Source organism: Demequina muriae, from assembly GCF_030418295.1.
GTDB lineage: Bacteria > Actinomycetota > Actinomycetes > Actinomycetales > Demequinaceae > Demequina > Demequina muriae.
This window is the reverse complement of record NZ_JAUHQA010000001.1, coordinates 2,385,153-2,441,150: the sequence shown is the minus strand read 5'-3', so window position 1 is coordinate 2,441,150 and position 55,998 is coordinate 2,385,153. Positions and strand designations below refer to the sequence as shown.

Annotated in this window: 53 protein-coding genes and 1 other RNA gene (2 of these 54 running past the window's edge); 25 read left to right on the top strand and 29 right to left on the bottom strand. The window is 69.9% G+C overall.

The genetic code is table 11. From position 1 onward, the window contains the following. Together ctaD and ctaC are read right to left on the bottom strand one after the other, a co-directional pair. On the bottom strand, positions 1 to 166 hold the 5' end (the start) of the coding sequence (gene ctaD / locus QQX02_RS11515; RefSeq protein ID WP_301143229.1) for an aa3-type cytochrome oxidase subunit I. 1,592 nt of this gene lie to the left of the window's left edge; 166 of the gene's 1,758 nt are visible here — the first part of the coding sequence; its start codon is at positions 164 to 166; the stop codon falls past the left edge of the window. Then, positions 166 to 1,035, bottom strand: a complete 870-nt coding sequence (ctaC, locus tag QQX02_RS11510) for an aa3-type cytochrome oxidase subunit II (RefSeq protein ID WP_436968513.1) — start codon at positions 1,033 to 1,035, stop codon at positions 166 to 168. Before ctaC ends, ctaD begins: the two co-directional genes overlap by 1 nt. A gap of 32 nt (positions 1,036 to 1,067) precedes the next feature. Between ctaC and QQX02_RS11505 the strand changes: the two genes are divergently transcribed. Continuing rightward, on the top strand, positions 1,068 to 2,189 hold the full coding sequence (locus QQX02_RS11505; RefSeq protein ID WP_301143228.1) for a cysteine desulfurase family protein: 1,122 nt from the start codon (positions 1,068 to 1,070) through the stop codon (positions 2,187 to 2,189). A gap of 80 nt (positions 2,190 to 2,269) precedes the next feature. On the opposite strand, the gene erpA is transcribed toward QQX02_RS11505, so the two are convergent. Further along, positions 2,270 to 2,623 (bottom strand): iron-sulfur cluster insertion protein ErpA, encoded by a 354-nt coding sequence (gene erpA, locus QQX02_RS11500; protein WP_301143227.1) that lies wholly within the window; start codon positions 2,621 to 2,623, stop codon positions 2,270 to 2,272. Between the two features lie 93 nt (positions 2,624 to 2,716). Continuing rightward, complete coding sequence (locus QQX02_RS11495) at positions 2,717 to 3,712, bottom strand: glycerate kinase (protein ID WP_301143226.1); 996 nt, start codon at positions 3,710 to 3,712, stop codon at positions 2,717 to 2,719. A gap of 39 nt (positions 3,713 to 3,751) precedes the next feature. Here QQX02_RS11495 and nadA point away from each other — a divergent pair, with 39 nt between their 5' ends. The 4 genes from nadA (at position 3,752) to QQX02_RS11475 (ending at position 7,892) form a co-directional block, all read left to right on the top strand. Next, the gene (gene nadA / locus QQX02_RS11490) at positions 3,752 to 4,957 is read left to right on the top strand and encodes a quinolinate synthase NadA (protein ID WP_301143225.1); all 1,206 of its coding nucleotides are present in this window, start codon (positions 3,752 to 3,754) and stop codon (positions 4,955 to 4,957) included. Positions 4,958 to 5,004: 47 nt separating this feature from the next. Further along, positions 5,005 to 5,595 (top strand): DUF3043 domain-containing protein, encoded by a 591-nt coding sequence (locus QQX02_RS11485; protein WP_301143224.1) that lies wholly within the window; start codon positions 5,005 to 5,007, stop codon positions 5,593 to 5,595. A gap of 44 nt (positions 5,596 to 5,639) precedes the next feature. After that, a complete protein-coding gene (locus QQX02_RS11480) occupies positions 5,640 to 6,653 on the top strand; it encodes an aldo/keto reductase family protein (RefSeq protein ID WP_301143223.1) in 1,014 nt (337 codons plus the stop codon). 171 nt (positions 6,654 to 6,824) lie between these two features. After that, positions 6,825 to 7,892 (top strand): phosphoribosyltransferase, encoded by a 1,068-nt coding sequence (locus QQX02_RS11475; protein WP_301143222.1) that lies wholly within the window; start codon positions 6,825 to 6,827, stop codon positions 7,890 to 7,892. A gap of 24 nt (positions 7,893 to 7,916) precedes the next feature. Here the strand turns inward: QQX02_RS11475 and QQX02_RS11470 are convergent, their stop codons facing one another. Then, positions 7,917 to 8,954, bottom strand: a complete 1,038-nt coding sequence (locus QQX02_RS11470) for a quinone-dependent dihydroorotate dehydrogenase (protein WP_301143221.1) — start codon at positions 8,952 to 8,954, stop codon at positions 7,917 to 7,919. Between QQX02_RS11470 and QQX02_RS11465 the strand changes: the two genes are divergently transcribed. Then, positions 8,953 to 10,392, top strand: coding sequence for a leucyl aminopeptidase (locus QQX02_RS11465; RefSeq protein WP_301143220.1), 1,440 nt, complete (start codon positions 8,953 to 8,955; stop codon positions 10,390 to 10,392). The genes QQX02_RS11470 and QQX02_RS11465 overlap by 2 nt on opposite strands. A 70-nt stretch (positions 10,393 to 10,462) precedes the next feature. Here QQX02_RS11465 and QQX02_RS11460 read toward each other — a convergent pair whose 3' ends face one another. Then, entirely contained in the window at positions 10,463 to 10,804 is a 342-nt protein-coding gene (locus QQX02_RS11460) for an oxidoreductase (RefSeq protein ID WP_301143219.1), read from the bottom strand. Positions 10,805 to 10,894: 90 nt separating this feature from the next. Between QQX02_RS11460 and lpdA the strand changes: the two genes are divergently transcribed. The 3 genes from lpdA to QQX02_RS11445 are packed head-to-tail and all read left to right on the top strand — an operon-like array spanning position 10,895 to position 15,140. Beyond that, positions 10,895 to 12,280, top strand: coding sequence for a dihydrolipoyl dehydrogenase (gene lpdA, locus QQX02_RS11455; RefSeq protein WP_436968512.1), 1,386 nt, complete (start codon positions 10,895 to 10,897; stop codon positions 12,278 to 12,280). A gap of 20 nt (positions 12,281 to 12,300) precedes the next feature. After that, positions 12,301 to 14,208 (top strand): 2-oxoglutarate dehydrogenase, E2 component, dihydrolipoamide succinyltransferase, encoded by a 1,908-nt coding sequence (gene sucB / locus QQX02_RS11450; RefSeq protein ID WP_301143218.1) that lies wholly within the window; start codon positions 12,301 to 12,303, stop codon positions 14,206 to 14,208. 8 nt (positions 14,209 to 14,216) lie between these two features. Then, the gene (locus QQX02_RS11445) at positions 14,217 to 15,140 is read left to right on the top strand and encodes a TIGR01777 family oxidoreductase (protein ID WP_301143217.1); all 924 of its coding nucleotides are present in this window, start codon (positions 14,217 to 14,219) and stop codon (positions 15,138 to 15,140) included. On the opposite strand, the gene QQX02_RS11440 is transcribed toward QQX02_RS11445, so the two are convergent. Together QQX02_RS11440 and QQX02_RS11435 are read right to left on the bottom strand one after the other, a co-directional pair. Further along, on the bottom strand, positions 15,091 to 16,401 hold the full coding sequence (locus QQX02_RS11440; protein WP_301143215.1) for a protein kinase domain-containing protein: 1,311 nt from the start codon (positions 16,399 to 16,401) through the stop codon (positions 15,091 to 15,093). The two genes, QQX02_RS11445 and QQX02_RS11440, sit on opposite strands and share 50 nt — an antisense overlap. 84 nt (positions 16,402 to 16,485) lie before the next feature. Next, positions 16,486 to 18,687 carry an MMPL family transporter gene (locus QQX02_RS11435; protein WP_301143213.1) on the bottom strand — a complete coding sequence of 734 codons (2,202 nt, stop codon included), beginning with the start codon at positions 18,685 to 18,687 and terminating at the stop codon, positions 16,486 to 16,488. Positions 18,688 to 18,749: 62 nt separating this feature from the next. Here QQX02_RS11435 and lipB point away from each other — a divergent pair, with 62 nt between their 5' ends. The 3 genes from lipB to QQX02_RS11420 are packed head-to-tail and all read left to right on the top strand — an operon-like array spanning position 18,750 to position 21,222. Beyond that, positions 18,750 to 19,451, top strand: a complete 702-nt coding sequence (lipB, locus tag QQX02_RS11430) for a lipoyl(octanoyl) transferase LipB (RefSeq protein ID WP_301143212.1) — start codon at positions 18,750 to 18,752, stop codon at positions 19,449 to 19,451. Beyond that, entirely contained in the window at positions 19,448 to 20,467 is a 1,020-nt protein-coding gene (lipA, locus tag QQX02_RS11425; RefSeq protein WP_301143211.1) for a lipoyl synthase, read from the top strand. The genes lipB and lipA overlap by 4 nt, the downstream gene beginning before the upstream one ends. Before the next feature lie 59 nt (positions 20,468 to 20,526). After that, the gene (locus QQX02_RS11420) at positions 20,527 to 21,222 is read left to right on the top strand and encodes a DUF4191 domain-containing protein (protein ID WP_301143210.1); all 696 of its coding nucleotides are present in this window, start codon (positions 20,527 to 20,529) and stop codon (positions 21,220 to 21,222) included. Positions 21,223 to 21,264: 42 nt separating this feature from the next. On the opposite strand, the gene QQX02_RS11415 is transcribed toward QQX02_RS11420, so the two are convergent. After that, the gene (locus QQX02_RS11415) at positions 21,265 to 21,918 is read right to left on the bottom strand and encodes an HAD-IA family hydrolase (protein ID WP_301143209.1); all 654 of its coding nucleotides are present in this window, start codon (positions 21,916 to 21,918) and stop codon (positions 21,265 to 21,267) included. After that, on the bottom strand, positions 21,911 to 22,336 hold the full coding sequence (locus tag QQX02_RS11410; protein ID WP_301143208.1) for an RDD family protein: 426 nt from the start codon (positions 22,334 to 22,336) through the stop codon (positions 21,911 to 21,913). The genes QQX02_RS11415 and QQX02_RS11410 overlap by 8 nt, the downstream gene beginning before the upstream one ends. A gap of 184 nt (positions 22,337 to 22,520) precedes the next feature. Here QQX02_RS11410 and glnA point away from each other — a divergent pair, with 184 nt between their 5' ends. After that, on the top strand, positions 22,521 to 23,951 hold the full coding sequence (gene glnA / locus QQX02_RS11405) for a type I glutamate--ammonia ligase (RefSeq protein WP_301143207.1): 1,431 nt from the start codon (positions 22,521 to 22,523) through the stop codon (positions 23,949 to 23,951). A 90-nt stretch (positions 23,952 to 24,041) separates the two neighbouring features. Here glnA and QQX02_RS11400 read toward each other — a convergent pair whose 3' ends face one another. The 3 genes from QQX02_RS11400 to QQX02_RS11390 are packed head-to-tail and all read right to left on the bottom strand — an operon-like array spanning position 24,042 to position 27,774. Then, on the bottom strand, positions 24,042 to 24,776 hold the full coding sequence (locus QQX02_RS11400; protein WP_301143205.1) for a helix-turn-helix transcriptional regulator: 735 nt from the start codon (positions 24,774 to 24,776) through the stop codon (positions 24,042 to 24,044). Beyond that, entirely contained in the window at positions 24,740 to 25,138 is a 399-nt protein-coding gene (locus QQX02_RS11395) for a DUF2249 domain-containing protein (protein WP_301143204.1), read from the bottom strand. Before QQX02_RS11395 ends, QQX02_RS11400 begins: the two co-directional genes overlap by 37 nt. 14 nt (positions 25,139 to 25,152) lie before the next feature. After that, positions 25,153 to 27,774: a multicopper oxidase domain-containing protein gene (locus tag QQX02_RS11390; protein ID WP_301143202.1), complete on the bottom strand. Its 2,622-nt coding sequence runs from the start codon at positions 27,772 to 27,774 to the stop codon at positions 25,153 to 25,155. A 156-nt stretch (positions 27,775 to 27,930) separates the two neighbouring features. On the opposite strand from QQX02_RS11390, the gene QQX02_RS11385 reads away from it, so the two are divergent. Together QQX02_RS11385 and QQX02_RS11380 are read left to right on the top strand one after the other, a co-directional pair. Beyond that, positions 27,931 to 29,592: a glycoside hydrolase family 13 protein gene (locus tag QQX02_RS11385; RefSeq protein WP_301143200.1), complete on the top strand. Its 1,662-nt coding sequence runs from the start codon at positions 27,931 to 27,933 to the stop codon at positions 29,590 to 29,592. Positions 29,593 to 29,620: 28 nt separating this feature from the next. Beyond that, the gene (locus QQX02_RS11380) at positions 29,621 to 30,670 is read left to right on the top strand and encodes a LacI family DNA-binding transcriptional regulator (protein ID WP_301143198.1); all 1,050 of its coding nucleotides are present in this window, start codon (positions 29,621 to 29,623) and stop codon (positions 30,668 to 30,670) included. Here QQX02_RS11380 and QQX02_RS11375 read toward each other — a convergent pair. Genes QQX02_RS11375 through QQX02_RS11360 form a run of 4 tightly spaced genes read right to left on the bottom strand, consistent with a single transcriptional unit; the run spans position 30,613 to position 36,818 of the window. Beyond that, positions 30,613 to 31,575: a hypothetical protein gene (locus tag QQX02_RS11375; protein WP_301143197.1), complete on the bottom strand. Its 963-nt coding sequence runs from the start codon at positions 31,573 to 31,575 to the stop codon at positions 30,613 to 30,615. The two genes, QQX02_RS11380 and QQX02_RS11375, sit on opposite strands and share 58 nt — an antisense overlap. Positions 31,576 to 31,604: 29 nt before the next feature. Next, positions 31,605 to 32,480 (bottom strand): hypothetical protein, encoded by an 876-nt coding sequence (locus QQX02_RS11370; protein ID WP_301143196.1) that lies wholly within the window; start codon positions 32,478 to 32,480, stop codon positions 31,605 to 31,607. Further along, the gene (locus tag QQX02_RS11365; protein ID WP_301143195.1) at positions 32,477 to 35,473 is read right to left on the bottom strand and encodes a bifunctional [glutamine synthetase] adenylyltransferase/[glutamine synthetase]-adenylyl-L-tyrosine phosphorylase; all 2,997 of its coding nucleotides are present in this window, start codon (positions 35,471 to 35,473) and stop codon (positions 32,477 to 32,479) included. Before QQX02_RS11365 ends, QQX02_RS11370 begins: the two co-directional genes overlap by 4 nt. Positions 35,474 to 35,483: 10 nt before the next feature. After that, positions 35,484 to 36,818 carry a glutamine synthetase family protein gene (locus tag QQX02_RS11360; RefSeq protein ID WP_062133284.1) on the bottom strand — a complete coding sequence of 445 codons (1,335 nt, stop codon included), beginning with the start codon at positions 36,816 to 36,818 and terminating at the stop codon, positions 35,484 to 35,486. A 74-nt stretch (positions 36,819 to 36,892) separates the two neighbouring features. Here QQX02_RS11360 and QQX02_RS11355 point away from each other — a divergent pair, with 74 nt between their 5' ends. The 3 genes from QQX02_RS11355 to QQX02_RS11345 are packed head-to-tail and all read left to right on the top strand — an operon-like array spanning position 36,893 to position 40,236. Next, on the top strand, positions 36,893 to 38,539 hold the full coding sequence (locus tag QQX02_RS11355) for an NAD+ synthase (protein WP_301143194.1): 1,647 nt from the start codon (positions 36,893 to 36,895) through the stop codon (positions 38,537 to 38,539). A 40-nt stretch (positions 38,540 to 38,579) separates the two neighbouring features. After that, a complete protein-coding gene (gene panB, locus QQX02_RS11350) occupies positions 38,580 to 39,374 on the top strand; it encodes a 3-methyl-2-oxobutanoate hydroxymethyltransferase (protein WP_301143193.1) in 795 nt (264 codons plus the stop codon). Positions 39,375 to 39,384: 10 nt separating this feature from the next. Next, a complete protein-coding gene (locus QQX02_RS11345) occupies positions 39,385 to 40,236 on the top strand; it encodes an NAD-dependent epimerase/dehydratase family protein (RefSeq protein WP_367304239.1) in 852 nt (283 codons plus the stop codon). Between the two features lie 10 nt (positions 40,237 to 40,246). Here the strand turns inward: QQX02_RS11345 and QQX02_RS11340 are convergent, their stop codons facing one another. Beyond that, entirely contained in the window at positions 40,247 to 40,447 is a 201-nt protein-coding gene (locus QQX02_RS11340) for an SPOR domain-containing protein (protein ID WP_301143192.1), read from the bottom strand. A gap of 31 nt (positions 40,448 to 40,478) precedes the next feature. On the opposite strand from QQX02_RS11340, the gene map reads away from it, so the two are divergent. Both map and ppgK read left to right on the top strand, forming a co-directional pair. Then, positions 40,479 to 41,360, top strand: a complete 882-nt coding sequence (gene map / locus QQX02_RS11335; protein ID WP_301143191.1) for a type I methionyl aminopeptidase — start codon at positions 40,479 to 40,481, stop codon at positions 41,358 to 41,360. Further along, a complete protein-coding gene (ppgK, locus tag QQX02_RS11330) occupies positions 41,357 to 42,175 on the top strand; it encodes a polyphosphate--glucose phosphotransferase (protein WP_301143189.1) in 819 nt (272 codons plus the stop codon). The genes map and ppgK overlap by 4 nt, the downstream gene beginning before the upstream one ends. Positions 42,176 to 42,191: 16 nt before the next feature. Here the strand turns inward: ppgK and QQX02_RS11325 are convergent, their stop codons facing one another. Both QQX02_RS11325 and QQX02_RS11320 read right to left on the bottom strand, forming a co-directional pair. Continuing rightward, positions 42,192 to 43,232: a GmrSD restriction endonuclease domain-containing protein gene (locus tag QQX02_RS11325; protein ID WP_301143184.1), complete on the bottom strand. Its 1,041-nt coding sequence runs from the start codon at positions 43,230 to 43,232 to the stop codon at positions 42,192 to 42,194. A 63-nt stretch (positions 43,233 to 43,295) separates the two neighbouring features. Beyond that, positions 43,296 to 43,754 carry a MarR family winged helix-turn-helix transcriptional regulator gene (locus QQX02_RS11320; RefSeq protein ID WP_301143183.1) on the bottom strand — a complete coding sequence of 153 codons (459 nt, stop codon included), beginning with the start codon at positions 43,752 to 43,754 and terminating at the stop codon, positions 43,296 to 43,298. Between the two features lie 89 nt (positions 43,755 to 43,843). On the opposite strand from QQX02_RS11320, the gene QQX02_RS11315 reads away from it, so the two are divergent. Then, entirely contained in the window at positions 43,844 to 44,335 is a 492-nt protein-coding gene (locus QQX02_RS11315; RefSeq protein ID WP_301143182.1) for a thioredoxin domain-containing protein, read from the top strand. Between the two features lie 31 nt (positions 44,336 to 44,366). Here the strand turns inward: QQX02_RS11315 and QQX02_RS11310 are convergent, their stop codons facing one another. Beyond that, positions 44,367 to 45,779 (bottom strand): O-antigen ligase family protein, encoded by a 1,413-nt coding sequence (locus QQX02_RS11310; protein ID WP_301143181.1) that lies wholly within the window; start codon positions 45,777 to 45,779, stop codon positions 44,367 to 44,369. Between the two features lie 213 nt (positions 45,780 to 45,992). On the opposite strand from QQX02_RS11310, the gene QQX02_RS11305 reads away from it, so the two are divergent. Further along, positions 45,993 to 46,883 (top strand): oxygenase MpaB family protein, encoded by an 891-nt coding sequence (locus tag QQX02_RS11305; RefSeq protein WP_301143180.1) that lies wholly within the window; start codon positions 45,993 to 45,995, stop codon positions 46,881 to 46,883. 18 nt (positions 46,884 to 46,901) lie between these two features. Here the strand turns inward: QQX02_RS11305 and QQX02_RS11300 are convergent, their stop codons facing one another. The 3 genes from QQX02_RS11300 to QQX02_RS11290 form a co-directional block, all read right to left on the bottom strand. After that, positions 46,902 to 47,897, bottom strand: coding sequence for an LCP family protein (locus QQX02_RS11300; RefSeq protein ID WP_301143177.1), 996 nt, complete (start codon positions 47,895 to 47,897; stop codon positions 46,902 to 46,904). A gap of 326 nt (positions 47,898 to 48,223) precedes the next feature. After that, positions 48,224 to 48,606, bottom strand: an RNA gene (gene rnpB, locus QQX02_RS11295) — RNase P RNA component class A. Positions 48,607 to 48,757: 151 nt separating this feature from the next. After that, the gene (locus tag QQX02_RS11290; protein ID WP_301143175.1) at positions 48,758 to 49,393 is read right to left on the bottom strand and encodes a PadR family transcriptional regulator; all 636 of its coding nucleotides are present in this window, start codon (positions 49,391 to 49,393) and stop codon (positions 48,758 to 48,760) included. Between the two features lie 109 nt (positions 49,394 to 49,502). On the opposite strand from QQX02_RS11290, the gene QQX02_RS11285 reads away from it, so the two are divergent. Together QQX02_RS11285 and QQX02_RS11280 are read left to right on the top strand one after the other, a co-directional pair. After that, entirely contained in the window at positions 49,503 to 50,255 is a 753-nt protein-coding gene (locus QQX02_RS11285) for a YaaA family protein (protein WP_301143174.1), read from the top strand. 26 nt (positions 50,256 to 50,281) lie between these two features. Continuing rightward, entirely contained in the window at positions 50,282 to 51,136 is an 855-nt protein-coding gene (locus tag QQX02_RS11280; RefSeq protein ID WP_301143172.1) for a formate/nitrite transporter family protein, read from the top strand. A gap of 6 nt (positions 51,137 to 51,142) precedes the next feature. Here the strand turns inward: QQX02_RS11280 and QQX02_RS11275 are convergent, their stop codons facing one another. The 3 genes from QQX02_RS11275 to QQX02_RS11265 are packed head-to-tail and all read right to left on the bottom strand — an operon-like array spanning position 51,143 to position 53,448. Further along, positions 51,143 to 51,877, bottom strand: coding sequence for a histidine phosphatase family protein (locus QQX02_RS11275; protein WP_301143171.1), 735 nt, complete (start codon positions 51,875 to 51,877; stop codon positions 51,143 to 51,145). Continuing rightward, a complete protein-coding gene (locus QQX02_RS11270; protein WP_301143169.1) occupies positions 51,874 to 52,611 on the bottom strand; it encodes a zinc ribbon domain-containing protein in 738 nt (245 codons plus the stop codon). Before QQX02_RS11270 ends, QQX02_RS11275 begins: the two co-directional genes overlap by 4 nt. Before the next feature lie 18 nt (positions 52,612 to 52,629). Next, positions 52,630 to 53,448, bottom strand: coding sequence for a Nif3-like dinuclear metal center hexameric protein (locus QQX02_RS11265; protein ID WP_301143167.1), 819 nt, complete (start codon positions 53,446 to 53,448; stop codon positions 52,630 to 52,632). 53 nt (positions 53,449 to 53,501) lie between these two features. Here QQX02_RS11265 and QQX02_RS11260 point away from each other — a divergent pair, with 53 nt between their 5' ends. Next, complete coding sequence (locus tag QQX02_RS11260) at positions 53,502 to 54,557, top strand: lysylphosphatidylglycerol synthase domain-containing protein (protein ID WP_301143165.1); 1,056 nt, start codon at positions 53,502 to 53,504, stop codon at positions 54,555 to 54,557. Here QQX02_RS11260 and QQX02_RS11255 read toward each other — a convergent pair. Next, a complete protein-coding gene (locus tag QQX02_RS11255) occupies positions 54,554 to 55,333 on the bottom strand; it encodes a potassium channel family protein (protein WP_301143164.1) in 780 nt (259 codons plus the stop codon). The genes QQX02_RS11260 and QQX02_RS11255 overlap by 4 nt on opposite strands. 217 nt (positions 55,334 to 55,550) lie before the next feature. Then, positions 55,551 to 55,998, bottom strand: the end of a protein-coding gene (locus QQX02_RS11250) for a glycoside hydrolase family 32 protein (RefSeq protein ID WP_301143163.1). The gene runs 794 nt beyond the window's last position; the window shows 448 of its 1,242 coding nt (coding positions 795–1,242); its start codon lies beyond the right edge, outside the window; the stop codon is at positions 55,551 to 55,553.

Here is a 55,998-nt window from a genome sequence, read left to right as displayed (position 1 = left end):
CGATGATGAAGAAGATGAACGACGTGATCAGGTACATGTACCCGATGGTCTTGTGGTCGGTCGAGGTGATCCACTTCACCGCGATGGAGCCGGAGCGCGACGGCGCGGCAGGAATCGCCACACCGGCGGGCTCGTGGCGGTCGTCGGCGTAGTCGGCGGTTGCCATTACTCGGTCTCCCCGTGGTCCGTCGTCAGTTCCACGACCTGGTCGCGGCTGTACTCGAGGCCGAGTTCGCCCTCGTAGCCCCTCGCGCGCAGGTCCTCCATGTATGCGTCGTACTCCGCGCGCTCCACGACCTCGACGTTGAAGAGCATCGATGCGTGATACTCACCGCAGAGCTCCGCGCACTTGCCCTGGTACGTGCCGATCTCGGTCGGAGTGACCTGCCATTCGTTCGTGCGCCCCGGGACCGTGTCCTCCTTGTAGAGGAACGCGGGGATCCAGAACGAGTGGATCACGTCGCGCGAATCGAGGTAGAAGTGCACCGTCTCATCGACAGGCAGGTACAGGGTCGGCAGCGTCGCCTCGACACCCTCCTCGCCTGTCAGAGTGGCCTGCACGCCCGGGTCGTACACGTCGTCGCTGAGATAGTTGAAGTCCCAGCTCCACTGCTTGCCGACCACTTGGATCTCGAGGTCCGGCTCGGCGTCGAGGGACGTCAGCTCGCCGATGTCCTCCGCGGTGTACTTGAACAGCACGGCGATGGCCATCAGCGGCAGCGCGGTGTACATCAGCTCGAGCGGCAGGTGCACGCGGTTCTGCACCGGGAGCTTGTGGTCGTCCTTGCGCTTGCGGTAGACCGCGACGCACCAGAGGATCAGACCCCAGGTCAGCACTCCGACGGCGAGTGCCGCGATCCACGAACCGTTCCACAGCGTGATGACCGTTCCGGTCTGGTTCGTGATGTCAGGAGTGGACGGCAAGGCCCCGTTCTCGATGCCCTGAGAGCAGCCTGCGAGCAGGGCCATCGCGCCCGCTATCGCGGCGCCAGTCAGGGCCTTCCGGGGCATGGCAGAGAGTGGCTTCTTGGACACCCGGTCAGTCTAGCGCGCGATACCGTGGGCGTATGCCAGCAACTCGGGTGTTCCTCGATGCCGGCGGGCGGGCTCCGGTCACCCGCCGGACGGCCGATGCGCTCCTCGCCGGGGTCGCAGATGGCTGGGCCGATCCCACTCGCCTCACCAACGAGTCACGTCGTGCACGGGCCGTGCTCGACGGCGCCCGCGAGGCGATCGCCGACGCAATCGGGGCCGATGCGGCGCACCTCCACTTCCTGCCGTCCGCGCACGTCGCGGCCGAGCGCGTCACCGCCGGCGTGTTCCGGGCCCGTCGTGGTCGGGAGCGCATCGTCGTCTCCGCCATCGAGCGGCAGGCCATCCTCGACGCAGCCGATCACACGGCGCCAGACGCGGTCGACCGGATACCCGTCGACGATGCGGGCCACGTGAACCTCGACGAACTCGAGGCACGCGTGAGCCACCCTGCCACCGCCCTGGCGCTCATCCAGCACGCGAATCAGGAGATCGGGACCGTCCAGCACATGGACGAGGTGGCGGCGATCACCCGCCGTGCCGAGGTGCCGCTGATCGTGGATGCGAGCGCCAGCATCGGCCACCTTGACCCCCCGACAGAGTGGGACGCGCTGCTCGCGGATCCCGCCGACTGGGGCGCGCCTGCGGGGCTGGGCGTTCTCGCGACCCGTCCGCGCACGCGCTGGCTCGCCGCCTGGCCCGGAGAGGGATGGGCGCCCGGAGGCGTGTCGATCCCCCTCGCGCTCGCCTCCGCCGTCGCGCTGCAGGAACGTCGCGAGGCGTACGAGACCAACCGGGCGCGCCTCACCGCTCTCACGGACCGGATTCGCGCGGGTCTGGCCGGGCTCGAGGGCGTCACCGTCGTCGGCGATGCCGATGCCCGCGTGCCCCACCTGCTCACGGCGGCGTTCCTCTACCTCGATGGCGAGCCAGTGGTGACACGGCTCGACCGCGAGGGGTTCGCGGTGGGATCCGGATCGGCATGCGGCACCGCAGCCTTCGAACCCAGCCACGTGCTCGCGGCGATGGGCGCGCTCACCCACGGCAATCTGCGCATCGGCCTTCACCCCGGGGTGGCGGACGAGGACGTGGCGCGGTTCATCGCCACGCTGCCGCGAGTGCTCGAGGACGTGCGCCGCACGATGACGGCCGACTGACCCGAGCAGATTGCCGGCGGAGACGCGAACGGGCGGCGCGGCCGTGAGGCCAGCGCCGCCCGTCGGCGAGAAGCGTCAATTCAGCTGAAGGAGTCTCCACATGCGCAGGAGCTCGCGGCGTTCGGGTTGTCGATGGTGAAACCCTGCTTCTCGATCGTGTCGGCAAAGTCGATGGTCGCACCGTCGAGGTACGGCACCGACATCTTGTCGACAACGACCTGCACGCCGTCGAAGTCGCGCGTCACGTCACCGTCGAGCATGCGCTCGTCGAAGTACAGCTGGTAGATGAGTCCGGAGCATCCTCCGGGCTGCACTGCCAGTCGCAGGCGAAGGTCATCTCGACCCTCCTGCTCCAGCAGACTCTTCACCTTGCCAGCCGCCGCATCGGTGATGACGACTCCGTGAGTGACAGCCTCGGTCGCAGTATCAGTCATATGCGGCCTCCTTTCGTAGATTCTGACTACCAGGGTACGCCTGTCGGCAACCGCAGCACGACCCCACGCCGCGACTGGCACACCACGTCGGGTTCAGCGTCGCGGCGTCCACGTCTGAGCGACACGCCGCACCGCGGCGGTGAGGCCGTCGACGCCGCGTCCCCCCTCATGCGCGGCGGCCAGGCCCGCATTCATGAGGTCACGCCGACCGATGCGCGACTCGGGGGCGATGACGATCGCGGGCAGTCCCCGGCGGGCGGCGAGCGACGCGGCCGCCGGGACGGCTCCGTCATCGAGCGAGCGCGGCTCGAGGCCTGGCACGACCGCCACGACGAGGTCGGCAGTGGCCGCCGCCTCGTCCGCGCCCGTGAGCGTGGCCATCAGCGGCGCGCCCGGCACGATCCGCGCCCCGATGGCGCCCAGCGCATAGGCGAGTCCGCCGGCGGCGCCGGTGCCTGGCAGGTCCGAGAGGCGAGACGAGCCCAGCAGAGACGGAACGCTCGCGATCGCATCGGCGTCCCGCGCGATCGCGGCCCAGCGGTCCTCCTGTGCCTGTGCCGCGAGGCTGATCGCCTCATCCACCTCACGGCCGTCGCGCAGCGCCGCGCTCATGCCGTGGAAGCCCAGGAGCGGGCGCTGGGATGCGACCGCGACCACGACGTCGAGCGACGCGACGCCGGCACGCATCTGAGCGATGCCGCCGAGCCACAGATCGGTGGCGTCGCCTGCCGGGGACGCGTCACCGACCGGCACGATCACGGTCCGCGCCGGCTGGGAGCCGGCATGCTCGGCCGCGAGGCCCAGCAGCGCCGTGGCGAGCGCGTGAGGCTCCCACCGCTTCTCCCCTCCGGTGGGCGCGAGCACTACGGAGCGGCCCGCCCCGATCGCTTCGGCCCCACCCACCTGGACGCGGCGGCCCGCCAGGGAGTCTCCGCTCCGCACTCCCCCGTCGCCGATCGCGAAGCACTGCACTGAGGCGTGGGGGGCGGAAGCGCCCCAGGCCGCCGCGACCGCATCGGCCGTCTGGGGCGCCGGCATCGGGGCGTCCCCGTCGGTCGGCCAGGACTCGGTGAGGACCACGATCTGCATGGCTCCAGTGTGCCGTGGCAGGCGTGAGAGAATGACCGGATGAGCACGACGTTCTCTGAACCGTCCGAGTCGCCGGCGCTGCTCCTGCTCGGAGGCCGGCGCGACCCGTTGTCCGAGCGTGGCGTCGACTGTCCCGGCGACCTTCCCGCGGCATCCGACCCTGGCCTCGTGGACCGCGCACGGCGCGCCAAAGAGACACTGGGCGACCGAGTGTTCATTCTCGGCCACCACTATCAGCGCGACGAGGTCATCCAGTTCGCCGACGTCACTGGCGACTCCTTCAAGCTCGCGCGCGACGCGGCGGCGCGCCCCGAGGCCGAGTTCATCGTGTTCTGCGGCGTGCACTTCATGGCGGAGAGCGCCGACATCCTCACCGGCGATGAGCAGACGGTCGTGCTGCCCGACATGGCGGCGGGATGCTCGATGGCCGACATGGCCAACATCAACCAGGTCGAGGACGCGTGGGATCAGCTGGCCGAGGCCGGCCTCGCCGACCGCACCATTCCCGTGACCTACATGAACTCCACCGCCGCCATCAAGGCGTTCTGCGGCCGCACCAATGGCGTCGTGTGCACGTCCTCCAACGCCGAGGTCGCGATGCGCTGGGCCTTCGACCAGGTGGGTGGCGTCGCGGGCGACGGCAAGGTGATGTTCCTTCCTGACCAGCACCTGGGCCGCAACACCGCGGTTCTCCAGCTGGGTCTCGACCTCGAGGACTGCGTGGTGTACGACCCCCGCAAGCCGCTGGGCGGGAACACTGCGGAGGAGCTGGAGCGCGCTCGCGTGATCCTGTGGAAGGGCCACTGCTCGGTGCACGGCCGGTTCCGCAAGGAGAACGTCGAGGCCGCTCGCGAGCGCGTGCCCGGCATCAACGTGCTGGTGCACCCCGAGTGCACGCACGAGGTCGTGACCCGCGCGGACTACGTCGGCTCGACCGAGTTCATCATCAAGACCCTGGACGCGGCAGAGCCCGGCTCCTCCTGGGTGATCGGCACCGAGCTGAACCTCGTGCGCCGGCTCGCGGACGCGCATCCGGACAAGGACATCCACTTCCTCGAAGACACCGTGTGCTTCTGCTCGACCATGAATCGGATCGACCTCCCCCACCTGGTGTGGGCGCTCGAGTCGCTCGCTGCCGGCGACGTGGTCAATCGCATCGACGTCGACCCGCAGACGCAAGAGGAGGCCAAGGTGGCGCTGGACCGCATGCTCGCCCTGCCCGCCAAGGACTCCGCCAAGGACTGACACCGCCCCACCGGCACCACGACGGTGCCTCGCAACGCAAGGACATGATGAAGAAGAACAGCTCCGAACCCCACGACGCGCCTGAGTCGACCGTGGACCTGCCCGCCGAGTCCACCCCGGTGGGCAAGGGGCGCCCCACGCCCAAGCGCAAGGAGCGCGAGGCCGCCAACCAGCGCGGCGTGCTCGCCGACTCCAAGCAGGACGCGAAGGATCGGCGCGCCAAGGCCCGCGAGCTGCGTGAACGCGAGTACCAGGCGATGAAGGACGGCGACGAGCGCAACATGCCCGCCGAGCACCGCGGGCCCGAGCGGCGGTTCCTGCGGGACTTCGTCGACGCCCGCACGAGCATCGGCGAGTTCCTGCTCCCCATGGCGATCGTGTTCGTCGTGCTGTCGCTGTTCCTGCCGCAGATCGGCATCGCCGGTTTCCTGCTGATCGTCGTGTTCTATCTCATCGTGCTGGCAGCGGCCGTCGAGACCTTCATCACGATCAAGCGCATCAAGAAGCACTTCTCCGCCAAGTTCGGCGAGGGCAAGCTCCCGCGTGGATGGACGTTCTACGTCATCTCTCGCGCGCTCAACCTGCGTCGCTTCCGCGTGCCGCGCCCCAAGGTCGCACGCGGCGAGTTCCCGGTCTGACCGACTGGTAAGCAGATCCCCTCCGGCCGTTCTAGGGTGGAGGCATGATCAATTATCGATACCTCGGCAACTCCGGCCTCAAGATCACGGAGCTCACCTTCGGCAACTGGCTCACGCACGCGTCGCAGGTGGAGAACGAGCAGGCCGCGGCCTGCGTCAAGGCGGCCCTCGACGTGGGCATCACCTCGTTCGACACCGCAGATGTGTACGCGAACACCGCCGCTGAGACGGTCCTGGGCGACATCCTGAAGGGTGAGCGTCGCGAGAGCCTCGAGATCTTCACCAAGGTGTACTGGCCGACCGGCCCCGGCGGCGCGAACGACACCGGCCTGTCGCGCAAGCACATCATGGAGTCGATCAATGGCTCGCTCCAGCGCCTGCAGACGGACTACGTCGACGTGTACCAGGCTCACCGCTACGACTACGAGACCCCCCTCGAAGAGACCATGACCGCCTTCGGCGACGTGGTCCGCCAGGGCAAGGCGCACTACATCGGAGTCTCCGAGTGGACCGCGGGCCAGATCCGTGAGGGCGTGCGCCTCGCGAAGGAGCTGAACTTCCAGCTCATCTCCAGCCAGCCCCAGTACTCGATGCTGTGGCGCGTCATCGAGGACGAGGTGGTTCCCGCCTCGAAGGAGTCCGGCGTCTCTCAGATCGTGTGGTCCCCCGTGGCCCAGGGCGTGCTGACCGGCAAGTACAAGCCGGGCCAGGCCCCGCCCGAGGGTTCGCGTGCGACGGACGAGAAGGGCGGCGCGAACATGATCAAGCGGTTCATGAACGACGACGTCCTCGGCCGGGTTCAGAAGCTGCAGCCCGTCGCCGACGAGCTGGGTCTCACCATGGCTCAGCTCGCGATCGCGTGGGTGCTGCAGAACGACAACGTCGCCGCGGCCATCATCGGGGCCTCGCGCCCCGAGCAGGTCACTGAGAACGCCAAGGCCTCCGGCGTCGAGATTCCTGCCGAGCTGATGACCCGCATCGACGAGGCGCTGGGCGACATCGTCGAGCGCGACGCGAACAAGACGGTCGAGACCAACCCTCAGGGACGAGTCGTCTGAGCCACCTGTCTCGCACGACACTGCGGCCCCGAGACCTTCACAGGTCCCGGGGCCGCGGTGCGTCAAAGGAGAAGACGATGTGCGCGTTGCGGACGCACATACCGGTGGAACGGCCGATGCGCGCGCGGGGTTCCAGGTCACGTCGACGGGAGAGCCCGTAGCGTAGGTGACATGGGCCTGTCATGGAGCGACGTCATCGATGGGGTGCGCTCCTTGGACGTCCCGCGGGAGGACATCGTCCTCGCGGGCAGTGGGCCGCTGCTCGCCCACGGCGTCATCGCCGAGGTCGGAGACGTCGACATCGTGGCCCGTGGTGAGGCCTGGGACCGAGTCGCGGCCCGGGGGGACATGCGCGCTGGGGAGCTTGGCGATCACTATGTGGACCTCGCGGGGGGCGTTCAGGTGTTCTCCGGCTGGCGGGGCGAACCGGCCGATGCGGTCATCGCTCGCAGCGCGGCCGTGGACGGAGTGCTGGTGGCCTCTCTCGCCGACGTGGTCGCATACAAGCGGCGCCTCGGGCGACCCAAGGACCTGGAGCACCTCGCCGCGCTGAAGCGTTGGGCTGACGTGATGACCGACCCCGTCGCGACCGCCCGCCGCGCCCCCGAGGTGTTGGCGGATCGCGTCGAGGCAGGAGAGCGACTCGCTCCGGTGCTCGCGGCCCTCGGCCCGGCGCGGCCCACGGTGCTCGCCCTCCCGCGCGGAGGCGTGCCGGTGGCCGCCCCGATCGCACGCGCGCTCTCCAGCTCACTCGACGTGCTCGTGGTGCGCAAGCTCGGACTGCCGGCGAACCCCGAGTATGCGTTCGGGGCGATCGGAGAGGGCGGCGAGCCTCTCATCGACGAGCGGATCGTGGCCGCAGCCGACCTGCTGGAGTCGGAGGTCGACGCGGTGGTGGCCGCCGAGCATCGCGAACTGGCCCGCCGCGTCGCCCTCTACCGAGCGGGTCGCCCGGCACTCACCCTCACGGGACGCACCGCGATCATCGTGGACGACGGCTCCGCGACCGGGTCGACCGCTCAGGCAGCGATCGCCGTCGCTCGGACCATGGGAGCGGCGCGCGTGATCGTGGCGGTCGGCACGGCCCCGCCCGATGTGCTCGCGATGCTCGGGCGTCACGCCGACCGGGCCATCGCCGCGATGACTCCCGAGCCGTTCACGTCCGTCGGTCAGTGGTACCGCGACTTCTCCCCCACGTCCGACGACGAGGTCCTCGCGATCCTTCGCACCTCCGACTGAGCTCCAGACGGCGAGACGGCCGGCTCAGTGGGACAACGCGGCGTTGAGTCGTGCCACCCAGCGCGGACCTTGATACACGAAGCCGGTGTAGGTCTGAAGGAGCGTGGCGCCCGCGTCGAGCAGAGCGCGGGCATCTGCCTCCGACTCGATCCCGCCGACGCCGACGATGGTCAGCCGGTCCCCAGCGCGTTCCGTGAGGCGCGCGACGACCTCGACCGCTCGCGCCCGCACCGGAGGTCCGGAGAGCCCCCCTGGGCCGCGATCGTGCGCGATCGTCGTGTTGGTCGCGATGACGCCGTCCAGACCCGTCTCGATGGCGAGGTCAGCGACGGCATCGACGTCCTCATTCGCCAGGTCGGGCGCGATCTTGACCAGCAAGGGCACATGTCGACCGGCGGCGTCGTCAGCGGCCGCGCGCACCTGCGCGAGGATCGGCCGCAGCGCCTCGGTGCTCTGCAGGTCACGAAGCCCCGGGGTGTTGGGCGAACTGACATTGACGACCAGGTAGTCCGCGTACGGAGACAGCACGCGCGCCGAGTACGCGTAGTCGGCCGGCGCATCCTCGGGTGCGGTGACCTTGGTCTTCCCGATGTTGACGCCGAGCACGACCGCCTGCCCCGCCCGCGTGGACCTGAGGTGTGCGAGCCGGCGCGCCACCGCATCGGCGCCCTCGTTGTTGAAGCCCATGCGATTGCGCAGCCCCCGCACGTCGCGCTCCCGCCAGGAACGCGGCCGTTCGTTGCCCGGCTGCGCCTGAGCGGTGACGGTGCCGATCTCGACGAACGCGAAACCGGCGGCGGCAAGCCCTGTCACCGCTTCGGCGTTCTTATCCATGCCTGCGGCCAGCCCGACGCGCCCCGGGATGTCGATCCCCATGGCCTTCACGTGCGCCGAGGGCCGTGGGGAGAGGCGCAGCGCGCGCGCCGCTCGGAAGGCCCATCCGCCGTAGCGGAACGCCGCGACGCCGAGTCGGTGGGCGTTCTCCGCGTCGACGCGCGCGAGGACGTGGTCGTAGAACAGGCGGTACACGGCACCAACGTAGCGCGGATAGGGTCGACTCATGACTTCTCTCAACGCCACGAGCGACTCTGTCAGCACCATCGACGCCGACGCCCTGATCCTGGGCTATGACGGCGATGTGACCGCCCACCCGCAGCTTCCGGACGAGGTCCGCGCCACCATCGCCACCGCCGCAGCGATGCTCGAGCCCTCGGCGAAGGTCGGCACGACCGTGGTGCTGCCAGGCACCGATGTGAACGCCAAGCGCGTCGTCGTCGTCGGCATCGGCGACGGCTCTGAAGGCGACCTGCGCATCGCCGCGGGCGCGGCCTCCCGTGCGTGCGGCAAGCGCCCCGCATCCGTGGTCGTCGCGCTTCCCGTCGCCGACGACGCGGCCGCCTCCGCGGTCGCCGAGGGCGCCCTCATGGGCGCGTACACGTTCCATGACTACAAGTCCGACGATGCTCTCGCCAGCTATGAAGGGGCGGACTGGCACATCGCCGGCGCCTCGGACGCGGCCCTCAAGCGCGCGTCGATCCTCGCCGCCGCGGTCACCGGCACGCGGGACCTCATCAACACCCCGCCGCTCGACATGTTCCCGGCCTCCGTCGCCGAGGCCGCTCAGGGATACGCGCAGCAGTTCCCGGTCGACGTCGAGGTGTGGGACGTGGAACGGCTCGCGCAGGAGGGCTTCGGCGGCATCCTCGGCGTCGGCATGGGCTCGTCCCGCCTGCCGCGCCTGGTGCGCATCGAATGGAACCCCGCCGACGCGAAGAGCTCCGTCGCGCTGGTGGGCAAGGGCATCACGTTCGACACCGGAGGCATCTCGCTCAAGCCGCCGAAGGGCATGGAGACCATGAAGTCGGACATGTCGGGCGCCGCCGCGGTGCTTCACATCGTCCTCGCAGCCGCGCGCGCCGAGCTGCCGGTCAAGGTCACCGGCTGGCTGTGCCTCGCGGAGAACATGCCGTCGGCCACGGCTCAGCGGCCGTCGGACGTGATCCGCATCTACGGCGGCAAGACCGTCGAGGTCATGAACACCGACGCCGAAGGGCGCCTGGTGATGGCCGACGGCCTCGTGCGGGCCATCGAGGAGAACCCGGACGTGGTTCTCGACATCGCGACGCTCACCGGTGCCCAGGGCGTCGCGCTCGGCTCACGGACGTCCGGCGTCATGGGCGACGACGAGGTGCGGGCGGCCGTGGTGGCTGCGGCCGACTCGGTGGACGAGGCCTTCTGGCCCATGCCCCTTCCCGAGTACCTGCGCGAGTCGCTCGACTCGAAGGTCGCGGACCTCAGGAACATCGGCGACCCGATGGGCGGCATGCTCTCCGCTGGCGTCTTCCTCAAGGAGTTCGTGGGCGACACCCCGTGGGCTCACCTCGACATCGCACGTCCCGCGTTCAACGAGGGGTCCCCGTGGGGATTCACGACGTCGGGCGCGACCGGCGCCTCGGTGCGGACCATGTTCCGCTTCCTGGAGACGCGCGCAGGACTCTAGTCAGACGCCTTGCGTCACGCATGAGGACGGCGGTCGGGCTCTGCTCGGCCGCCGTTCTTCGTGTGGAGAGTCAGCCGCGACTCTTGCGCTGGCGTTCGTTCCACTCCCGCATCCGCGAAGGGTAGCCGGAGAGGTTCACGTCGAAGGCGGGGACGCCGAGCTGCTTGGCGACCTTGCGCGCCGTGTCGATGTCGGGGACGCGTCGCCGCGTCCACTGGCCGGAGTCGGCCACCACCACCATCGTCGTCTGAGTGACCCGGGTGGGAGGTTCGATGAACGCCTCGCAGCCCTGATGCTCGGCCACGAAGGCCTTGAGGTGCGCGACCGTCTCTGCTCGCGCGTCCTTCGATGCCGCGCTCCCGGCGGCGACGTCTGCTCGCTTTGACCCGAACATGCGTGACAAGAAGCTCATGAGCCCAGGGTAGTCATGGGTTGCGGTTCGCGCCGACGCCGACTGGTGGCAAGATGGGTATGACCGACTTTCCCACAAGGAGAACTCATCGTGCCCGAGTCCACCCCACGCTCGTTCGACCTGCTCATCCTTGGCGGAGGCTCCGGTGGCTATGCCGCCGCGTTCCGCGCCTCCCAGCTCGGCCTCACGGTCGGATTGGTCGAGGAATCGAAGGTCGGGGGCACCTGCCTCCACAACGGCTGCGTCCCCACCAAGGCGCTGCTGCACGCGGCCGAGGTCGCGGACAACGCCCGCGACGGCGCGAAGTACGGCGTGAACGCCACCCTCGACTCGATCGACATGGCCGTGGTGAACGAGTACAAGCAGGGCGTCGTCGACAGGCTCTACAAGGGACTCCAGGGCCTCGTGAAGGCTCGCAAAGTCGAACTCATCGAGGGTCACGGCACGCTCGTAGGCCCCGACGCGATCGAGGTGCGCGGCGAGCGCTACACCGCCAAGAACATCGTGCTCGCCACTGGCTCGTACGCCCGCTCCTTGCCAGGCCTCGAGATCACGGGTCGCGTCATGACCTCGGATCAGGCGTTGCAGATGGACACCGTTCCCGAGTCCGCGATCGTGCTGGGCGGCGGCGTGATCGGCGTGGAGTTCGCCTCCGTGTGGAAGTCCTTCGGCGCGGACGTCACCATCGTCGAGGCTCTCCCCCACCTCGTGCCCAACGAGGACGAGGTGCTGTCGAAGGGCCTTGAGCGCGCCTTCAGGCGCCGCAAGATCGACTACAAGCTGGGCGTCAAGTTCCAGGGCGTCGAGCAGACCGACTCGGGCGTGAAGGTCTCGCTCGAGGACGGCACCGTCCTCGAGGCTGACGTCCTCCTGGTGTCCGTGGGCCGTGGCCCTCGCACCTCCGGCCTCGGCTACGAGGAGCAGGGCGTGCGCATGGACCGCGGGTTCGTGCTCACCGACGAGAAGCTGCACACCGGCGTCGCGAACATCTACGCCGTGGGCGACATCGTTCCCGGGCTGCAGCTCGCGCACCGCGGCTTCCAGCAGGGCATCTTCGTCGCAGAGACGATCGCGGGGCTCAGCCCTCAGCCGATCGTCGAGGCGAACATCCCGCGCGTGACGTACTGCGAGCCCGAGGTCGCGTCCGTCGGCATCACCGAGTCGAAGGCTCGCGAGATCCACGGCGACGATGCGGTCGAGGCTCTCGAGTACAACCTGGGTGGCAACGGCAAGAGCCAGATCCTCGGCACCCAGGGCTTCATCAAGCTGGTCCGGGTCATGAACGGCCCGGTCGTCGGAGTCCACATGCTGGGCTCACGCGTGGGCGAGCAGATCGGCGAGGCCCAGCTCATCGTGAGCTGGGAGGCGCACCCCGAAGACGTGGCACCTCTCATCCACGCGCACCCGACGCAGAATGAGGCGATGGGCGAAGCGCACTTGGCCCTGGCCGGCAAGCCCCTCCACGCCCACGACTGATTACGGAGACAATCTTCATCATGAGCAACGACGTCACTCTTCCGGCCCTGGGCGAATCCGTCACTGAGGGCACCGTCACACGCTGGCTCAAGTCCGTCGGCGACTCCGTCGAGGTCGACGAGCCCCTGCTCGAGGTCTCCACCGACAAGGTCGACACCGAGATCCCCTCGCCCTTCGCGGGCACCCTGAACGAGATCCTCGTCGACGAGGACGACACCGTCGAGGTCGGCGCCGTCCTGGCCCGCATCGGCGAAGCAGGCGCAGCCCCGGCCGAGCCCTCCGCCCCCGCAGAGCAGTCGGCACCCGCAGAGCAGTCCGCTCCGGCAGCCGAGTCGGCCCCCGCGGAGCAGTCGGCACCTGCAGCGCAGTCCACTCCTGCCGAGGCCTCCGCACCCGCCGCAGAATCCGCACCGGCACCGGAGTCCGCTCCCGCGGCCGAACCCGCTCAGCAGGAGAAGCCGTCCGGCTCGTCCGGCGGCCAGGAGGTCACTCTTCCGGCCCTGGGCGAATCCGTTACTGAGGGCACCGTCACACGCTGGCTCAAGTCCGTCGGCGACTCCGTCGAGGTCGACGAGCCCCTGCTCGAGGTCTCCACCGACAAGGTCGACACCGAGATCCCCTCGCCCTTCGCTGGCACCCTGAACGAGATCCTCGTCGACGAGGACGACACCGTCGAGGTCGGCGCCGTCCTGGCCCGCATCGGCGAAGCAGGCGCAGCCCCGGCCGAGCCCTCCGCCCCCGCGGAGCAGTCGGCACCTGCAGCGCAGTCCGCTCCTGCCGAGGCCTCCGCACCCGCCGCAGAATCCGCACCGGCACCGGAGTCCGCTCCCGCCGCTGAGTCGGCGCCCGCGGAGCAGTCCACCGCTTCCGAGCCCGCTCAGGCAGAGCCGGCCTCGAGCCCCGCTGCCGAGGCGGCCGCACCCGCTGAGCAGGAGAAGGCACCGGCGGCGCAGTCCGCTCCGGCTGCCGCATCGGCGCCCGCCGATTCCTCGGGTTCTGGCTACGTCACGCCGATCGTCCGCAAGCTTGCCAAGGAGCGCGGAGTGGACCTCTCTCAGGTCTCCGGCACCGGCGTGGGCGGCCGCATCCGCAAGGAAGACATCATCAGCGCCGCGGAGGCGGCCAAGGCAGCCACGCCCACGCAGTCGGCGGCGCCTGCCGCCGCATCTGCCCCCGCGCAGCCGTCGGCTCCCGTCGAGTCCGAGCTCCGTGGCCAGACCATCAAGATGAGCCGCATCCGCAAGGTCACCGCCGACAAGATGATGGAGTCGCTGCACGGCATGGCGCAGCTCACCTCGGTCATTGAGGTCGACTGCTCGAAGATCTGGGCCCTGCGCGCGACGTCCAAGGACGCCTTCTACGACAAGCACGGCGTCAAGCTGTCGTTCCTGCCCTTCTTCACCAAGGCAGTATCGGAGGCGCTCGCCGAGCACGCGAACATGAACGCCTCGGTCAGCGAGGACGGCAAGTCGATCGTCTACCACCCGGCGGTCAACCTGTCGATCGCGGTGGACACCGAGAAGGGCCTCATGCTGCCCACGATGCGGGAAGCGGACGCCAAGTCTCTCCCCGAGCAGGCGCAGGCGATCGCCGACCTCGCGGAGCGCGCGCGCTCCGGCGGCCTCAAGGCCGACGAGATCTCCGGCGGCACGTTCTCCGTGACCAACACCGGTTCGGTCGGCACGCTCTTCGACACCCCCGTGGTTCCGGCGCCGCAGGCCGGCATCCTGGCCACGTGTGCGATCGTGAAGCGCGCCGCTGTGGTCAAGGGCCCCGACGGAGAAGACGTCATCTCGATCCGCCCCATGTGCTACCTGCCTCTGAGCTACGACCACCGACTGGTGGACGGTGCGGATGCGGCTCGGTTCCTGCAGAGCGTGAAGAAGCGCATCGAGGCCGGCGCGTTCGAGGCTGACCTCGGGCTCTAGGCCCCCTCATGAAGGTCGTCATCGCGGGATCGTCCGGCCTGATCGGGACGGCGCTCAAGGATTCGCTTCGCGGTGACGACCACACCGTGGTGTCGCTGGTGCGCCGTGAGGCTCGCAGGCCCCATGAGTCGTCGTGGGACCCCGCCTCCGGCGTCGTCGATCGTGAGGTGCTCGCGTCCGCCGATGTGGTCGTGAACCTCGCGGGCGCGTCGATCGGCGCCAAGCGACTCACCGATTCTCACGCGAAGCTCGTGCTTCAGTCTCGCCTGGACTCCACCGGCACGATCGTCCGCGCACTCGTCGACGCGGGTTTCGCTGGGCTGCTCCTGCAGGGCTCCGCGATGGGGTACTACGGGGACCGTGGCGAGGACCATCTGACGGAGCGTTCCGGACCGGGAGACACCCTGCTGGCGTCCATCGTGCGTCAGTGGGAGGCCGCCGCGCAGCCAGCCGTCGACGCAGGAATCCGGACTGTGTTCGCGCGCACCGGCCTCGTGCTCGCTCCGCACGGAGGGTTCGCGGAGCGGCTGATGCCGCTTGTCACCCGTGGTCTGCTGCGCTCTCTCGGCAAGGGCACGGCGTGGCACTCGTGGATCTCCCTCGAGGACCACATCAGGGCGCTGCGGTTCCTCATCGAGTCCGATCACCACGGCCCCGCCAACGTGATCGCACCGATCGCGGTGCGCGACCGTGAGCTCATCCGTGCGATGTCGGAGGCTGCGGGGCGTTCGCCTGGGCTGCCCGTGCCCGGCTGGGCGCTCCGGATCGCCATCGGCCGTGCGATCGAGGATCTGCTGTCCAGCCAGCTCGCCTCCCCTGGCGTGCTGAAGAGGCTCGACTTCTCCTGGCGGCACCCCGAGATCACGGGCGCGGCGCAGTGGGTCATGGCAGAGGCCGGGCACGCACCACCGACCAGCGCCCGTCCCACCTGAGGTCGAGTTCGACGCTCTGCGCGTATGCCGGCACCTCCGCAGTGCCCTCGGGCGTCGTGATCCTGTGCGCCGTGACCTCGTAGCGCACGGTCGCTGTCGCGGCGTCTCCGGTGTGCTCCGCGACCTGCACTTCGCGCACGTCGACGGCGAGTCCGGCGTAGCGCGTGCGGCCGGAGTCGAGAGCGCTCGCCAGCGCCTCCGTCTCCTCCAACAGTGGTCCGTCGGCGACCGTCGCCCGCAGCGCGTCTCCATCCCCAGCCGCGAGGGCGTCGATGCGCCGGGTGGTCAGCTCGTGAGCAGCCTGACCTGGGGCGCCGCGCGGCACGGCGCCTGCAGGCTCTGAGGACAGCGGGCCCGGTGCGCCGCCAGCGGCCGATGCGACCACTCCTGGCTCCTGCGGCGGGACGAGCGGCGATTCCGGGGCGGACTCGGCCGCAGCGGGCGTCGTGACCGAGGACATCGTGGCATCCACGACCCTCGGCGCCGCAACGATCCCCGCCACCGCTGCCGCAGCGACGGCGAGCCCAGCGCTGGTCCTGAGTGCCACACGGCGCATGCGCCACGCGCGTCCTGCCGCGATGCGCTCGGTGCCCTCGCTCGCCCTCGCACGGACGGCGCCCACCACCTCTGTCCGGGAGGGGACGGCGACGGGGCGCGGCGGGGCGCACGATGCGAGGGCCCGGGCCGCCACCGCCACGGGAGGTCGGGCGTCGGGGTCGTGCGCGATGAGGGGTGCGGTCCAGGCCTCCACTGCCACACTGTCGTGCGCTGCCACACACCACCGCAAGAGCGCCCCGAGCGAGTACGCATCGGCCGCGAGCGACGATCCCGAACGGCGCTCCGGGGCGCGGAACCCCACAGTGCCCCGCTCATCGTCGAGACACCCGCCGACGGTGTCGACGATGACGACCTCGCCGCCGGCGATCACAATGTTGGCGGGTGCGACGTCACCGTGGGCGATCCCGCGCGCGTGGAGCGCGTCGAGCGCCGCCGCGACCCGGACTCCCAGCCACACGCACTCCCCCGCGGTCAGGGGTCCGCGCCTGGTCTCGAGCTCGGCGAGATCGACGCCGTCGATCCATGGCAGCGTCACGACCACCTGGTCGCCTTCCGCGACGCCGACCCCGATCGGGACCAGCACCCCGGGATGATCGACCGCTCTCAACGCTCGCACGCGCTCGGAGACACGCGCCAGCACCTCTGGCCCCGTACCGACGGAGCGCGTCAGTACTCGGGCATCGGCACCTCGGTCACTGGGCATGCCTCCACTGTGACGCCCCGCCCACGGGCGCGGGAGTTATCCACAGCGTCAGTTCGGGATGCGCCGCGAGCCCCGGAACCGCCGTCAGCTCGGGGTGTTGTCACTCGGAATGCGTCGCGCCCACGGCCACCACACGGGCCGCCCGATGTCGGAGACCAGGCCGGGCACCAGCAGGGAGCGCACCACGAAGGTGTCGATGAGTACGCCGAGGCCGACGATCACGGCGATCTGCGCGAGGAAGATCAGCGGGATCACCCCGAGCGCCGCGAACGTCGCGGCGAGCACGATGCCCGCGGACGTGATCACGCCACCCGTCACCGCGAGGGCACGCCTGACTCCGTCGCGGGTGCCGTGCGTCAGAGACTCTTCCCTGGCTCTCGACATCAGGAAGATCGAGTAGTCGACGCCGAGCGCGACCAGGAACACGAAGCCGAGCAGCGGCACCGCAGGGTCGGAGCCCGGGAATCCGAACACGTAGTTGAACAGCAGCGCCGAGAGTCCCAGCGTGGCGCCGTAGGACAGCACGTTGGCGAGCACGATGAGCAGTGGCGCCAGCACGGAACGGAGCAGCATCACGAGCACGATGAAGATCACCGCGAGGATCGTCGGGATGATGATCAGCGTGTCGCGCTGGGTCGTGATGCGAGTGTCGAGCTGCTCTGCGGCCTGGCCGCCCACGAGGGCGTCCTCGCTCAGCGGGTGCACGGCGTCGCGCACGCCTTGAACAATGTCGGCGGCCTCGGACGAGCTCGACGACACCTGGGTCACGGCGACCACGGAGACGCGGCCGTCGATCTCGAGCGGCTGCTCGTCGGGGACCACGCCGGGGGGCGCTCCTTCGGCGACGGACGGCGTGACGACGTAGGCGCTTTCGACGCCGTCCACCCCACTGGCCGCGTCGATGGTCGCCTCGGCCTGGTCCGCAGGCACGAAGATGCGGATCGGCGAGGTCGCGCCGGCGTCGAAGTGCTGCTCGAGCACCTCGGTGCCCTCGACGGAATCGACACGAGCGGTGAAGACATCCTGCTCGCCCAGGCCGGAGGCCTTGAACGTGGGCAGGAACGCGGCGAACACCAGCAGCCCACCCGCCGCGATGATCCAGGTGCGCCGAGGGTGGCCGTCGACGCTGCGCGCCACGCGCGGCCAGAACCCCGTGGCCTGCGACGGGTCGGAGCCGGCGTGCTCCTCGCTGGCCTGATACCGCGGGAGCGCCGGCCAGAACACGCCGCGTGCGCGACGGCCGCCGATGAGCAGCAGCGCAGGAAGGAGGGTGAGGGCGGCGAGCAGGGCCGCGGCGATGCCCATCGCACCCGCCGGACCAAGTGCCGCGTTGGACTTGAGGTCGCTCAGCAGCAGCACGAGCAGTCCAAGGATCACCGTGCCCGCAGACGCGGCGATGGGCTCGAGCGATCGGCGCCACGCGCGCCACAGCGCCGAGTACGTGGACTCGACTCGCACGAGCTCCTCGCGGTAGCGCGCGACCAGCAGCAGGGCGTAATCGGTGGTGGCGCCCACCACGAGGATGAACATGATGCCCTGCGACTGGCCGTTGAGCGTGATGATCTCAGCATCGGCGAGCGCGTAGACGCCGAGGATCGCCCCGGTGAGCGCGATCATGGCCGTCGACAGCACCAGGAGGGGCAGCACCGGGCTGCGGTAGACGATGAGCAGGATGACGAGCACCACGGAGAGCGCGACCAGCAGCAGGATGCCGTCGATCCCGGCGAACGCTGCGAGCAGGTCGGCCAGCACCCCGAGGCCGCCGGTGAGGTGGCCGTTCAGCTCGGAGTCCTGGTCGGCCCACACCTCACGGATGGTCTCGGCGACGAGCTCGCCCAACGAGCCTTCGCCCACGCTCTCCTCGACCGCATCGGCCGCGATCGAGAACGCCACGAGCGCGGCCTCGCCGTCCTCGGACGGCACCACCTGAGGCATCTGCTCCGACGCAGGCGGCGACAACACGTCGCCCACGGTGCGGCCCTGCTCGTCTCCGGCGATGGGCGCCGCAATCACGTCGTCCACGAACGCCTCGATGGCCGCAAGGTCCTCGTCGCCGGTCACGCCATCGACCACGAAGATCCCGGGCACGGCCGATGCGGGGGCGAACTCGGCCTGCAGCTCGGCGGCGCGCGTCGACTCCGCGGAGGACGGCAGGAATGCGCCCGCATCGTTCTCCTGGACGTCGGCGAGCTTGCCGAAGGTCTGGCCGCCGACCCCTCCGACGGCGAGCCAGCCTGCGATGACGAGGACGATGACGAGGGGCCGGAGCCAGGCGCGAGAGGACATGGTCATATCGTGCCTCAACGCCGCGGCGGCTGGCGCATTCCCGGGGGTTTAGCCTGGACTCTATGGAGACGCTCACCCTCGACGTCGGCGCGCGGCTCGTGCCGTACCAGGAGGCATGGGACCTGCAGCGTCGCCTGCACGCCGAGCGGGTCGCCGGCGACCGTCCCGACACGGTCATCCTGGTCGAGCACGAGAGCGTGTACACCGCGGGCAAGCGCACCGCACGGTGGGACCGGCCCGTCGACGGCACCCCGGTCGTGGACGTCGACCGCGGCGGGAGGATCACGTGGCACGGGCCCGGTCAGCTGGTCGGCTACCCGATCATCCGTCTGCGCGAGCCCGTCGATGTCGTCAAGTACGTCCGTGCCCTCGAACAGGCCTTCATCGATCTCAGCGCGTCGTACGGCCTCGACGCCACGCGCGTGGACGACCGTTCCGGGGTGTGGCTGCCAGCGACGGACACCCGGCGCGAGCGGAAGATCTGCGCGATCGGAGTGCGGGTCGCCAAGGGAGTCACCATGCACGGCTTCGCGTTCAACTGCGACCCAGTGCTCGGCGAGTTCGATCGCATCGTCCCGTGCGGCATCGACGACGCCGATGTCACCTCACTGTCCCAGGAGCTCGGCCGCGACGTGGGCATCGGGGACGTCATGCCCGCCGCGCTCGGATTCCTGGAAACCGCGCTGACAGACGTACGCTGGGAGACGGCGACGCCTACAGGCGCCGCCGCTGCCGTCGCCGAGCACCCCAAGGAGACCGTGTGACCATCGCACCAGAGGGCCGCCGCATGCTGCGCGTCGAGGCCCGCAACGCCGAGACGCCGATCGAGCGCAAGCCCGAGTGGATCCGCACCAAGGCCACCATGGGCCCCGAGTATTCGGAGTTGAAGACCCTGGTGCGATCAGGGGGTCTCCACACGGTGTGCGAAGAGGCTGGCTGCCCCAACATCTTCGAATGCTGGGAGGACCGCGAGGCGACGTTCCTCATCGGCGGCGCTCAGTGCACGCGGCGTTGCGACTTCTGCCAGATCGACACCGGCAAGCCCTCTCCCCTGGACCGCATGGAGCCGACCAAGGTGGCGAACTCCGTCAAGGAGATGGGGCTCAAGTACTCGACCATCACCGGCGTCGCCCGCGACGATCTCGCCGACGGCGGCGCGTGGCTCTACGCGGAGACGGTCCGCAAGATCCACGAGCTCGGGCTCGGCACCGGCGTCGAGCTGCTGATTCCCGACTTCAACGCAGTGCCCGACCAGCTGGCCGAGGTGTTCTCGTCACGCCCAGAGGTGCTCGCACACAACGTCGAGACCGTCCCGCGCATCTTCAAGCGGATCCGCCCCGCGTTCACGTACGAGCGCTCGCTGCACGTGATCTCGGAGGCCCAGCGCGATGGGCTCGTGACCAAGTCGAACATCATCCTCGGCATGGGCGAGACGTTCGACGAGGCCGTCCAGGCGCTGCAGGACCTGCACGACGCGGGGTGCGACCTCATCACGATCACCCAGTACCTGCGCCCGAGCCCTCGCCACCACCCGGTGGAGCGCTGGGTCAAGCCCGAGGAGTTCGTCGAGCTCTCGGACGCCGCGGAGGAGATGGGCTTCCTGGGGGTCATGTCCGGGCCGCTCGTGCGGTCCTCGTACCGGGCCGGGCGCCTGTGGGGCCAGGCCATGAAGAGCAAGGGCCGTCCGATTCCGGCTGAGCTGGCGCACCTCGGTGAGCCCATGGAGGCCCGCCAGGAGGCGTCCTTCCTGCTGAACCGCAGCGCCGCGCCGGCCTGCTGACCCGCCATCCCCTGAGCGCATCGGCCGCACGCCGATGAGCGACTAGACTGTGCGGCATCATGGCTAAGGAACCTCAGAAGAAGCCCCGCTGGTACAAGCTCGTCGCGCAGGCGTACAAGGCGACTGCGCCCGACGACAAGTGGCTGCTGCCGCTGATGATCCTCATCCCGGTGGGGGTGATCGGCCTCTCCGTGCTCGTGGGACTGCTCGCCGGTTCGACCATCGTCCTGGTGTACGCGATCCTCTTCGGCGTGCTCGCTGCCGCCCTGGCGGCCATGTACACGCTGACCCGCCGCTTCGAGAAGAACGCCTTCCAGCGCATGGAGGGCCAGATGGGCGCGTCGGTCTCGATCGCGCAGTCCATTCGCCGAGGGTGGAAATTTGATGACGACCCGGTGTCGATCGACCCGCGCGGCAAGTCCCTCGTGTTCCAGGGCATCGGCAAGGGCGGCGTGGTGCTGCTCGCCGAGGGCGGCAACGCCGCCAACAAGCAGGTGACCGCGGTCAAGCGGCGCATCAGCAAGCTCGTACCCGGCGTGCCGGTGCACACGATCTACGTCGGCACGGGCGAGGGCCAGGTGCCGCTCAAGAACCTCACCAAGGCGATCCGCAAGCACAAGAAGGCGCTCACCAAGGACCAGCGCGAGCAGGTCGGCGCGCGGCTGCGCGCCATCGGTGGTCAGAAGCTGCCCGTGCCGAAGGGCGTCGACCCCATGCGTGCACGCCCCGACCGCAAGGCGATGCGCGGGCGCTGACCCGCACCCGCATCGGCCGGGCGCAGGTCAGTCGTGCGCAGGTCAGTCCGATTCAGGCAGAGTCAGGACGATGCGGTCGCCGACTGTCCGCACTCCCACCTGGGTCATGTCGTCGACCCGCGGCAGACCCTCGGTGACGGACGACCGGTTGCCTCCCACCACGACCACCGCGCACCCTGCCGCCTGACCCGCCTGGATTCCCGCATCGGTGTCCTCGAACACCACGCACTCCCTCGGGTCCGCGCCGAGCAGGCCCGCCGCGCGAGCAAAGCCCTCAGGGTCCGGCTTGCCGTGCTCGACGTCGTCAGCACCGATGAGGATGTCAGGCAGATCGATGCCGACCGCCGAGAGCCGGCCCCTCGCGGGCGCGGCGAGCGCGGAGGTCACCAGCGCCCAGCGCCCGTGAGGCAGCGCCCGGATGAACGTCGCTGCGCCAGGGATCTCCACCACGCCGTCGAATCTGCTCGTCTCCATCGTGTGGATGCGGTCCAGCCATTCGCGGATCTCGGCCTCGTCGGTGAGGTAGCGCGCGACGGTCGCGCGGCTCGGCCGTCCATGGGCGAATGCGCGCACCTCCACGCCGTCCAGTCCGTGGGCGTCGGAGAACTCGTTCCACATGACGTCGACCAGGGCGTTGGAGTCGACGAGGGTGCCATCCATGTCGCACAGGACTGCGGCCACGGACAGCTCAGGCATTGACTGCTCCTCGCGTGGGGACGATCAGGGTGCCTGCGGCGCGGTCGTGCAGTCCGCGACCGTCCGGACCCCACACCACGGCGGGGATCACGAGCGCCAACAGCACGGTTCTGGCGAGCGCACGAATCACCCCGACGAACGGCGCCCCGTCCTCCCTCATCACTCGCAGGCCCACGATGCGGTGACCCACCGTGGTGCCGAGCGTGGCGACGAGCACCAGGTGCTGCACCATCCAGATCACCAGCGTCGCCATGGGGTCGCCCGCGAGCAGGACGCGCTCGACGGCGGTCAGGGCCGACGCGTCACCTGCGGGAAAGAACGCCGAGGAGATCAGCAGGCAGAGCACCCAGTCGATTGCGACTCCGAGGAGTCTCCGGCCCGGGTATGCGCGTGGACTTTCGGGCATCGCGTGGGTCACCGTTCCATCGTATCGGCGGGTGGACTAGGGTCGATGACGTCGCCGTCCCAGCGCTGCCGCTGGGACGCGCCTTCCCTCAGATCACGTAACACTCTCGTAACACCACACGAATCTGGGGGAAACGGCCTGCCCCTAGGGTGGGCTTGCTAGCCCGAGCACACCTGACATTGCAAGGAGCAAACGGATGTTCAAGACTGCCGAAGAGGCGATCGCGTATGTGAAGGATGAGGCCGTCGAGTACATCGACATTCGCTTCTGCGACCTTCCTGGCGCGATGCAGCACGTCAATGTTCCCGCGTCCCAGTTCGAGACGGTGCTGGAGGACGGCGCCGCCTTCGATGGCTCGTCGATCCGCGGCTTCCAGGCCATCAACGAGTCCGACATGAAGCTGATCGCGGACCTCCAGACCGCCTTCGTGGATCCCTTCCGCAAGGCGAAGACCCTGGTCATCAACTTCTCGGTCGTCGACCCATTCACGGACGAGCCCTACTCCCGCGACCCCCGCAACGTGGCCATGAAGGCGCAGGAGTACCTGAAGTCCACCGGCATCGGCGACACGGCGTTCTTCGCCCCCGAGGCCGAGTTCTTCATCTTCGACTCCGTGCGCTTCGACACGAACCAGCACGAGGGGTACTACCACATCGAGTCCTCCGAGGGCTGGTGGAACACCGGCAAGGAGACCGAGCTCGACGGCTCGCCGAACCTCGGCTACAAGACCCGCTTCAAGGGCGGCTACTTCCCCGTCTCGCCCGGTGACCAGATGGGCGACCTGCGCGACGAGATGTGCACCGTGCTCGGCGAGGTGGGCCTCGAGCTCGAGCGCGCGCACCACGAGGTGGGCACCGCCGGTCAGCAGGAGGTCAACTACCGCTTCAACACGCTGCTGCACGCGGCCGACGACCTGATGAAGTTCAAGTACGTCGTCAAGAACGTCGCCTGGCGCAACGGCAAGACCGCCACCTTCATGCCGAAGCCGCTGTTCGGCGACAACGGCTCGGGCATGCACGTGCACCAGTCGGTGTGGAAGGACGGCGAGCCGCTGTTCTACGACGAGGCCGGCTACGGTGGCCTCTCCGACGTCGCACGCTGGTACATCGGCGGCATCCTCAAGCACGCGCCGTCGCTGCTGGCGTTCACCAACCCCACGGTGAACTCCTACCACCGCCTGGTGCCGGGCTACGAGGCGCCCGTCAACCTGGTGTACTCGGCCCGCAACCGCTCCGCTGCGGTGCGCATCCCGATCACCGGTACGAACCCCAAGGCCAAGCGCATCGAGTTCCGCGCGCCTGACTCGTCGGGCAACCCGTACCTCGCCTTCGCGGCCCTGCTCATGGCGGGACTGGACGGCATCAAGAACAAGATCGAGCCGCCTGCGCCCATCGACAAGGACCTCTACGAGCTCCCGCCCGAGGAGCACGCGCAGATCGCCCAGGTTCCGGACTCGCTTCCCGCGGTGCTCGACACCCTCGAGGCGGACCACGACTACCTGCTCGAGGGCGGCGTGTTCACCGAGGACCTCATCGAGGAGTGGATCGACTTCAAGCGCACCAACGAGATCGACCCGCTGCGCTTCCGTCCCCACCCGCACGAGTTCGAGCTGTACTACGACTGCTAAGCAGTAGTCGCGTCACGCGACGAGCGGGGTCGGCCTTCACGGGCCGGCCCCGCTCTCGCGTTCCAGGGGCGACCTGCTCCCCTGCCCTGGCTAGGGCCGATGCGGGCTCGTCGGTGCGGGCGCATCGGCCGCCCACGCCAGTTCGACCATGCACGCGCCGCCCTCGCGCCCGGTGGCGCGGCGGACCGTCACGAGGACGTCTTCCTGATCGGGTCGGTTCGCTATCCGCTCGAGCGCGGCTGCATGGATCCCGCACACCACATCGGGGCGCACCGCCGCCAGGTCCCGGAAAGGGCACCGGGCGGCGTGGACGCAGCCCACGCCGCCCGGTGCCTCCGCGCTGATGGACGGTTCTGCGCCCACCGCGCCCAGCGCCGTAGCGAGCCGGTCGATCGGAGCATCGATGCCTGCCAACGACGCAGCGAGCTCCTCCCCCCAGCGGGCACCCGCGGCGAAGGCCGTGGCGCGCGCTTTCGACTCGTTCTGGCCGAAGGCCTCGAGGATGATGCCCGCGAGACGCAGCGCGTCGACCCCCGGCTCGTGCGCGAGCAGGCCGGCGGGCGTGACACGGTACAGCGCACGGGGACGCCCGCGCGCGCCCGTGTGCTCGTGCCACGTCGTCACGCGGCCGTCCTCCACGAGCACGTCGAGGTGCTCACGCACGGTGTTGGCGTGCAGTCCGACGGCGGCTGCCACGTCCGCGAGCGGAACCGGAACGGCGAATCCGCACAGCGCACGCAGCACTCGCTGACGGGAATCCGCCTGGCCCACTCCGTCCGCGGGAGACATCAGCAGCAGGTGAGCCGTGAGATCGCCACGCGCCACACCTCGGGTCCGCGCTGGAGATACTCGAACGCGAAGTCTCCTGACACGTCCGCGTCGATCTCGGCGAGCAGCCGCTCGGGAGCGTGGGGCGCCGCGATCACCACCACCTCGCCTGGAACGAGCGACGTCACCTGGCCGATGACTCGTGCATGACGGTGCTCGTGCGGGATCGCCCGCACGTCGATGTCCCTCGGCTGGGCGGCCGATGCGGACACCGGGCTTGCGGCTCCTGTCGACAGTTCGGTGCGCTCGCCGCGGTCGACGGCGGGCGGGGCCTGCTGGGAGCCGCATCCGCCCCCTCCGCATGCGCAGCCCTCTGCGGCCTCGGTGGCCTGTGCGGTCTCGGTGGTGTCCTGGCTCATGGTGTGTCTCCTGTTCATGGGTGATCGTCGTCGACGTCGAACACACCGGCCGCGCCGCGTTCGGCGTCGACCATGATGTGAGAGACGAACGGGTAGTGGCCGGGCTCCGGAAACATCAGTTCCACGAATCCGCCCTGGCCGGGCTGCAGCGCGAGTGACTGCGCCCCGGCAGGGCCGTCGGGGCGGTCGGGACCGCCCAGCAGGTAGGTGCCCTCGCTGAAGACGGTGTCGAACTGCGCGCCGACCACGTGGAAGGAGCTCGCGCGCGAAGGGCCCGCGTCGACCACCCACACGCGGACCCGTTCGCCGGGCGCGGCGGGCAGCGGGTGGTCGCGATACTGCGTGGCGTGGCCGTTGAACACCACGAGGTCCGGGTCCTCGTCCGCGATCTTCGCCGGATTCGCGATGCCGCCCTGCTCGCCGAGGTAGAGCTCGGACTGGACCACCACGTACTCGCGGTCCACGGGCTCCAGGCCTGGAGGATCGATGATGACGGCGCCGGCCATGCCGTTGGCGATGTGCAGCGACATCGGAGCCGTCGAGCAGTGATACATCCATGCCCCGGCACGCTCCGCCACGAACGTATAGGTGAGGCTCTCTCCTGGCTCGATGGTCCGCATCACCGCGTCGGGGGCGATCGCGCTCGCGTGGAAGTCGATTGAGTGCCCCATGTCGCCGTTGTTGACGAGCGTGATCTCGAAGGTGTCCCCCACCGTGCCGCGGAGCGTCGGGGCCGGAGCAGAGCCTCCGAAGGTCCACAGCCGTTGGGTGACCCCTGGCGCGACCTCGGTCACGACGTCCTCGACCTCCAGGGTCACGCGATGCAGGGTGCCCTCGGGGGCGGGCTCCAGCGCGGCCGGGTGGGGCGTGACCGTCGAGGACGCCTGGAGGTCGATCAGCGCTGCGGCCGATCCGTTCGTTTCGGAGCCACCCGCGTCGGCCGGTGCGTCGTCACCGTCTGCGACCTGCGGCGGCGCAGCACCCTGGACCGCGATGTCGAACGTCATCCCCATCTGACGGTGGCCCGCGATCGAGCACCACGCAGCGATGTCGCGTCCCACGACGCCCACGTCCATGCGCGCGCTCTCGCCGGGCGCGAGACGGCCGGATGCCTCGCCGGTGTCCAGCACCAGGTCATGGGCGGTGTCGTCCGTATTGGTCACCTCGATCACCAGCCGGTCGCCGGCGTCGATCGAGATGCCCCCGGGCGTGAACCGCATCTGCGACGCCTCCACCTGCACCTCGACGGTGCGGCCGGTCGGTTCCACATCCGCGTGCGCAGAGGCGCCGATGCCCGCGGCACCTGGGTCGGCTGCGACGGCGGCGGCCGTCGTCAGCACCAAGGCGAGCGCCGCCACGGCGGCGGGCGTCCTGCCCGCCAGGCGAGGGCGATCGGCAAGCGCCGATGCGGGGACCACCACGGCGTGCTGGGCCTCGGGCTCGCGCCGCGCGCGGTACGACGTCCGCACGGCCGCGACGATGGCCGCCAGCGTCCACACCCCGGCGGCAAGGGCGAGCACCGACCCGCCGACCCGGACGAGGCTCGGAGTGGGAAGCACCCAGAGCGCGATGCCTCCGTTGATGAGGACCAGCCGCGCGAGCGCGTGGCGTTCCACCGTGCCGCGCGCCCGACGCACGGCATGCGGCCCGCCCCCGATCACCATCGGAATGAGGTGCGTGAGCGCGCCGATCAGCACCTGCGCCGCCCCGCCGACGACGAATGCTGCGAGCACCCCGCCCAGACGTGATCGCGCATCGTCCCAGCTGGAGGCGAGGGCGATCGTCACGGCCCATGTCCCGGCCGCGCCGATCATCCAGGCCACCGCGCACGCCAGGTGCCATGCCGCCACAGTGACGGGCACACGCGACCGTGCTGCGGAGACCATCGCACGCGCCGCGATCAGCATGCCGAGGGCGACGACCGCCACCGCCGTAGACGTGCCCGCTCTCGATCCCAGTGCAACCATGATCACGGCAGCGGCCAGCCCGGCGCCCATGACCCACAGCCCGGCGCGCCCGTCACGGACCCCGGTGTCCGGCATGCGCACGGCGAGGACGGTCGGCCACAACGTGATGAGCGTCGCGACCACCGTGAGCGCGACCCACCCGAGGATCATGAGCGACACGTGAGCGACGTACAGCCGCGCCGACCCCTCAACCGAGGCGCCGCCGCGCGACAGCAGCACGCCGAACACGACGCCCACCACGAGGCTCCCGGCGGCGGCGACGTATGCCCAGGTGCTCCAGCCCAGGCGATTCGACAGCGCTCCTCGCGCCGTCAGCGCGATCTCGACTCCGTGCCAGACGACGACCGCTCCGAGCACGACCGCCCCCACGATCACCTCGACCTGCTCTGCCCGCACGAGCCCCACGATGACGGCGATCGCGCCCGATGTGTGTCCCGCCAGACGGGCGGCTTCGCCACGCCTGCCCGTGGGCAGCGGCCTGCGGCGCAGCGCCTGCGTGAAATGCGCGCTCCAGATCAGCATCGCCGCCGTGACACCGCCCAGCATGAGCAGGTGCACCATGAGCCACTCGCTCGCCGGCACGACCCGGTGTGCCGCGGCCGCCACGGCGGCAGCGATCAGCCAGGCGAGCACCAGCACGTGAACGCGCAGGTGCCAGCGGGCCCTCATGACGACGCTCGTGCCGGAATGTTTTCCACGGAACCAGCGTAGAAATGCGGAGTCGCTCGGGACCGGGACGTACGTCCCCATCGAGGCGCGCACCGGAAACGCTTGCATTCGCCGTATCGTGGGAGCAAGCACCCGTCCGCGCTTCGAGGAGAGCCCATGAGCAACGTTGCCAGCGCCCACCAGCCGACCACTGCCGCCGAGTGGTGGCGCACGGCGGTCATCTACCAGATCTACCCGCGATCCTTCGCCGACGCCTCCGGCGACGGCATCGGCGACCTGGCGGGCATCACGTCACGCCTTGATTCGCTCGCCGCGCTCGGCGTCGATGCGATCTGGCTCTCGCCGTTCTACGTCTCCCCGCAGCACGACGCCGGCTACGACGTCGCGGATTTCACCGACGTCGACCCGATCTTCGGCTCCCTCGCCGACTTCGACGCGATGAGCGAGCGCGCGCATGCACTCGGACTGCGCGTGATCGTCGACATCGTCCCCAACCACACGTCGAGCGAGCACGCGTGGTTCAAGCTCGCTGTCGCATCGGCTCCTGGGAGCGCCGAACGCGCGCGCTACATCTTCCGCGACGGCAAGGGCGCCGATGGCGCCGAGCCGCCCAACAACTGGCAGTCGGTGTTCGGCGGCCCCGCGTGGACGCGGGTCCACCGCGAGGACGGTGTGCCCGACCAGTGGTACCTCCACCTGTTCGACTCGTCCCAGCCGGACCTGGATTGGACCAACGAGGAGGTGCGGGCCGAGTTCGACCGGATTCTGCGCTTCTGGCTCGATAGGGGCGTCGACGGGTTCCGCGTGGACGTCGCGCACGGGCTGGCCAAGGCGGCCAACCTGCCCGACTTCGAGACGGACGAAGAGATCGACTCGATGGGCGGCGCGCAGACCGGTCACCCGGCGTGGGCGCAGGACGACGTACACGCCATCTGGCGCCGCTGGCGCGCCGTCGTCAACGAGTACGACGGCGACCGCATCCTCACGGCCGAGGCATGGGTGGAGCCACTGTCCCGCATGGCGGAGTGGGTGCGCCCCGACGAGATGCACCAGGCCTTCAACTTCCCCTACCTCATGTCGAAGTGGGATGCCGGGGCCCTGCGCAGCGTCATCGACGAGTCTCTCGAGGCCTTCGCGGGCGTCGGTGCGCCCGCGACCTGGGTGCTGTCGAACCACGACGTCGTGCGCCACCCGTCACGGCTCGCGCTGACGACGCCGAGCCCCCAGGGCCACGGCATCGGACCCGAGACCCCTGGTCTCCCCGACTTCGACACCGCATCCACGCGCGGACGCGCCGCGACTCAGCTGATGCTGGCGCTGCCCGGATCCGCCTACCTCTACCAGGGTGAGGAGCTGGGGCTGCCCGAGGCGACCGACATCCCAGGCGACGCGCGTCAGGACCCCACCTGGCACCGCACCGAAGGCGAACGCTACGGGCGCGACGGCTGCCGCGTGCCGATCCCGTGGACCTCGGACGCCCCTGCCTTCGGATTCTCGCCCACCGGGCTGTCCTGGCTCCCCCAGCCTGACGACTGGGCGCCGCTGGCACGCGACCTGCAGGAGGGCGTGCCTGGGTCCACCCTGACGTTCTACGTGGACGCGCTGCGGCTTCGTCGCGCCCACTCGCTCGCGACGAGCGACGTGACCTGGATCGAGGACGTGCCCGAGGGCGTGCTGGGCCTGACCGTCGGCGCCGTCACGGTGTACGCCAACATCTCGGGCGAGCCCTTCGACCTGCCCGAGGGCGAACTGATTCTGTCCTCGAGCCCCACGACCGGTACCCTGCCAGCGGACACCACGGTGTGGATGCTGCGCTGAGGCAGCATCGCAGGGCCAAGGAGGGCCAGTGACGAAGATCCAGAAGGTCGCGGACCTCGCGGGCGTGTCGACCGCGACAGTCTCGCGCGCGCTCGCCGGAAAGTCGTCGGTCTCACCGGCCACCCGTTCGCGGGTGGAGGACGCGGCCCGTGAGCTCGGGTACGTGGTGTCAGCCAACGCCTCCAGCCTCGCGTCGGGCAAGACGCGCAACGTGGGCGTGGTGGTGCCGTTCATTGACAGCTGGTTCTTCATCGCGGTGCTGAAGGGGATCCAGCGCTCTCTCGCCGACGCGGGCTACGACCTCACCCTGTACCACCTCGACCCCAACGTGGGACAGGATCGGCCCGTCGAGGAGAACCCACGCCGCCGCCGGCTCTTCGACGAGTTCCTGCGACGCGGCCGCGTCGACGCGTTGATCGCGGTGAGTCTCGAGCTCAACCGGGCCGAGCTGGACAGTCTGACCGCCATCAAGAAGCCCGTCGTCGGCATCGGCGGCCCGTTGCCGGGCATCCAGACGCTCAGCCTCGACGACCATGAGGTGGCCCGGCTCGCGGTCGATCACCTCCTCGCGCTCGGGCACCGCGAGATCGCCCACCTCGCGGGCGATCAGGACTTCGAGATCGACTTCCACCTGCCCGCTCATCGTCGGGCGGGGTGGGAGGAGGCGCTTGCCCGTGCAGGGATCACCCCGGATCCGCTGATGCTGCGCACCGCGGACTTCACGATCGCCGGTGGCTACGACGCGACGCTGCAGCTGCTCGGAGACCCGCGAGTCCACCCGACCGCGATCTTCGCGGCCTCGGACGAGATGGCGATCGGTGCGATGCTCGCCGCCCGCGATCTGGGGCGCTCAGTGCCCGAGGACCTGTCCATCATCGGCATCGACGGCCACGAGCTCTCCGACTTCTTCAGCCTCACCACGGTGGATCAGTTCCCGGAGGTGCAGGGACGGCACGCTGTCGAGATCCTTCTCCACCAGCTCGACGGCGACAGGCCGGAGCCCGGAAACGAAGCGTTGCCCTACGAGCTCGTGGTGCGCAAGTCCACGGGGCCAGCACCGGGCTCGTCCCGACGCTGATCCCCCGCGGGCGACTCGTCGTCTCCGCGGCCCGGCCGTCGAGTCCGTGCCGCGCGCACGGCGGCCCACCAGATCCCTGCGCCCGCGCCCACCACGAGTCCGAGCACCATCAACGTGTGCGTAATCGGCTCCAGCGCGACGTCGGCAAGGAGGTCCTCGACCAGCACTCCGGCGCCTCCATCACGACCACCCGGCATCAGCCCGGCGAGCGCACTCGGCCCCATGGAGCCCAGCACGAGCGACAGAACAACGGCGAAGGCTCCGACGCCTGCCAGCGCCCTCGCACCGAAGACGACCCATCGGCGCGAGACGGCGATCCCTGCGGCCACCGTCACGACCGCGACCCAGAGTCCCCACGTCGCGATGGTCTTCATCACCGCGAACAGGCCCCGCAGGTCCTCGAACGCCTCGGCTGAGATCACCTCGACCGTGAGCGCCGGAAGCTGAATCGCGGGCAGCAGTCCACCGATCACCGGCACCTCGCCGAGCCGGGCATTGATGCGCTCGGAGAGGTCGACCCGGAGCACGAACGCGCCTGGTTGACGGTCCGGATCGGTCAGCTCGTCGAGAAGGCGGTCCTTGGCTCGCGATCCGCCCTCACGGATCAGCTCCGACACGACGTCGGACGACACGACGGTCACGACGGCGTCGCGCACCTGCTGCTCTGCCAGGGCCAGCGCGGCCTGAGCCACGGGCGTGTCGAGGGCCTCGTCGAGGGCCCCGATGACCTGGTCCGCGACCACGTCCGCGGACTGCGGAGACTCGAGCACGCTCGCCACCAGGGCGTCCCCAGCCGTGCCGTCCTCGATGCTCCGTACCGCGGTCACGCTGATGGCCCAGGCGGCGCTGAGCAACGCCCCGATGACGACCAGGACCACCGCCACGATCGACCGCCCGTATGCCATCGCCCCTCCCCCGCGGTCCATGGGCCGTGCTAGCGCCGGCGCCCGCCGAGGGCGGCGCCCAGCAGCGTGGCGACGAGCGCCGCGACCAGGGCGATGCCGCCGATCCAGAGCGACCGCTCCACGACGATCGGCGTCGCTTCCTCGGTGAGGATGTCTCGCCACATCGTCGACAGCGAACCGTCGACTCCTCCGGGCATGAACGTCGTGATGCTGTCAGGGCCGAGCAGTGCCACGACGCCGCCGAACGCGACGCACAGCAGGCCCAGCACCGTCAGCACCTTGGCCAGGAACCATTGGCGACGGTGAGAGACCAGCATGCCGAACGCCACCAGGGCCAGCCCCGACCACAATCCCCATTGCTGCGCCCACGCCGTGCGCTCATAGGCCGTGCGTGCCTGTTCGAACTGCGCGGCGTCGAGGGCTTCGATCGTGACGGGGGGCACGGTGACATCCGACGCCACCGCAGCCGCTGCCCCGAGCTCGTCGACCCTGGCATTAACCGCGTCGGACAGGTCCACGGTGACGACCAGCGGGGCCGGCGTGCGCAGCGAGTCAGTGAGCTGGTCGGTGACCTGTGCGTGCGCCTCGTCGACCTGGTCCAGCACGGTGGCGCGGAAGGCCTCGGTGCCGACGGCCCTCTCGATGGCAGCGTCGAGCTCGTCGTCCAGCCCCAGCGCGCTGACGTTGACGCCCTGCGCCGCCAGCGCCTCCTGCGTGCGCGCGGACAGCTCAGCAGACAGGGACGCCGTCACTGCAGGTGACTCGAGCGCACTTTCGGTGATGCCGCGCACGGCCTCGCCGTCCTCGATCTGGTCGATGATGACCGAGGAGATGGCCCACCAGGCGATCAGGATGGCGGCGGCGATGATGCAGATCGCTGAGATCAGCGTGCGGAAAGCGCTCATGCCCCACTGTCCCACCCGAAGAACACCCTTTCGGTGACGGCGCGCGCGTGACGAGTCGCGCGCCCGTACCGATCCTGAAGCTCCGCGCCCGTGTCCTCCACGTTCATGATCTCGGCGAGCTCCTTGAGGTCGCGCGCGTCGCCGGGCAGCACATCGGCGCTGCGGTCGCGGCCGCGCAGCGCGAGTGCTCCGCGCAGAGCCGTGGCGAGCACCCACGCCTCTTCGAGAGTGGCAGCGTCGTCACCGTCGATGAGGCCCGCCTCCGATGCGGCGTGCAGAGCGTCGATCGTCATGGTCGTGCGCAGTTCGGGATGGTCGTGGGCGTGCTGAAGCTGGAGCAGCTGCACCGTCCACTCGACGTCCGCCAGGCCTCCAGGTCCGAGCTTGAGGTGGCGCCTCGGATCCACGCCCCGCGGGAGCCGCTCCGCCTCCATGCGCGCCTTGAGCGTCCGCATCTGCTTGAGCGCCGATGCGGGAAGGTCAGCGGGATAGCGCACCTTGTCGATGAGCGCGGTGAACGCGTCGATCAGTTCGGCGTCGCCGGCGCAGGGGCGGGCGCGCAGCAGCGCCTGGGCCTCCCATGGGTCCGACCACCGGCCGTAGTACTCGGCCGTCGAGGACAGCGACCGTGCGAGCGGTCCGTTGCGCCCCTCCGGCCGCAGGGCCGCATCGATCTCGAGAGGCGGCTGCGACCCCACCTGGGTGAGGATGCGCTGGATGGTCCGCGCGATCTTCACCGCGAGCTCCTGCGCACCGGGCTCGGAGCCGTCGAACACGAACTGCACATCGGCGTCCGACTTGTAGCCCATCTCGTTGCCGCCGTAGCGCCCCATCGCGACCACGATCATCGGCAGGCGATGCGCCTCATCGCCTTCGTCGCGCGCCACGATGGTGCGCGCGATCCGCAGCGCTCCGCCGATCAGCACGTCGGCTGCCGCGGTCACGGAGCGTGCGGCTTCGACGGAGTCGACGAGGCCGAGCACGTCGGCCGCGGCCGTGCGCGCGAGCTCGCGGCGCCGCAGTCCGCGCATGGCCGTCACCGACTGTTCGGGGTCGTCGGAGCGTTTCAGGATCGCGTCGGCCTCGCGCCACATGCGGTCGCGATCACGCGGCTTGAGCTCAGCGTCGTCGCCCAGCCACGTGACGGACTCGGCCGACAGGAGCAGCGCGGCGGTCACGTACCGCGACGTCGAGAGCAGTCTCGCCAGGCGCTCTGCGGCCGTGCCGGAGTCGCGCAACAGCTTGAGGTACCACTGCGCGTCCGTCAGCTGCTCGGAGAGCTTGCGGAACGCCAGCAGCCCGGCGTCGGGATCCGCGCCCTGGGCGAACCAGCCGATCATCGCGGGCATGAGCTGGCGCTGGATCGCCGCGCGGCGCGACACCCCGTCGGTGAGCGCGGTGATGTGCCGCAGCGCCGCCTGAGGGTCGTCGAACCCCACCGCGGCGAGGCGGTCTCGTGCGGCGCCTTCGTCCAGCCGCGCCTCGTCGGCGGACATGCTGGCGACCAGCGGAAGGATGGGGCGATAGAACATCTCGAGGTGCATCGCTCGCACGTCCCGCCGGATGTCGTGCCACACCTCCTCCATGTACTCGACCGTGGCGTATCCGGAGGCGCGCGCCAGGATGCGCAGCGAGTCCTCGTCGGCTGGCATGAGGTGGGTGCGCTGCATCCGCCGCAGCTGGATGCGGTGCTCCCACACGCGCAGCTGCCGGTACGAGCGCTCCATCTTGGCCGCATCGGGCCTGCCGACGTAGCCGCCCTTGCGCAGCGCCTCGAGCGCCGTGAGCGTGGTGCGCGACCGCAGGGACGTGTCATGACGACCATGCACCAGCTGCAGGAGCTGGATCGTGAACTCGACGTCCCGCAGGCCACCGGGACCGAGCTTGAGCTGGCGATCGGCCTCCTGCGGGGGCACGTGGTCCTCCACACGGCGCCGCATCGCCTGAGCGCTCTGGACGAAGCCCTCGCGCTCGACGGCCTTCCACACCATCGGAGTCACGGCGTCCAAGTACGCCTGGCCGACCTCAGGATCGCCTGCAATCGGTCGCGCCTTCAGGAGCGCCTGGAACTCCCACGTGCTCGCCCAGCGCTCGTAGTAGGCCCGGTGCCCGGCCACGCCTCGCACGAGCGCGCCGTCCTTGCCCTCGGGGCGCAGGTTGGCGTCGACCTCCCACAGGGCTGGCTCAGCGCCGGCCCGATCGCACGCGCGTGACGCGACGGTCGCGAGCTTGGTGGCCACCTTCAGCGACCGCTGCTCATCGATGCCCTCGGCCGGCTCCGCCACGTAGATGACGTCGACATCGGAGATGTAGTTGAGCTCGCGGCCGCCGCACTTGCCCATGCCGATGATCGTCAGCCGCGTCGCCGCATGATCGGGCTCCCCGGCCCGTGCGATCGCCAGACCGGCTTCGAGTGCGGCGCCGGCGAGGTCCGCGAGGGCGGAGCCGACCTGAGGGAAGAGCGACGGAGGGGACTTCGCGTACAGGTCCTCGGCCGCGATGCGAATCAGCAGCCGGCGATACGCGACCCGCATCGCCGCCACGCCTTGCTCGCCGCCCACGGTGGCCACCGGGACGGCCGCATCGGGGTCAGCGCCCACGGACTCGAGCATCACTCGCCGAGAGTCGACCTCGGCGAACGACTGGTCCTCCGGCCACTGCGAGAAGTCGCGGATGAACTCCGGGTGGCGCACGAGGAAGTCACCCAGAGCGACCGAGCCCCCGAGCAGGACCGCAAGGTATCCCCCGGCGCGGGTCTCGGAGAGCGCCGCGAGCTCGTCGATGAGACCCGCGTCGCGGGCCGACTCCGCGAGGCGAAGCAGCTGGAGCAGACCCGTGTCGGGATCGGCCAGGTAGGACACTGCCAACGCCGGGTCGTCGATGTCGACGCCGGCGATGTCGCGGATCTGGTCGATCATGCGCTCGGCACGCGTCGCATCGGCGACGCCCGCGCGACGCAGCCGCGTGGCGAACGAGATCTCGCGGGTGCTCACGAGAGCGTCGCTAGAGGACGGGCAGGTACTGCTCGAGCTCGTACGGCGTGACCTGGGCGCGGTACGCCTCCCACTCCGCGCGCTTGTTGCGCAGCACGAAGTCGAACACGCGCTCACCGAGCGCCTCCGCCACCAGCTCCGACCCTTCCATCAGGTCGATGGCCTGGGACAGCGACGCCGGCAGCGCCTGGTAGCCCATGGCCTTGCGCTCGGCTGGCGACAGCTCCCACACGTCGTCCTCGGCGCCCTCGGGGAGCTCGAGCTCCTCCTCGATGCCCTTGAGTCCGGCCGAGAGCAGCACGGAGAACGCCAGATACGGGTTCGCCGCGGAGTCGAGCGCGCGGTACTCGATGCGAGTGGACTGGCCCTTGCCGGGCTTGTGGACCGGCACGCGCACCAGTGCGGAGCGATTGTTCGATCCCCACGCCACGTACGACGGCGCCTCCGCGCCGCCCCAGAGCCGCTTGTACGAGTTCACGTACTGGTTCGTGATCGCGCTGATCTCTGGCGCGTACTTGAGCAGTCCCGCGATGAACTGACGAGCGACGGGCGACAGCTGGTGGTCCGCCCCGGCCTCGTAGAAGGCGTTGCGATCGCCCTCGAACAGGCTCATGTGCGTGTGCATGCCGGAGCCGGGCCCGTTGACGAGCGGCTTGGGCATGAACGACGCGAAGACGCCCTGCTCGAGCGCGACCTCCTTGATGACGGCGCGGAACGTCATGATGTTGTCGGCCATCGTCAGCGCATCGGCGTAGCGCAGGTCGATCTCGTTCTGCCCGGGTCCAGCCTCGTGGTGAGAGAACTCCACCGAGATGCCCATCGACTCGAGCATGGTGATCGCCTCGCGGCGGAAGTTGTGGGCGGTGCCGCGCGGCACGTTGTCGAAGTACCCGGCCTGGTCCACCGGCTTGGGCAGCATCCCCGGCTCGGGCTTCTCGAACAGGTAGAACTCGATCTCCGGGTGCGTGTAGAAGGTGAATCCCAGTTCGGACGCGCGGTCGAGGTTGCGCTTGAGCACCTGGCGCGGGTCGGACAGCGCGGGCTCGTCGTCAGGAGTCGCAATGTCGCAGAACATGCGCGCGACGCCGTGGCTCGAGCCGCGCCACGGCAGGATCTGGAAGCTCGACGGGTCGGGCTTGGCGAGCATGTCGGATTCGGAGACTCGCGTCAGTCCTTCGATGGCAGAACCGTCGAAGCCAATGCCCTCGCTGAACGCATTCTCCAGCTCGGCCGGAGCGATCGCCACCGACTTGAGGATCCCGAGCACGTCGGTGAACCACAGGCGGATGAACCGGATGTCTCGCTCCTCCACACTGCGGAGCACGTATTCCTGCTGCTTATCCATGTGCCCATCCTGCCTCAACTATGTGTCGTTCGTGTCACGTGACCCGCTGACGTCGCGCCTACTACGCTGACCGCATGCCGGACCTTCGCATCGCGCTCGCCCAGATCAACACCTGCGTCGGGGATATCGCTGGTAACACGGCACTTATCGTCGCCGCGTGCCGCTCTGCCCACGAGCGGGGCGCTCACCTCGTGCTTCTTCCCGAGATGACCATCACCGGGTATCCGATCGAGGACCTCGCGCTGCGCGAGAGCTTCCAGCGCGCCGCTGAGCGCGCGGTACAGCGCATTGCGGCTCAGCTCGACTCCGAGGGGCTCGGCGATCTCACCGTGGTGCTGGGGACCCTCGGCGTGGCCACGTCCGGGCGGCCCTTCAACCAGGCCGTGGTGATCACCGGCGGCGAGGTCACCGCGCGCTACAACAAGCACCACCTTCCCAACTACGGAGTCTTCGATGAGCGGCGCATCTTCGCCGCGGGCGACGATCGCTGCGTGATCGAGGTGCACGGGCGGCGCATCGGCGTCGTGATCTGCGAGGACATCTGGGCCGACGGCGGACCGGTGGCCCAGATGGACGATGCGGGCATCGACCTGCTCGCGGTCCTGAACGGGTCCCCCTTCGAGGAGGGCAAGGGCCACGTGCGCACCGAGCTCGCCCAACGACGCGCCCAGGAGCTCACGGCCCCGGTGGCGTACGTGAACCTGTGGGGAGGCCAGGATGACCTGGTGTTCGACGGGCACAGCTTCGTGGTGGGCACGGACGGCACGGTGCTCGCCTCCGCGCCAGGGTTCGACGACGCCCTGCTGACCTGGGACCTGGGAGACGACGCCGAGCCCGCCCCCGCATCGGCCCTCGCCGCCCCGGCGACCGACGACGAACAGGTGTACCGCGCCTGCGTGACGGGGCTGCGGGACTACGTGACCAAGAACGGCTTCACCTCCGTCGTGCTCGGCCTGTCCGGCGGCATCGACTCCGCCCTCACGGCCGCGATCGCCGCCGATGCGATCGACGGCGGCAACGTCGTGGGAGTCTCGATGCCGTCCACGTTCTCCTCGGAGCACTCCAAGGACGACGCAGCGGACCTCGCCAAGCGACTCGGAGCGGACTACCGCGTCCAGCCGATCGCGACGATGGTCGACGCCTTCCAGGACCAGCTCGCACTGGAGGGGGTGGCCGAGGAGAACCTTCAGGCGCGGGTGCGCGGCGTCATCCTGATGGCGATCTCCAACCGTGAGGGGCACCTCGTCATCGCGCCCGGCAACAAGTCGGAGCTCGCGACGGGATACGCCACCATCTACGACGCGGGCAGCATCGGCGGCTTCGCGCCGCTCAAGGACGTGGACAAGTCTCGCGTGTGGGACCTGGCCCGGTGGCGCAATGCGCACGCCGAGGCGCGCGGCGAGACTCCCCCGATCCCTGCGAATTCGATCGACAAGGCGCCCAGCGCGGAACTGCGCCCCGGGCAGACCGACCAGGACTCGCTGCCCCCGTACGACGTCCTCGACGAGGTGCTCGACGCGTACGTCGAGCATGCCGAGGGCCGCGCAGAGCTGCTGGCGCGTGGGTTCGACGAGGCCGTGGTGGACACCGTGCTGTCGCTGGTGGATCGCGCCGAGTGGAAGCGGCGGCAGTACCCTCCCGGCCCCAAGGTCACCGCGCTCGCCTTCGGGCGCGACCGGCGCCTGCCGATCACGAGCCGCTGGCGTGAGCGCGCCGAGTAGCTCGGCCCTGCGCCCCGGAGCCGCGTCCTAGAGTGGAGTCATGATGCGCATCCACCATTTCAAGGAGATGAAGTCGCGCGGCGAGAAGATCACCATGCTCACCGCGTACGACTACCCCACAGCGAAGGCGTTCGACGAGGCCGGTGTGGACATGCTGCTCGTCGGCGATTCGCTGGGCGACAACATGCTCGGGTATGACTCGACCGTGCCGCTCACGCTCGACGAGATGATTCCGTTCGCGCGTGCAGTGGCGAAGGCGGCGAAGAACGCGTTCGTGGTCGCCGACCTCCCGTTCGGCACCTACGAGGTCTCTCCCGAACAGGCCGTCGAATCCTCGATCCGCATGATGAAGCTGTCCGGCGCGCAGGCCATCAAGTTCGAGGGTGGTCGTCGGATCGCGCGACAGGTCAAGGCCGTGACCGATGCGGGCATCCCCTTCTGCGGGCACCTCGGGTTCACGCCGCAGTCGGAGAACGCTCTGGGCGGGCGCAGGATCCAGGGGCGCGGCGACGACGGCTACGACGCACTGCTGGCCGATGCGCTCGCTCTGCAGGAGGCCGGGGCGTTCGCCGTGGTGCTGGAGATGGTGATCGCCCCCGTCGCGGAGAAGGTCACGGCCGCGCTGGACATCCCCACCATCGGCATCGGCGCTGGGCCGTCCACGGACGGCCAGGTGCTGGTGTGGCTCGACGCGCTGGGCGTGGGCGACTGGCACCCCTCGTTCTCCAAGCAGTTCGCCGCAGTCGGCGCTGTGATGAGCGAGGGAGCCGCGGGGTACATCCGCGAGGTCAAGGCCGGGTCGTTCCCGTCGCCCGACCACACGTTCGACGAGTAGGAGCACTGCCGTGACTTCGATCCTTGTCACCGGAAGCCAAGGCAAGCTCGGCCGCGCGGTCACTGCGCGCCTGCAAGCCGACGGCCACGAGGTGCACGGCGTGGACGCGGTGGCGGCGGCACCCGACTTCGGCTACACGCGCCTCGAACTCACGGACTACGGCCAGGTGGCCGATGCGATGTTCGGCGTGCAGGACCGCTATCACGGCATTGACGCCGTGGTGCACCTGGGCGCGATCCCCGCGCCAGGCCAGGCCACTGATGTCGCGACTTTCCACAACAACATGCTGGCGACGTTCAACGTCTTTCAAAGCGCGCGCCGCGCCGGCATCACCCGCATCGTGTACGCCTCCTCCGAGACGGTGCTCGGGCTGCCGTTCGAGACTCCCCCGCCCTACATCCCCGTGGATGAGGAGTACGCGGCACGCCCGGAGTCGAACTACTCGCTCGTCAAGCACCTCGAGGAGACGATGGCGATCGAGTTGTGCCGCTGGGACCCCGCTCTCAGCATCATCGCGCTGCGCTTCTCGAACGTCATGTACCCCGAGGAGTACGCCGGCTTCCCGGAGTTCGATGCCGACCCCGCGCTGCGAAGGTGGAACCTGTGGGGCTACATCGATGCGCGCGACGGCGCGCAGGCGGTGGTGCGCGCACTCGCATACGACACACCCGGGTTCGACCGATTCATCATCGCCAACGCGGACACCGTGATGTCACGGTCGAGTCCGGAACTCGCTGCGGATCAGTTCCCCGGGGTGCCCATCACCAAGGACCTCGGCGAGCACGAGACGTTGCTGTCGATCGACAAGGCGCGCGCGGTGCTGGGCTTCGAACCCGAGTACTCGTGGCGAGACGCCAGGTAGGAAACAGGGGTTAGTCGTCGCCCTTCCACTCGTGGTCCGCCTCGTCCCACGCCTCCGCGCGCGCCTCGGCCTTCGCGAGCGCCTTCTCGGCCTCGCCGCGGGTCGGATAGGGGCCCATAAGGTGCTCCCACGAGCTGACCCTGCCCTTCTCGACCATCCGCGTACGGGTGTTGAAGAAGTACTCCACCTCGTCGGGCTTGTCCGGTGACATGCGCATCGCCTCCGTGAATAGACTGCCAGGTATGAGCGCCGTCCGCGAGAGCATCACGAAGGGTGTCGTGTCCCCGTGGCGCCATGTCCCCTCGACCATCTCCCGCCCCGAGTATGTGGGACGCACCCGCGCCGCACGGTGGCAGGGCGGCGACATCCACGATGCGGAGATGATCGAGCGCATCCGCGCCTCCGGGCGCATCGCGGCTCAGGCGCTCGCCGAGGTGGGCCGTCACATCGTGCCCGGCGTCACGACGGACGAGCTCGACCGCGTCGGCCACGAGTTCGTGCTCGACCACGGCGCGTATCCCTCGACGCTCGGATACCCCGGTTCGGCGGCCCGGCCGCCGTTCCCCAAGGCGCTGTGCACGTCCGTCAACGAAGTCATCTGCCACGGCATCCCCGATTCGACGGTGGTGCACGAGGGCGACATCGTGAAGATCGACATCACCGCGTTCAAGGACGGCGTCCACGGTGACAACTGCGGCTCGTTCATCGCGGGCGAAGGGTCGGAGAGCGCTCGTCAGCTCGTCGAGGTCACACACGAGGCGATGATGCGGGGCATCAAGGCCGCGAAGCCGGGGCGTGAGGTCAACGTGATCGGCCGCGTGATCGAGAAGTATGCGACGCGGCACGGCTTCGAATCGGTCCGCAACTACACCGGCCACGGGGTCGGGCCCGCCTTTCACACGGGACTGGTGATCCCGCACTACGACGCCGCGCCCCTGCACACGGACGTGATCGCGCCCGGCATGGTGTTCACGGTGGAGCCCATGCTGTGCATGGGCTCGGAAGAGAGTCACGAGTGGGACGACGGCTGGACCGTCGTGACCGACGACGGCTCGTGGGTAGCCCAGTTCGAACACACGATCGTCATCACAGAGGATGGCCCGGAGGTCCTGACACTGCCATGAGCAAGCACATCGCGCTGGGCGTCGACATCGGCGGCACCGGCATCAAGGCCGCCCCCGTCGACCTGCGGACCGGGGAGTTCACCGAGGAGCGCTACCGGATCCCCACCCCGAACCCCTCGACTCCCGATGCCGTCGCGAGAACCGTCGCGAAGTGCATCTCCAAGTTCTCGCCCTCCAAGAAGACCCCGATCGGCGTCGCCTTCCCCGGCGTGATCCAGGACGGGGTCGTCAAGACCGCCGCCAACGTCGACGACGCCTGGATCGGCACGAACATGCGTGACATCATCCGCGACTACGCGGGGCACGACGTGTACGTCCTCAACGACGCCGACGCCGCCGGCTACGGCGAGTACCGCCACGGAGCCGCCCACGGGCGCGACGGCGTGATCCTCATGACCACGCTCGGCACGGGCATCGGCACCGCGCTGATCGTGGACGGCCAGCTGGTCCCGAACACCGAGTTCGGCCACGTCGAGATCGGCGGCCAGGAGGCGGAGGAGTTCGCGGCGGAGTCGGCCAGGGATCGCCTGGGGCTCGAGTGGGAGGACTGGACCAAGAACCTGCAGCGGTACTACTCCGAGATGGAGAAGCTGCTGTGGCCCGACCTCATCATCGTCGGCGGCGGCATCTCGAAGTCGCACCACATGTTCCTGCCGCATCTTCGCCTGCGCGCACCGATCATCCCCGCCGAGCTGCGCAACGGCGCCGGGATCGTGGGCGCGGCGGCATGGGCCGCGAACCTGCACCACCGTGACGACAAGCGCCGCAAGGACGACGAGAAGAAGGCGAAGAAGGCCGCTTCCAAGAGCAAGTGAGCGGAGCCCGCACGGGCTATTCGCAGACCTGTCCGTCGCCGTCGGCGTCACGGTAGTACGCGTACTCCGGGTCCTCGTCGCGCACGTAGGGACCGTACCCCTCCGCGACCGCGGCCTTGCAGGTGCCCATATCGGGATCGTCATCCCCGCCGTCCGCGATCTCCGGTTCCGCCTGCGGCGTCGTCGCCGCGTCAGGCGCACGGCCGGTGTTGTCGGCGATCACCGGCTGGTCCCCCGGCCCAGGAACGCCCTGAGTGGGGCAGCCGTCGAGCACGCGCAGGATCGCGTCCAGCTCCGCCTGCGTGACCCACAGGCCGTACTTCGCCTTCACCGCGATCTGCCGCGCCACGTACTCGCAGCGATACTCCTTCTGCGGTGGCAGCCACGTGGCAGCGTCGCCATCGCCCTTGGCGCGATTGGCTCCCGCGTCGACGGGCTCGAGGTTCAGCGGATCGTTCGCGAAGGCGACGCGCTTGGCGAACTCCCAAGTGGCGGCACCCTTCTGCCACGCATCGGACAGCGCCACCAGGTGGTCGACGTCGACCTCGCTCTCACCGCCCCGCACGAACCGCAGCGTCGAGCCCGTGAACGGGTCTGCGAGCAAGCCCTCGAGCACCGCGCACTCTCCTGACATCAGGCGATCCGTGAGCCGCAGTCGCAGCATGTCGTTGCGGGTGTCGCAGCCGTTGCGGTCCACGTCGACCCACCCGTCACCGAACTGGTCGCGCGCATACCCGGTGGTGGGCGCACGGCCCTTGACGGTGAGCTCCAGAGCGGCGGCGCTCGCCGTTCCGGCAGTCTCGGCAGGGCCGCGGCTCTGCGACGGGGCGGGGGTCGCGGCGACCGCCTCTGTCGGGGCGACGACGGAGGGCGTCGCGGTCGGCGACTGCGCCGCGTCGGGTGCGCCGAGATCGGGCGTGGCGGCCGGAGCGCATGCCGCCACCGCGATCGCTGCCGCGACGGTCAGCACTCCCCAGCGCGTGAGGGTCCGCGCGCGCTCGTCGCGCTTGTCTGTCATCACGCGCTCGCCGGTCACCACGCGCTTGACTGTCACCACTCGGCGACCCTATCCACGGCCAGGCGGGAGCAGGCGACGCCACTCCGCGCGGGTGGCAGCGCGTCAGTCGCGCTCGCCCGCAAGGCTCCTGAGCGTCGACCGAAGGTTCACGATCGCGGCGTCTCCATGCTCCGCCCGCCACGACTGCTCGGCGTCCTGCATCATCGCAGTGGCACGCGCACAGAACGCCGCGCCGTCGGCAGAGAGCCGCACCAGAGTCGCGCGCCGGTCGGTCGGATCCGGCGCGAGCTCGACGATTCCCGCAGCCTCCAGGTCGTCCACAAGGGCCGCGACGGACTGGCGGGTGTGGCCGATGCGCGGGGCGAGGTCGGAGACTCGACTCCCCCGCGCCTCGAGCGACGCGATAACGGGGACGTGTGCCAGCCGCACTCCGGACGTGCCGTCGGGGTCGATGGCCGCGAGCGACCGGGCGTTCACGACGGTCGAGGCTGCCATGAGAAGCCGCGCGAGGTCGTCGTGGGTCGCCTCGGCGAAGGCCGAGAGCTCCGCCTCATACACCATCGCGCCTCCTCCACCGCTCCGCGCCAGGAATATGCAGTCGCCCTGCCTTGTTGCGCAGGCGTCCTGCTTACCTTACGAACGGAAACCTCATGACCACCCTATCGACGCCCTTGACCGCTGGCGCCACGCTCCCCGCCCTGGCGCTCACCTCCCCCAGCGGAGAGGCCATCAGCCTCGACGCGCTCACCGCATCGGCCGACCCCACCGTGCTCTACCTAATGCGCACGTCGACGTGCCCGGTGTGCCACCAGCACCTGCGGCACCTCGCACGCATGGTGGCGGCCGGTGAGATCGAGCCGCCGGTCGTCATCGTGCCCGGGGCTGGGCCGGACGCCGCGGCCGTCGCGCGACGCCACCCGGAGCTCGCGGCGCGAATCGTCGCCTCCGGCACCGCTCACGCCGATCTTGGACTGTTCGTCCACATGGGACTCCAGCAGTCCGGAACCTACGTAGTGAGCGCCGGTCGCGTCGCGTACGCCCGCTACGCCACGGTGCCGATGGGCAGCTTCGACGCGGCTGAGACTCGGCGGGCCCTGCAGGAGGCGACCGCCGACGACCCCGTGCATGACGAAGGCGTGTAGCGGCGGGGGCGTACCGGGACGGCGACGTGCGTCAGTCCCGGGCGGCGCGGCCCTGGCGCTCCTCGGCAGCGCCCATGCGCCGCGCCATCCGTGCCTCGTCAGCTTTGCGCATCCGGGTCCCGTAGTGCACGAGCTCGGGGTCCACGATGGTCAGCGTGAACACGGGCGGCCCGATGCAGTAGAGCGCGACAAGCAAGAACCAGCCGCCCTCGACCAGCAGCCTCGACTCAGTGAGGGCCTGCATCACCAGCGCGACCGTCAGCAGCGCCCACCCCAGGGGCAGGTGCGTGTCGCCCCGGTCGGCGCGCTCCACCAGCCGCCACGCGCTCCCGAACAGGAGCACGACGATCCCGACGAGCAGCACCACGCCGATCAGCCCGAGTTGGAGCCAGGCGTCGAGGAACGCGTTGTGGCCGTGCGTGGGCCGCACGTAGTCGAGGCCCGTGCCGATCTCCGAATAGGGGAACTGCCAGATGGGCCAGTAGCCCACGTATCCCCACCCGTCGGGACGTTGCATCGCGAAGTTGATGACCTCGTACCAGATCTCGGTGCGATGCGTGAAGTCCGATCCTCGGTCCAGCAGCGCGAAGATCTCGTCGCGGTACTTGAGGGTGAGGACCGCACCGATCGCGCTGCACGCGATGATGGTGAACGACAGGACTCGCTTGGCTCGCGGTCGCAGCCGACGAAGCACGTAGGCGCCGACGGTGAGCGCTCCGAGGACGAGGACGGAGGCCGTCACGGTCGCCGACATCGTCACGGCGTGCACAGCCGCTGCCGCTCCCAAGGTGATCCACCCGTCGAGGCGGCGGATGCGCCGGTCGAGGAGCAGCACGCACGCGACGACAGCCACGAGCAGCGCGATCCCCCCGAAGGGGTTCCGGTTGCCCACGAAGCCCTGGACGGGGCCGCCTTCGAGCAGCAGGTTGTCCGACCAGTTCGACTGGACAGGATCCCCACCACGGCTCGAGGCGAGAGACTCCAGGTCACTCACCAGCGGCGCCACCGCTGATCGGATGACGAAGGCCACGATGAGCTCAAAGAGGATGCCCAAGAAGAGGCTGACCTGGAGGCCGCGATAGAGGCGCAGCATGAAGTCGATGTTGCTCGCGCCGCGCGCGGTGATGATCGCGATGGCGGTGGTCGCGACCAGCGCGACGACCGCGATGGTCGTGACCCCTCGCGTCGCCGACCACACGATGCTGAGTGCAGCGAGACCCACGAATGCGCCGATCAGCAAGGGCGGACGCAGAGTGCGGAGCGTGGGCCTGAAGATCAGGAAGACGGCGGCGATCGTGACGGCGCACAGCACGCCGTAGAGCGGAAGCCCGAGCAGGTAGCGAAAGCCCTGGCCGGAGATGAGCAGCACCACGGTCCAGATGGTGACCGCGGAGCGCGCGCCCTCGGTGGTGAGTGCGCGGGACACGGAAGAACCGGTCGTCATGAGCCTGCTCGCAACCATGGAACCGTATGCTCCCCTCGTCATGGCACTCCCGCTCCAGCGGGGACGCCGAGCCGCGGGCGCCGCAAGGGAGCGGCCGTTCCCGTGCCATCGGGCCAGGCAGCACGTGCATCGTGTGGACCCCGATTCTAGCGGCTCGTGGCGTGGGCTCGCGGCGCCGGTAACACCACGCGCCATGCGAGCGTTGAGGAGGGCATGACCTTCTCAGGACCCCTCGCCAGCGCCCAGGCCCGCATGGGCCACGCACTGTTCACCCGCATCGCGGGGCCGGACGGCTATGAGGCACGGGCGCGCATCCACGAGACGCCCGGTCCGCGCTGGTTCCCGGCCGATGCGCCCATCCGGCGGGTCCACGGCGACGCGTCGACCTTCGTGGGAGGGCTGCGTGCGCTCCTGTTGCAGTCGCTCCACCCCTTGGCGATGGCCGGCGTAGCGGGGCACTCGGGCTATCGCGGCGACCCATGGGGACGCCTGGCGCGCACCTCGACCTTCCTCGCATTCACCACCTTCGGCACCGCTGAGGACGCGCAGGACATGGTGGACCGGATCCGGGCGGTGCATGAGCGAGTCCGGGGCAAGACCGAGGATGGCCGCCCGTACCGTGCGAGCGATCCCCGCCTCCTCACGTGGGTGCACATCGCCGAGGCGGACTCGTTCCTCACCGCGTACGAGCGCTATGGAGAGCGTCCGCTCGGCCCGGGCGAAGCGGATGAGTACCTCCAGCAGTCCGGCCGCGTCGCCGCCGCTCTGGGCGCCGAGAACGTCCCCCAGACCAGGCGTGAGCTGGAGGAGGCGTTCGCTGACTATCGTCCCGAGCTCGAGGCCTCCCGAGAGGCGCTCGACACCGCTCAGTTCCTTCTGCGAGAACCGCCGCTGCCGCGCGCCGTGCGCCTCGGCTATGCGCCGCTCGCTGCCGGGGCGGTCGCACTGCTGCCCGACTGGGCGCGCACCGAACTCGGCATCGATCGATGGCACACGCGGACGTTCGGGCCGCTGGGCGGCGCTGTCGCGACCAGGGCCGTGCGGTGGGGCCTGGGCTCAGCGGAGTCGCGCGGTCACCTGCGCGACACCTCCCGCACCGCCTGACCCGCGCATCGGCCCGCCCTACTCGACCCCGCCCACCTCGGTGCCCGGCTCGTAGGCGCCGTCGGCGATGTCGATCCAGAACTGGTCGATCTGCTCGGGGTCGAGCAGGACAGTGGAACCCACCCCGTCGACCCGATGACCCATGCTCGCGATGGGCGGCGTTCCCGTGACCGCGTCGCCACCGCGGGTCGCGTTGAAGGCAAGCGCGAAGCGCGCGAGGTCGAAGGGACCGGTGCCCTCGGACACGCGGAAGGCGTCGAGCCCTGCACTCGCCACGGGGATGGCGGTGAAGGGGTTGAGCACCGTGGCGGGGCTGAGGATCTCGTTGGCGACCGCCCCGACGACCTGCTGCTGGCGTTGGGCGCGGCCGATGTCGCCGAGGGGATCGGCATAGCGCATGCGCGCGAAGGCGAGCGCGGTATCGCCGTCGGCGACGTGGCAGCCCGCTTCCCACTCGAGCCGGCTGAGCTTGTCAGAGACGTCCTCGTCGTAGCAGAGCTCCACTCCGCCCACGGCGTCGACGAGACCCTCGACTCCGCCGAAGCCCACCTCGAGGTAGTGGTCGACCGTCAGGCCGGAGAGGTCCTCGACCGTCTCGACCAGCAGCGGTGCGCCGCCGAAGGCGAACGCAGCGTTGATCTTGTTGCTCCCGTTGCCGGGGATCTCCACGTACGAGTCCCGCGGGATGCTGATGAGAGCGGTCGGACCGCTCTCTGGCTGGTGGAGCACCATGATCGTGTCGGTGCGCTGGCCGGGGGTGTCGTTGCCACCGTCCCAGCCCTCGCGCGAGTCCGAGCCGACGATCAGGTAGGTGTTGCCTGGCGTGTCCGCCGCTCCACTGAGCGCCTCGACCGTCTGGATGCGCGAGTCCACCCACGCGTACAGGGCCACAGCCGCGACGAGCAGCAGCACGAGCAGGACGATGAACGCGTTGCGGACGCGGTGACGCTTGCGGCGCGCGCTCGGGCGGCGCGGCGGCTCCGCGACGGCCGATGCGGGGGTGCGGGTCTGCACGGGCCGTCCGTTGCTTCGCGGCTGCACTGGCCGACCGGGCTGGCCTGGCTGGCCCGACGAGGATCGCGGCTGGGCCGCCGGCTGCGACGCGGGCGCATTCGTGGGGCGGGTGCTGCGCCGCTGGGGCGCGCCTCCCGTGTTGGGGCGAGGCTGCCCCGACGGGGGCCGGGCGCCGCCGGGTTGGATGGAGGGTGGCATCGGACGCCGACGGTCTCGCGGGCCGGACGCTCCGTCGCGCCTGCCGGCGTCGTCTTCGGGTCTCACTCGGAGAGGGTAACCCCTGGACGCGCGTGGCGCGGTGAGGCCGCGCTCGAATCGTTGCGGTGCGGATGAGCTGGCCGATACGCCGGGTTCTGTCCTGTGCGCCGCGTTGCCGCTGCGCACCGGGCGGCCATCCATCTAGGCCCTGGATTGCTCCAGGGCTCCAGCAGCCTACCCAGATGCTCGGGCGGGCAGCCCTCAGACGCATCCTGTTCGGCCTTGCTCCGGGTGGGGTTTACCGTGCCGCTCCTGTCACCAGTCGCGCGGTGAGCTCTTACCTCACCCTTTCACCCTTACCCCCTGGCATCTTGCGATGCCGGGAGGCGGTCTTCTCTCTGTGGCACTGTCCCGCGGGTCACCCCGGGTGGCCGTTAGCCATCACCCTGCCCTGTGGAGCCCGGACGTTCCTCGGCGCCCCGAGGGGCGACGCGGCCGCCTGGCCAACTCATCCGCGGGTCCACACTACCGGGACGGCCCCGGGTCGCGCGGCACGGGGCCGAGAACGACGATGCGGCCGGCGCATCGGGGTCGAATCTCTTCGAGCCCTGCGCCGGCCGCATCGCCTCCTCCCCCCACATGGAGCGGGATGCCGCGGTGCGCTACTCCTGCTCGGTCAGCAGTCGGTAGATGTCCCGCCTGGCCTCGGCCAGGATCGCCGTGACCTTGGCGGGAGCACCCTCGGTGCCCGAGCGGCGCGCGACGTGCACGGCCGCCTCCGTCAACGCGGCGATCTCTTCACGCAGCTGGTGCCCGTCGGCTCCGCCACGGGCGCGCTCGAACACGTGCCCCTCGTGCGTGTCCTGCTGGGCGAGCCAGTCTCGACCCGCGTCGGTGAGCGACGCCGTGCGGCGCCCCTCGACCTCCTCGATCGTGACCATCCCCTCGTCCTGCAACGCCTGCAGCGTGGGGTAGATCGATCCCGGACTCGGGGCCCAGGCCCCGCCGGTGCGCTCCTCGATCGCGCGGATCAGGTCGTAGCCGTGCCGCGGCTGCTCAGCGAGCAGCACGAGGATGGCCATGCGGACGTCGCCCCGAGGGCGGCCTCCCCTGCCCCGGCCACGGCCGCCAGGACCGAACCCCCCTGGCCCCGGACCACCCGGCCCGAAGCCACCTCGGCCGCCGCCCGGCCCCGGACGCCCGTGGCGCCTGCGGCCAGCGCGCGGTCCGCCGTGCCGCTCGTCGTGACCCTCACTGTCGAGGATCCATGTCTGCGTGTCGTCGTTCTCGTGCCTCATGTCGAACTCCCTTCGATATGTTCCGACCTGGTCACGATATATCGCGATAGTCACGCAGTCAACCGGTGCATGCGCGGAGGGCTCGCGCAGCGCCCGTACCCTGGTGCCCGTGCTGATCCTGCTGCCCCCGTCCGAAGGCAAGACTGCGCCCACGGCTGGAGCGTCCGTCGACCTGGCCGCCTTGTCCCACCCGGCCCTCGCATCGGCCCGCCAGCGGGTGGGCGACGCCCTGGCCAAGGTCAGCGGACAACGCAACGCCCTCGACGCGCTGGGCGTGGGGCCGTCACTCGCAGGCGAGGTGGAGCGCAACGTCACGCTGTGGGGCAACCCGGCCGATGCCGCGGCCGCCGTCTACACCGGCGTCCTGTACGACGCGGCAGGCATGGGCACGTGGTCGGGCGAGCGTCTGCGCCGCGCCGCCGAGCGCATCCGCATCATCTCCGCGCTCTGGGGAGCCGTCTCCCCTGCCGACTCGATCCCCGCCTACCGCCTGTCGATGTCCACCAGCCTCGGTCGCATCGGCCCCCTGGCCTCGTTCTGGCGCCAGCACCTCGCCGAGGAGCTGTCGCACCTGGCCGACGGCCGCCTGGTGGTCGACTGCCGCAGCTCGTCGTACGTCGCGGCATGGCGCCCCACCGGCGCCGAGCACGTGTCCGTGCGCGTCGAGCGCGAACTGAATGGTCGCCGGACCGTGGTCAGCCACATGGCCAAGCACACCCGCGGCCTCCTGGCCGGCGCACTGGCGACGGCCGATGCGGTGCCCGAGTCCGCGGCCGACCTCGCCGATGCGGCGCGCACCGTCGACGGGGTCATCGACGTGACCCTCGGTGCGAAAGAGATCACGCTCGTCGTCGCCGGCTGAGCAGCCCGCGTGCCACTCTTGACGCTATGACCGACCAGGACGAGCTCTTCCCGGGCAAGCAGTTCATCTCGACCACCCTCCACGCGCTGGAGACCAAGACCGCCATGAGCGGCGGTCTGGCACGTGTCTACGTGATGCGGGCGGCCATGGCCGGCGGTCTCATCGGCGTCATGTACCTCACGTACTACGCCGTGATCTCGGCGTTCGAAGGGATCGGCGACGGCGACCTCGTCCCCCTGGGCCGCATGGTGGGCGCGCTGGTGTTCGGCTTCGCGCTGATCTTCATCTACTACAGCAAGTCCGAGCTGCTGACCTCGAACATGATGATCGTGTCGATCGGTCTGTACTACCGGCGCACCACCGTGCTCAAGTCGCTGCGGATTCTCGCGCTGTGCTACGCCGGAAACCTCGTGGGCGGCCTCGTCGTCGCGCTCATGGTCGCGGGATCGAGCATCGCGGACGGCGCCCTCGGCGCGCAGATGGCGGACTCGGTCGACCACAAGCTCGAGTTCGTCGCGGGCGGCATCGCGGGCTGGGGAGACCTGTTCTTCCGCGCAGTGCTCTGCAACTTCATGATCAACCTGGCGATGCTGATGGTCTACAACGGCCGCATCAAGGACGACCTCACTCAGTCGCTCGCCATGATCATGAGCGTCTTCGTGTTCGCCTTCGTGGGCTTCGAGCACTCGGTCGCGAACACGGTGCTCTTCTCGATCGTGGCGCTCCAGGGCGGCATCGACGTGGGACTCGCGCTCGGCAACATCGCCATCGTGCTGATCGGCAACTTCGTGGGCGGAGGCGTGCTGATCGGCTGGTACTACGCCTATGCGAACGATGACCGCAAGTTCCTGAGCAAGCGCGGTCAGGGCGAGTCCGCCTAGCCGTCGTCAGTCGGTGCGCGCTCCCACGCACAGCACGTGCCGCTCGGCGATGGCGCCGTCGGCGTGCACGTGCAGCCGCAGGATCGTCAGCGACGCGGGCGACGGCCAGATCTGACCCCAGTGCGTGGTCGGCATCGCGAGCGAGACGCCCACGGCGGACTTGATGGCGACCGCATGCGAGGCCACCGCCCAGGCGCGCGCCTGATCGTCGCCGTCCACGCATCGGCGCGCGTGATCCGCCGCCGCGTCGACCAGGAACTCGTCGAACCGCTCGCCGACCTGCGGGATCGACTCCCCCGCCGGGGCCGGGATCTCGCCGAAGCGCCAGCGGTGGATCGCGTCACCGAACTGCGCCGCGATCTCGTCGCCGGTGAAGCCCTCCCAGTCGCCGAAGTGGATCTCGCGGACGCGCGGCTCCGTCTCGACGTGCGCGCCGATGCGACGGCCAATCGCGCCGCCGGTCTCCTGCGTGCGCGTCATGGGCGACGCGAAGACGCGAGACACGTGCGGCACCTGCTCCCATGTCTTGCGGCCGATGCGGTAAACGGCATCGGCCGCCTTCGCGGCCTGGATGCGGCCTGTCGCATTGAGCGCGGGCCCCAGCTCCCCGGAGCCCGACAGCGCGTGGGTCTCGGTCATGTCCGTCACGCCGTGGCGCACCAGGACCATGGTCAGCGGGCTCACCAGGTCGCCCTCGGCAGCGGCGAACGGAGAACGACTCTGCGACTGGCCGGCCGTCACTGAGCCGCCTTGCGCACCAGGATGGTCCCGCACTCCTCGCAGCGCACCACGTGCTCCGGCGCCGCGCGCTCGATCGCCTCGCGGTCGCTCGGGTTCAGGGTCATGTGGCAGCCGCCGCACGTCGAACCGCGCAGCAGCGCCGCGCCGATTCCGCCGTTCTGGCCGCGCACCCGCTCGTACAACGCCAGCAGCGCCGCGTCGAGGCCCTCGGCCGCAGCGGCGCGCTCCGCCTCAGTCTGCTCGATCTCGGCGTCGAGGGAGCGCACCGTCACGTTCCGTTCGTGCTCGAGCTCGCGCACGCGCTTGGTGAGGTCCTCGCGCTGCGCCTTGACCCGCTCGTGCTCGGCCTCGGCCGCTTCGAGTCGCTCCATCACCTCGAGCTCCACGTCCTCGAGGTTCGACTGACGGCGCTCGAGAAGCTCGAGCTCGCCCTGAAGCGCCTGCAGGTCCTTCGCGCTCGAGCTGCCTGACTCGAGTCGCGCGCGGTCGCGGTCGGCTCGGGCTCGCACGGTCTGCACGTCGTCCTCGGCCTTCGTGACCTCACGCCTCAGGTCCGTGACCTCCGCACCACGAGCGATGGCTTCATCATCGAGCACCGTGTCCTGCGCGGACAGCTCGGCGAGCTGGGCGTGGACGGGGAGGTGGTCGCGCTTGTGGCGCGCCTGCTGAATGCGCAGGTCAGCATCCTGCACGTCGAGCAGCCGCAGCTGATCGGCGACGGGGGCGGTGGGCACGAGGGTCCTCCGGTGAGTTCAGGCGCCGTAGCGCGCGGTCCAAGGGTCGGTGTTGAGGGTGCTGACCACGGCATCCACCGCGGCGGCGTCGGCCACGTGCTCTGCCGCGGCCGTGAGCCATGCCCACTCCGACGCATAGTGCGAGACGTCGATCAGGTACGGGCGTCCGTCCCCGAGAGCCGCGAGCTCGCGGGCATCGGACGCGGGATGGTGGCGAAGGTCCGCCGTGACGTAGGCATCGGCGCCGGAGTGGCGAACCGTGTCGAGGAAGGAATCTCCCGAGCCCCCGACGACGGCGACCGTCGTCACGAGCCCGTCAGGGTCGCCAGCGACGCGGACGCCGTGATGCGTGGCCGGGAGCACCTCGGCCACGTGCTGTGCGAACTCGGCGAGCGTGGTGGGGCCGGGGAGCATGCCGATGCGACCCGTCCCCTGTGCGGCGTCGCCCGCCGACGGCACGAGCGGCATGGGCGAACTGATGCCGAGTGCCTCTGCCAGAGCGTCGCAGACGCCCCCGGCGGCCGCATCGGCATTCGTGTGCGCGTTGTACAGCGCGATGCCGTGACTGATCAGGCGGTGCACGACAGCGCCTTTCGTGCTCGTGGTGGCGACGCCAGTGACGCCGCGCAGCATCAGCGGGTGATGCGTGACGAGCAGCTGCGCGCCCACCTCGATCGCCTCGTCGATCACCGCGAGAGTGGGGTCGACGGCGAACAGCACCCGACTGACCTCAGCGCCCGGATCGCCCACGGACAGCCCGTTGACGTCCCAGTCCTCGGCGAGGGCCGGGGGGAAGCGGGACTCCATGATCTCGGCGATCTCGGCCACAGTGGTCATGAGGACACGCTACCGGCCCGCCCGCACCGTGCACGACTGGCTAGTCTGACTCCGTGTCCTCGGCGTTCACCACCGTGCGCGCCTGGTGGCGCCTCCGATCCGTCCGCACCATCGTGCTGCTCTCCGTGAGCGTCCTCATCGGGTGGGCCGTCCTCCGCATCATCGGCCGCGTCAACTGGGGAGCCGTCGGCGACGCGGTGAGCCAGGTCAGTGGTGGGGAGCTCGCCGTGCTCATGGCGGTGCTCGGTCTCCGGCTCGTCTTCAACGCGGTCTCGATGGCACGGTTCGTGCCCGGACTAGGCATGTGGCGAGCGGTCCGCAACGACCTGTCCGCGAATCTTGTCGCCACCGTCGCTCCCCCACCCGGCGACGTGGTGCTGCGGGTGGCGCAGTTCCGCTCATGGGGCGTGGACCCCGTGACGGGCATGGGCGGCGTGACCCTGTCGATGGTGGTGTTCTACGGTGCGCGGTTCATCGCGCCTGTGCTCGGCCTGGTCCTGGTCACGGCCGACCAGCTCGGCACGCGGCAGTGGGTGTGGGGTGCGCTGTCACTGGTGATCGCTGGCGCGATCTTCACGGCGCTGATCGTGACGCTGCGGTCGGGACGATGGGCGGCGTCGTTGGGCGACGCCGCCGCCCGGATCGTGGGCCGGTTCACCACCACTGTCGACACCAGCGGGTGGCGTGAAGCCGTGGTCGGGTTCGGCGCCCGCATGGACGCCACCCTGCGCGGCAACGTGGTGCTCGTCACGATCTCCACCCTCATGGCCGTGATCCTGGATGGCGTCATCCTGGCGCTGTCCCTCCGGTTCATGGGGGTCGACGCCGCGCAGCTCCCTCTCAACGAAATTCTCGGAGCATTCCTGCTGGTCTACCCGCTGACGATCATGCCGCTGTTCGGCCTGGGCGTGCTGGACGCGACCCTGATCGCCTCGTGGTCGGCCATCGCCGGAGACGTCGCCGAGCCCGCGATCATCGCCGCGGCGGTGATCTGGCGGACCGTCACCATCGGCGGCACCCTCCTGCTGGGCGTCGCCGCGGTCGGATCCTGGCGCTGGACGGTGCGCCGCGCGGTCAGAACGAGCGAGGAGCCGCCCGACCACGACTAGGTGCCGCGAGCGCCTGTGCCGTCGTCCTCCCGTGCGGGCTGACGTTCAGATCCCGCAAGCGCGTCGATCTTCGCTTCGAGGCGCGCGATCCGCTCCGTCAGCTCGTCGTGACGGCCCTCGTCCTGCAGCTCCTGCTGGCGCTCGTCCTCACCCGTGGTCCGTGACACGAACCACGCTGCCACCGAGGCCGTGACGACACCGATGAGCGCAATGCCGAGCAGCATCATCACCACCGCGATCACGCGGCCAGTGGGGCTCACAGGGGCGAAGTCCCCGTAGCCGACGGTGGTGACGGTGACGACCGCCCACCACAGGGCATCGCCGAAGGAATTGATCGCGGAGTCTGCGACCTCGCGCTCGGCGGCCAGGACCGCGACCGACCCGATCCACAAGAGGAGCACGACGGACACCACCACCGCCTGCATGGTCTTCATCCGGCCGCGAGCGCTCGAGAACGCGGCGCCCTGCGTGAAGGCTGTCAGCAGCTTGAGCGGGCGTGCTGCCGGCACGGCGACGGCGATCACGTCGAGCGGGTGCGTCCAGAGGTATCGCCACGAGCGGTTCGAGATCACGGTCCGGATCACGATGTCCGCCAGGAACACCAGCCAGATCCACCACTGCACCACGAGCATGGTCGCGCGAAGCTCCGACGGCAGCGAGTGGAAGAAGATGATCCGCGCCGACCATACGACGAGGAAGACGAGCGCGAGCACCGCCATCCATGGGTCTATTCGCGCCGCGTAGGCGTCGTACCTCTTGCCTAAAGGTTCTGCCACCGTTCCGCTCCATCCCTTGCCGCGTCTGCGTCCCTGCCGCGCGCGTCGTCATCGATCCACGGCGCCACGTGGGCGGCTTCTACATTAGCGGCGGCTCGTTCGTCATACCCCAGCAGGTGCGTGCACGAATACCCCTGCGGGACGCTCCTGTCGCCGGAGGTTGCCAAGAGAACCCATGAGGCGCCCGAGGAGGCCGCCGATCGTCGTCGGCATCGTGCTAGCGAAGCGCGAAGACCGCGACCGTTCCGCCCGTCGCCACTACCGCAAGGCTCGTCCCCGCCGGCGCCACCACTGCCCCGTAGAGCCCACCCGCCGACGACACTTCGAGCACCGGCCCATCGATCACCATGCGGACGTCTCCGACCACTGGCAGAGAGCTCGGTGCGCGACCGGGGATGTCGATCTCCAGTTCACCCGCGCTGGCCCGCACCGACACCACGCGCTGGTCGCCGGACGAGACCTCGAGCTCGGCGCCGTCCACCGGACTCCACTCGACATCGGCGGTGAGCCCGGTGACACGCCCGTCGCCCGATGCGGGCCGACGGTGCTGGGCGACGTCTGGGTGAGGCGTCGCGACGACGCGGTCCCCCCTCACCTCCAGCAGGTACGGAACGCTGTGGGCACCCGCCCAGCCCTCGGCGGCGCCGCCGAACCCCCGCATCCAG

Bases quoted from the DNA above. Each gene is read 5' to 3' on its own strand.
- QQX02_RS11505 (WP_301143228.1), top strand. From the start codon at position 1,068: ATGCCAGCAACTCGGGTGTTCCTCGATGCCGGCGGGCGGGCTCCGGTC.
- erpA (WP_301143227.1), bottom strand. From the start codon at position 2,623: ATGACTGATACTGCGACCGAGGCTGTCACTCACGGAGTCGTCATCACC.
- QQX02_RS11495 (WP_301143226.1), bottom strand. From the start codon at position 3,712: ATGCAGATCGTGGTCCTCACCGAGTCCTGGCCGACCGACGGGGACGCC.
- nadA (WP_301143225.1), top strand. From the start codon at position 3,752: ATGAGCACGACGTTCTCTGAACCGTCCGAGTCGCCGGCGCTGCTCCTG.
- QQX02_RS11485 (WP_301143224.1), top strand. From the start codon at position 5,005: ATGAAGAAGAACAGCTCCGAACCCCACGACGCGCCTGAGTCGACCGTG.
- QQX02_RS11480 (WP_301143223.1), top strand. From the start codon at position 5,640: ATGATCAATTATCGATACCTCGGCAACTCCGGCCTCAAGATCACGGAG.
- QQX02_RS11475 (WP_301143222.1), top strand. From the start codon at position 6,825: ATGGGCCTGTCATGGAGCGACGTCATCGATGGGGTGCGCTCCTTGGAC.
- QQX02_RS11465 (WP_301143220.1), top strand. From the start codon at position 8,953: ATGACTTCTCTCAACGCCACGAGCGACTCTGTCAGCACCATCGACGCC.
- QQX02_RS11470 (WP_301143221.1), bottom strand. From the start codon at position 8,954: ATGAGTCGACCCTATCCGCGCTACGTTGGTGCCGTGTACCGCCTGTTC.
- QQX02_RS11460 (WP_301143219.1), bottom strand. From the start codon at position 10,804: ATGAGCTTCTTGTCACGCATGTTCGGGTCAAAGCGAGCAGACGTCGCC.
- sucB (WP_301143218.1), top strand. From the start codon at position 12,301: ATGAGCAACGACGTCACTCTTCCGGCCCTGGGCGAATCCGTCACTGAG.
- QQX02_RS11445 (WP_301143217.1), top strand. From the start codon at position 14,217: ATGAAGGTCGTCATCGCGGGATCGTCCGGCCTGATCGGGACGGCGCTC.
- QQX02_RS11440 (WP_301143215.1), bottom strand. From the start codon at position 16,401: ATGCCCAGTGACCGAGGTGCCGATGCCCGAGTACTGACGCGCTCCGTC.
- QQX02_RS11435 (WP_301143213.1), bottom strand. From the start codon at position 18,687: ATGTCCTCTCGCGCCTGGCTCCGGCCCCTCGTCATCGTCCTCGTCATC.
- lipB (WP_301143212.1), top strand. From the start codon at position 18,750: ATGGAGACGCTCACCCTCGACGTCGGCGCGCGGCTCGTGCCGTACCAG.
- QQX02_RS11420 (WP_301143210.1), top strand. From the start codon at position 20,527: ATGGCTAAGGAACCTCAGAAGAAGCCCCGCTGGTACAAGCTCGTCGCG.
- QQX02_RS11415 (WP_301143209.1), bottom strand. From the start codon at position 21,918: ATGCCTGAGCTGTCCGTGGCCGCAGTCCTGTGCGACATGGATGGCACC.
- glnA (WP_301143207.1), top strand. From the start codon at position 22,521: ATGTTCAAGACTGCCGAAGAGGCGATCGCGTATGTGAAGGATGAGGCC.
- QQX02_RS11395 (WP_301143204.1), bottom strand. From the start codon at position 25,138: ATGAGCCAGGACACCACCGAGACCGCACAGGCCACCGAGGCCGCAGAG.
- QQX02_RS11390 (WP_301143202.1), bottom strand. From the start codon at position 27,774: ATGAGGGCCCGCTGGCACCTGCGCGTTCACGTGCTGGTGCTCGCCTGG.
- QQX02_RS11385 (WP_301143200.1), top strand. From the start codon at position 27,931: ATGAGCAACGTTGCCAGCGCCCACCAGCCGACCACTGCCGCCGAGTGG.
- QQX02_RS11375 (WP_301143197.1), bottom strand. From the start codon at position 31,575: ATGGCATACGGGCGGTCGATCGTGGCGGTGGTCCTGGTCGTCATCGGG.
- QQX02_RS11370 (WP_301143196.1), bottom strand. From the start codon at position 32,480: ATGAGCGCTTTCCGCACGCTGATCTCAGCGATCTGCATCATCGCCGCC.
- QQX02_RS11360 (WP_062133284.1), bottom strand. From the start codon at position 36,818: ATGGATAAGCAGCAGGAATACGTGCTCCGCAGTGTGGAGGAGCGAGAC.
- QQX02_RS11355 (WP_301143194.1), top strand. From the start codon at position 36,893: ATGCCGGACCTTCGCATCGCGCTCGCCCAGATCAACACCTGCGTCGGG.
- panB (WP_301143193.1), top strand. From the start codon at position 38,580: ATGATGCGCATCCACCATTTCAAGGAGATGAAGTCGCGCGGCGAGAAG.
- QQX02_RS11340 (WP_301143192.1), bottom strand. From the start codon at position 40,447: ATGTCACCGGACAAGCCCGACGAGGTGGAGTACTTCTTCAACACCCGT.
- map (WP_301143191.1), top strand. From the start codon at position 40,479: ATGAGCGCCGTCCGCGAGAGCATCACGAAGGGTGTCGTGTCCCCGTGG.
- ppgK (WP_301143189.1), top strand. From the start codon at position 41,357: ATGAGCAAGCACATCGCGCTGGGCGTCGACATCGGCGGCACCGGCATC.
- QQX02_RS11320 (WP_301143183.1), bottom strand. From the start codon at position 43,754: ATGGTGTATGAGGCGGAGCTCTCGGCCTTCGCCGAGGCGACCCACGAC.
- QQX02_RS11315 (WP_301143182.1), top strand. From the start codon at position 43,844: ATGACCACCCTATCGACGCCCTTGACCGCTGGCGCCACGCTCCCCGCC.
- QQX02_RS11310 (WP_301143181.1), bottom strand. From the start codon at position 45,779: ATGACGACCGGTTCTTCCGTGTCCCGCGCACTCACCACCGAGGGCGCG.
- QQX02_RS11305 (WP_301143180.1), top strand. From the start codon at position 45,993: ATGACCTTCTCAGGACCCCTCGCCAGCGCCCAGGCCCGCATGGGCCAC.
- QQX02_RS11290 (WP_301143175.1), bottom strand. From the start codon at position 49,393: ATGAGGCACGAGAACGACGACACGCAGACATGGATCCTCGACAGTGAG.
- QQX02_RS11280 (WP_301143172.1), top strand. From the start codon at position 50,282: ATGACCGACCAGGACGAGCTCTTCCCGGGCAAGCAGTTCATCTCGACC.
- QQX02_RS11265 (WP_301143167.1), bottom strand. From the start codon at position 53,448: ATGACCACTGTGGCCGAGATCGCCGAGATCATGGAGTCCCGCTTCCCC.